At 67.0% G+C, this 57,671-nt stretch carries 44 protein-coding genes and 3 pseudogenes (1 of these 47 running past the window's edge); 21 read left to right on the forward strand and 26 right to left on the reverse strand.

From position 1 onward, the window contains the following. Window positions 1–434: 434 nt before the first annotated feature. The 8 genes and pseudogenes from OXR60_RS02215 to OXR60_RS02260 form a co-directional block, all read right to left on the reverse strand. Entirely contained in the window at window positions 435–686 is a 252-nt protein-coding gene (locus OXR60_RS02215) for a hypothetical protein (RefSeq protein WP_267393625.1), read from the reverse strand. After that, window positions 686–2,947, reverse strand: coding sequence for an aldehyde oxidoreductase molybdenum-binding subunit PaoC (gene paoC, locus OXR60_RS02220; RefSeq protein ID WP_267393627.1), 2,262 nt, complete (start codon window positions 2,945–2,947; stop codon window positions 686–688). Before paoC ends, OXR60_RS02215 begins: the two co-directional genes overlap by 1 nt. Next, window positions 2,944–3,276 (reverse strand): annotated as a pseudogene (locus OXR60_RS02225) (xanthine dehydrogenase family protein subunit M); the annotation flags it as partial. The gene paoC and the pseudogene OXR60_RS02225, both read right to left, overlap by 4 nt. 75 nt (window positions 3,277–3,351) lie before the next feature. Then, a complete protein-coding gene (locus OXR60_RS19845) occupies window positions 3,352–4,536 on the reverse strand; it encodes a carboxymuconolactone decarboxylase family protein (protein WP_276046427.1) in 1,185 nt (394 codons plus the stop codon). A 16-nt stretch (window positions 4,537–4,552) separates the two neighbouring features. Then, the gene (locus tag OXR60_RS02240; RefSeq protein ID WP_276046442.1) at window positions 4,553–5,098 is read right to left on the reverse strand and encodes an SDR family oxidoreductase; all 546 of its coding nucleotides are present in this window, start codon (window positions 5,096–5,098) and stop codon (window positions 4,553–4,555) included. Window positions 5,099–5,104: 6 nt separating this feature from the next. Then, the gene (locus OXR60_RS02245; RefSeq protein ID WP_267393629.1) at window positions 5,105–5,242 is read right to left on the reverse strand and encodes a hypothetical protein; all 138 of its coding nucleotides are present in this window, start codon (window positions 5,240–5,242) and stop codon (window positions 5,105–5,107) included. A gap of 25 nt (window positions 5,243–5,267) precedes the next feature. After that, a pseudogene (locus tag OXR60_RS19945) lies at window positions 5,268–6,124 on the reverse strand (aldo/keto reductase). Window positions 6,125–6,215: 91 nt separating this feature from the next. After that, entirely contained in the window at window positions 6,216–6,389 is a 174-nt protein-coding gene (locus OXR60_RS02260) for a hypothetical protein (protein WP_267393635.1), read from the reverse strand. 126 nt (window positions 6,390–6,515) lie between these two features. Here OXR60_RS02260 and OXR60_RS02265 point away from each other — a divergent pair, with 126 nt between their 5' ends. Next, window positions 6,516–6,947: a LysR substrate-binding domain-containing protein gene (locus OXR60_RS02265; protein WP_267393637.1), complete on the forward strand. Its 432-nt coding sequence runs from the start codon at window positions 6,516–6,518 to the stop codon at window positions 6,945–6,947. A 596-nt stretch (window positions 6,948–7,543) separates the two neighbouring features. On the opposite strand, the gene OXR60_RS02270 is transcribed toward OXR60_RS02265, so the two are convergent. After that, window positions 7,544–8,446 carry a LysR family transcriptional regulator gene (locus OXR60_RS02270; RefSeq protein WP_267393639.1) on the reverse strand — a complete coding sequence of 301 codons (903 nt, stop codon included), beginning with the start codon at window positions 8,444–8,446 and terminating at the stop codon, window positions 7,544–7,546. On the opposite strand from OXR60_RS02270, the gene OXR60_RS02275 reads away from it, so the two are divergent. The 3 genes and pseudogenes from OXR60_RS02275 to OXR60_RS02285 all read left to right on the forward strand — a co-directional run bounded on the left by OXR60_RS02275 (window position 8,427) and on the right by OXR60_RS02285 (window position 11,985). Next, window positions 8,427–9,470: an alpha/beta hydrolase gene (locus OXR60_RS02275; RefSeq protein ID WP_267393641.1), complete on the forward strand. Its 1,044-nt coding sequence runs from the start codon at window positions 8,427–8,429 to the stop codon at window positions 9,468–9,470. The genes OXR60_RS02270 and OXR60_RS02275 overlap by 20 nt on opposite strands. A gap of 763 nt (window positions 9,471–10,233) precedes the next feature. After that, window positions 10,234–10,800, forward strand: a pseudogene (locus OXR60_RS02280) (beta-propeller fold lactonase family protein); the annotation flags it as partial. Window positions 10,801–10,947: 147 nt separating this feature from the next. Then, window positions 10,948–11,985, forward strand: coding sequence for a cupin-like domain-containing protein (locus tag OXR60_RS02285; protein WP_267393642.1), 1,038 nt, complete (start codon window positions 10,948–10,950; stop codon window positions 11,983–11,985). Here the strand turns inward: OXR60_RS02285 and OXR60_RS02290 are convergent. From OXR60_RS02290 to OXR60_RS02300, 3 genes are read right to left on the reverse strand one after another with little or no spacing between them, the layout of a single operon-like run. Then, window positions 11,982–13,523 carry a tryptophan halogenase family protein gene (locus OXR60_RS02290; RefSeq protein ID WP_267393644.1) on the reverse strand — a complete coding sequence of 514 codons (1,542 nt, stop codon included), beginning with the start codon at window positions 13,521–13,523 and terminating at the stop codon, window positions 11,982–11,984. The two genes, OXR60_RS02285 and OXR60_RS02290, sit on opposite strands and share 4 nt — an antisense overlap. Continuing rightward, entirely contained in the window at window positions 13,520–14,944 is a 1,425-nt protein-coding gene (locus OXR60_RS02295; RefSeq protein ID WP_267393646.1) for a tryptophan 7-halogenase, read from the reverse strand. Before OXR60_RS02295 ends, OXR60_RS02290 begins: the two co-directional genes overlap by 4 nt. Continuing rightward, window positions 14,941–16,428, reverse strand: coding sequence for a tryptophan halogenase family protein (locus tag OXR60_RS02300; RefSeq protein ID WP_267393647.1), 1,488 nt, complete (start codon window positions 16,426–16,428; stop codon window positions 14,941–14,943). The genes OXR60_RS02295 and OXR60_RS02300 overlap by 4 nt, the downstream gene beginning before the upstream one ends. 193 nt (window positions 16,429–16,621) lie before the next feature. Between OXR60_RS02300 and OXR60_RS02305 the strand changes: the two genes are divergently transcribed. Further along, on the forward strand, window positions 16,622–20,080 hold the full coding sequence (locus OXR60_RS02305) for a TonB-dependent receptor (protein WP_267393649.1): 3,459 nt from the start codon (window positions 16,622–16,624) through the stop codon (window positions 20,078–20,080). A gap of 188 nt (window positions 20,081–20,268) precedes the next feature. Here OXR60_RS02305 and OXR60_RS02310 read toward each other — a convergent pair whose 3' ends face one another. After that, window positions 20,269–21,534: a glycosyl hydrolase family 8 gene (locus OXR60_RS02310; protein ID WP_267393651.1), complete on the reverse strand. Its 1,266-nt coding sequence runs from the start codon at window positions 21,532–21,534 to the stop codon at window positions 20,269–20,271. After that, a complete protein-coding gene (locus OXR60_RS02315) occupies window positions 21,518–22,507 on the reverse strand; it encodes a polysaccharide deacetylase family protein (protein WP_267393652.1) in 990 nt (329 codons plus the stop codon). The genes OXR60_RS02310 and OXR60_RS02315 overlap by 17 nt, the downstream gene beginning before the upstream one ends. Window positions 22,508–22,627: 120 nt before the next feature. Between OXR60_RS02315 and OXR60_RS02320 the strand changes: the two genes are divergently transcribed. Together OXR60_RS02320 and OXR60_RS02325 are read left to right on the forward strand one after the other, a co-directional pair. Further along, entirely contained in the window at window positions 22,628–23,755 is a 1,128-nt protein-coding gene (locus OXR60_RS02320) for a glycosyl hydrolase (protein ID WP_267393653.1), read from the forward strand. A gap of 133 nt (window positions 23,756–23,888) precedes the next feature. Beyond that, entirely contained in the window at window positions 23,889–26,024 is a 2,136-nt protein-coding gene (locus OXR60_RS02325) for a TonB-dependent siderophore receptor (RefSeq protein WP_267393654.1), read from the forward strand. 79 nt (window positions 26,025–26,103) lie between these two features. On the opposite strand, the gene OXR60_RS02330 is transcribed toward OXR60_RS02325, so the two are convergent. Further along, complete coding sequence (locus OXR60_RS02330; protein WP_267393656.1) at window positions 26,104–26,268, reverse strand: hypothetical protein; 165 nt, start codon at window positions 26,266–26,268, stop codon at window positions 26,104–26,106. A 46-nt stretch (window positions 26,269–26,314) separates the two neighbouring features. Here OXR60_RS02330 and OXR60_RS02335 point away from each other — a divergent pair, with 46 nt between their 5' ends. The 4 genes from OXR60_RS02335 (at window position 26,315) to OXR60_RS02350 (ending at window position 33,695) form a co-directional block, all read left to right on the forward strand. Further along, complete coding sequence (locus OXR60_RS02335; protein ID WP_267393658.1) at window positions 26,315–26,626, forward strand: hypothetical protein; 312 nt, start codon at window positions 26,315–26,317, stop codon at window positions 26,624–26,626. Window positions 26,627–26,971: 345 nt separating this feature from the next. Then, window positions 26,972–30,046, forward strand: coding sequence for a TonB-dependent receptor (locus OXR60_RS02340; protein WP_267393660.1), 3,075 nt, complete (start codon window positions 26,972–26,974; stop codon window positions 30,044–30,046). A 386-nt stretch (window positions 30,047–30,432) separates the two neighbouring features. Continuing rightward, entirely contained in the window at window positions 30,433–32,142 is a 1,710-nt protein-coding gene (locus OXR60_RS02345) for an alkaline phosphatase family protein (RefSeq protein ID WP_267393662.1), read from the forward strand. A 137-nt stretch (window positions 32,143–32,279) separates the two neighbouring features. Continuing rightward, window positions 32,280–33,695 carry a cytochrome c peroxidase gene (locus OXR60_RS02350; RefSeq protein ID WP_267393664.1) on the forward strand — a complete coding sequence of 472 codons (1,416 nt, stop codon included), beginning with the start codon at window positions 32,280–32,282 and terminating at the stop codon, window positions 33,693–33,695. A gap of 128 nt (window positions 33,696–33,823) precedes the next feature. On the opposite strand, the gene OXR60_RS02355 is transcribed toward OXR60_RS02350, so the two are convergent. The 6 genes from OXR60_RS02355 to OXR60_RS02380 all read right to left on the reverse strand — a co-directional run bounded on the left by OXR60_RS02355 (window position 33,824) and on the right by OXR60_RS02380 (window position 43,943). After that, on the reverse strand, window positions 33,824–34,093 hold the full coding sequence (locus tag OXR60_RS02355; protein ID WP_267393666.1) for a hypothetical protein: 270 nt from the start codon (window positions 34,091–34,093) through the stop codon (window positions 33,824–33,826). Between the two features lie 64 nt (window positions 34,094–34,157). Then, the gene (locus OXR60_RS02360) at window positions 34,158–35,600 is read right to left on the reverse strand and encodes an NAD-dependent succinate-semialdehyde dehydrogenase (RefSeq protein ID WP_267393668.1); all 1,443 of its coding nucleotides are present in this window, start codon (window positions 35,598–35,600) and stop codon (window positions 34,158–34,160) included. Window positions 35,601–35,667: 67 nt separating this feature from the next. After that, on the reverse strand, window positions 35,668–37,647 hold the full coding sequence (locus tag OXR60_RS02365; protein ID WP_267393670.1) for a sialate O-acetylesterase: 1,980 nt from the start codon (window positions 37,645–37,647) through the stop codon (window positions 35,668–35,670). Between the two features lie 35 nt (window positions 37,648–37,682). After that, entirely contained in the window at window positions 37,683–39,194 is a 1,512-nt protein-coding gene (locus OXR60_RS02370) for a carboxylesterase family protein (RefSeq protein WP_267393672.1), read from the reverse strand. Beyond that, a complete protein-coding gene (locus tag OXR60_RS02375) occupies window positions 39,191–42,583 on the reverse strand; it encodes a LamG-like jellyroll fold domain-containing protein (RefSeq protein WP_267394069.1) in 3,393 nt (1,130 codons plus the stop codon). The genes OXR60_RS02370 and OXR60_RS02375 overlap by 4 nt, the downstream gene beginning before the upstream one ends. A gap of 160 nt (window positions 42,584–42,743) precedes the next feature. Beyond that, window positions 42,744–43,943 carry a glycoside hydrolase family 27 protein gene (locus tag OXR60_RS02380; protein ID WP_267393674.1) on the reverse strand — a complete coding sequence of 400 codons (1,200 nt, stop codon included), beginning with the start codon at window positions 43,941–43,943 and terminating at the stop codon, window positions 42,744–42,746. Between the two features lie 472 nt (window positions 43,944–44,415). Between OXR60_RS02380 and OXR60_RS02385 the strand changes: the two genes are divergently transcribed. The 4 genes from OXR60_RS02385 to OXR60_RS02400 are packed head-to-tail and all read left to right on the forward strand — an operon-like array spanning window position 44,416 to window position 46,901. Beyond that, window positions 44,416–45,150, forward strand: coding sequence for a hypothetical protein (locus OXR60_RS02385; protein ID WP_267393676.1), 735 nt, complete (start codon window positions 44,416–44,418; stop codon window positions 45,148–45,150). Beyond that, complete coding sequence (locus OXR60_RS02390; protein ID WP_267393678.1) at window positions 45,147–45,533, forward strand: hypothetical protein; 387 nt, start codon at window positions 45,147–45,149, stop codon at window positions 45,531–45,533. Before OXR60_RS02385 ends, OXR60_RS02390 begins: the two co-directional genes overlap by 4 nt. After that, the gene (locus OXR60_RS02395; RefSeq protein WP_267393680.1) at window positions 45,424–46,320 is read left to right on the forward strand and encodes a M48 family metallopeptidase; all 897 of its coding nucleotides are present in this window, start codon (window positions 45,424–45,426) and stop codon (window positions 46,318–46,320) included. The genes OXR60_RS02390 and OXR60_RS02395 overlap by 110 nt, the downstream gene beginning before the upstream one ends. A gap of 2 nt (window positions 46,321–46,322) precedes the next feature. Then, window positions 46,323–46,901, forward strand: coding sequence for a hypothetical protein (locus OXR60_RS02400; protein ID WP_267393681.1), 579 nt, complete (start codon window positions 46,323–46,325; stop codon window positions 46,899–46,901). A gap of 94 nt (window positions 46,902–46,995) precedes the next feature. Here OXR60_RS02400 and asd read toward each other — a convergent pair whose 3' ends face one another. Further along, window positions 46,996–47,865 carry an archaetidylserine decarboxylase gene (asd, locus tag OXR60_RS02405; protein ID WP_267393682.1) on the reverse strand — a complete coding sequence of 290 codons (870 nt, stop codon included), beginning with the start codon at window positions 47,863–47,865 and terminating at the stop codon, window positions 46,996–46,998. 32 nt (window positions 47,866–47,897) lie between these two features. On the opposite strand from asd, the gene OXR60_RS02410 reads away from it, so the two are divergent. Next, complete coding sequence (locus tag OXR60_RS02410) at window positions 47,898–49,559, forward strand: aminotransferase class III-fold pyridoxal phosphate-dependent enzyme (protein WP_267393683.1); 1,662 nt, start codon at window positions 47,898–47,900, stop codon at window positions 49,557–49,559. A gap of 12 nt (window positions 49,560–49,571) precedes the next feature. Here the strand turns inward: OXR60_RS02410 and OXR60_RS02415 are convergent, their stop codons facing one another. After that, entirely contained in the window at window positions 49,572–49,877 is a 306-nt protein-coding gene (locus tag OXR60_RS02415; RefSeq protein WP_267393684.1) for a hypothetical protein, read from the reverse strand. A gap of 10 nt (window positions 49,878–49,887) precedes the next feature. On the opposite strand from OXR60_RS02415, the gene OXR60_RS02420 reads away from it, so the two are divergent. Then, a complete protein-coding gene (locus OXR60_RS02420; protein WP_267393686.1) occupies window positions 49,888–50,229 on the forward strand; it encodes a hypothetical protein in 342 nt (113 codons plus the stop codon). Here OXR60_RS02420 and OXR60_RS02425 read toward each other — a convergent pair. Continuing rightward, complete coding sequence (locus OXR60_RS02425) at window positions 50,172–50,834, reverse strand: methyltransferase domain-containing protein (protein WP_267393688.1); 663 nt, start codon at window positions 50,832–50,834, stop codon at window positions 50,172–50,174. The two genes, OXR60_RS02420 and OXR60_RS02425, sit on opposite strands and share 58 nt — an antisense overlap. 232 nt (window positions 50,835–51,066) lie before the next feature. Between OXR60_RS02425 and OXR60_RS02430 the strand changes: the two genes are divergently transcribed. Continuing rightward, window positions 51,067–52,059: an MBL fold metallo-hydrolase gene (locus OXR60_RS02430; RefSeq protein ID WP_267393690.1), complete on the forward strand. Its 993-nt coding sequence runs from the start codon at window positions 51,067–51,069 to the stop codon at window positions 52,057–52,059. Between the two features lie 11 nt (window positions 52,060–52,070). On the opposite strand, the gene OXR60_RS02435 is transcribed toward OXR60_RS02430, so the two are convergent. Then, complete coding sequence (locus OXR60_RS02435) at window positions 52,071–52,901, reverse strand: aldo/keto reductase (RefSeq protein WP_267393692.1); 831 nt, start codon at window positions 52,899–52,901, stop codon at window positions 52,071–52,073. Between the two features lie 106 nt (window positions 52,902–53,007). On the opposite strand from OXR60_RS02435, the gene OXR60_RS02440 reads away from it, so the two are divergent. The 3 genes from OXR60_RS02440 (at window position 53,008) to OXR60_RS02450 (ending at window position 56,780) form a co-directional block, all read left to right on the forward strand. After that, window positions 53,008–54,642 (forward strand): OFA family MFS transporter, encoded by a 1,635-nt coding sequence (locus OXR60_RS02440; protein ID WP_267393695.1) that lies wholly within the window; start codon window positions 53,008–53,010, stop codon window positions 54,640–54,642. Window positions 54,643–54,717: 75 nt separating this feature from the next. After that, window positions 54,718–55,407: a response regulator transcription factor gene (locus tag OXR60_RS02445; protein ID WP_267393697.1), complete on the forward strand. Its 690-nt coding sequence runs from the start codon at window positions 54,718–54,720 to the stop codon at window positions 55,405–55,407. Between the two features lie 5 nt (window positions 55,408–55,412). Further along, the gene (locus OXR60_RS02450; RefSeq protein ID WP_267393698.1) at window positions 55,413–56,780 is read left to right on the forward strand and encodes an ATP-binding protein; all 1,368 of its coding nucleotides are present in this window, start codon (window positions 55,413–55,415) and stop codon (window positions 56,778–56,780) included. Between the two features lie 57 nt (window positions 56,781–56,837). On the opposite strand, the gene OXR60_RS02455 is transcribed toward OXR60_RS02450, so the two are convergent. Next, on the reverse strand, window positions 56,838–57,671 hold the 3' portion of the coding sequence (locus tag OXR60_RS02455; protein WP_267394071.1) for a TonB-dependent receptor. It continues 1,749 nt past the right edge of the window; only the last 834 of its 2,583 coding nucleotides appear in the window; its start codon lies beyond the right edge, outside the window — the gene reads right to left on this strand; the stop codon is at window positions 56,838–56,840.

Here is a 57,671-nt window from a genome sequence, read left to right on the forward strand (position 1 = left end):
GCCAGCAAATCAGCGACCCGCGCCACAACCTCCGCCTCGGGGCCGTGCTCGCCCTCCGGATTGATCGTGACGCTCTCGACAACGGTCGCAAGCACCGCAGCTGCTTCGCTGCGTACCGCATCCTGATCGAGCGACGCACGCAAAGGTTGCCACCTTGCTGCTCAACCTTTCGAGAAGCACCGGGGGCGGCAAGACTCAGCGGCTCGCATCGATGCGGACATAGCGCAGAGCTGAGCTTCCAGCTTTGCCTCCTCGGCGTCGCGGTCCGAAATCATCGTCCGCAGAGCTGCGCCGCCAACTTGGCATGGCCAAGCAAGATTTGCACCGCGCGCAGGTTGCCGGTGGCTTTGTAGATGATGGACGCCATGGTGCGTCAAAGGGAAATAGTGCCGTAATCCTTGCCTTGCGGACAGTCGCGCTGACTGGAAGTGTCCCTATCGGCCGATCTGACCCAGCCATTCACGGACCGGATTGAGCATGCGCCGTTCCTGGTCCGCTCCCAACGCGCGCTGCACGGTTCCGGCGATGATGCGGGAATTGCCCGAGCGAGAGAGGTAAGCGATCAGCACCTTGCCGTTGCCAGCCCTGGATTGCCCCGCCTCTTCCGCGCAAGCCGCGCGTGCCAGAGAGAACATCGCCGGGCCGGCGAGCACCGCCCGGCGCGAGAACCCCACCGCGTCCGACATCACGCGATCTCCGGCAGCTTCGCCAGATGCTTATCGAGCGTGATGGGATAGTCCCGCACGCGCACCCCGGTCGCGTTGTAGACCGCATTGGCGATCGCCGGCGCGACGCCGGAAATACCCAGCTCCCCGACACCCTTCGCCTTCAGCGGCGACATGGTGGGATCGGCTTCTTCGAGAAAGATCACCTCCTGATGCGGAATGTCGGCGTGAACCGGCACTTCGTATCCGGCCAGGTCGTGATTGACGAAGAAGCCGAACCGCTTGTCGACGGCCAGTTCTTCCATCAGCGCCGCGCCTGCACCGCCGACCATGCCGCCGATCACCTGGCTGCGCGCGGTGACGGGGTTGAGGATGCGTCCTGCCGCGCAGACCGCGAGCATCCGCCGGATGCGGATCTCGCCGGTATAGGCATCCACCGCGGCCTCGCAGAAATGGGCACCAAAGGTCTGCTGCTCGAACCGCTTCGACAGGTCGCCATATTCCATCTTGTCTTCAGCTAAGATCACGCCGTCCTTCGCCGCCCGGGCGAGTGACGCACGGCGATTGCCGGAACGCACCTCGCCACCGACGAACTCGGCATCGGCAGAGTTGAACCCGAGCTTCGTGGCAACAGCTTCGCGCAGCTTGACGCACGCGGCATAGGCGCCTGCTGTGGCGGATGCAGCACCACCCTGTCCGCCACCCCCGAATGCTTCGGGGAAGTTGGAGTCCGCCAGTTTGACCACGACGCGCTCGAGCGGCAGGCCCATCATCTCCGCGACCGTCTGGCCGATGACGGTGTAGCTACCGGTTCCCATGTCGGTCATGTTGCTCTCGACCGTCACGATCCCCTTGCCGTCGAGCGTGACACGGGCACCTGCCGGAATGATCGGGGCACCGCGGATCGCGGATGCCATGCCCATGCCGATCAACCAGCGACCCTCTCGGCGACTGCCGGGCTTGGCCTGGCGCTCCTTCCAGCCGAAGCGCTCGGCGCCAGTGCGCAGGCACGAGACGAATTGGCGGATCGAGAACGGACGCGGACCTTGCTCCTCCTTGCCTTGATTGCCGCTTGCCGATTGCGGGTCGGATGAAGACCCACGCCCGGGATCGGCGCCTGGCACGACCTGCGTATCGTTGATGATGCGCAGCTCGACCGGGTCCATGCCCAGCTTCTCGGCCAGTTCATCCATCGCTATTTCGAGCGCCATCAGGCCCGATGCCTCGCCCGGCGCGCGCATCGCGTTGCCTTCGGGGAGGTCGAGGGTTGCGAGCCGGGTCAGGTTGAGACGGTTGGCACCCGCATAGAGCAACTGCGTCTGCGCCGCGGCGATCTCCGGGCCGCCTCCCGGTAGATTGCCGGACAGAGTTTCGTGACCGACGGCGACGAGCTTGCCGTCACGCCCCGCCGCGAGCCGTAGCCGCTGGATCGTGGCAGCGCGATGCGTCGTGTTGTTCGGCATCAGCGGGCGCGGCAACGTCACCTTCACCGCGCGGCCGATGGCGCGCGCGGCAAGCGCCGCGAGGATCGCGTCCGAACAGACGCTACCTTTCCCGCCGAAGCCGCCGCCGATGTAGGTCGCGACGATGCGAATCTTGTCCTGCGGGATGCTGAGCTTGTTGCCGAGGTCACGCCGCGCCCAACCGACGATCTGTTGCGCAGACCATATCGTGAGGTGGTCGCCGTCCCAGCGCGCGATCGTGGCGTGTGGCTCCAGCATCATATGGCTGTGGTCAGGGGTGGTGTAGACCTCATCGACCTTCACAGGTGCCGACGCGAACGCCTTGTCGAAGTCACCGATGCGAATATCTGGCTGACGCTGATGCGGCTTGGCACCACCCCGCGCAGCCGCAAGATCGAACGCGCCTTGCTCGCGCGTGTAGTCGACCCGGATCAGCGAGGCGGCATGACGCGCCTGCTCGAACGTCTCGGCGACCACCAGCGCGATCGCCTGATGGTAATGCTCGATCTCCGGACCGGCGAGCGGCTTGGCGACGTAGAACCCCTGCTTCTTGATCGGCCCGGCATTATCCGCCGTCAAAATCGCGAGGACGCCTGGCGCTGCCTCAGCTTCGCGCACGTCCATCAACGATATGCGGCCCTTGGCGATGCCCGAACCGACGACATAGCCATAAGCGGCATTCGGCGCGGCTTCGTGGTTCTCATAGGAGTAGACGGCGCGTCCGGTCGTCTTGAGCGGCCCCTCGATGCGAGGATGCGGTTGGCCGACGACCTTTTCCTGATCGATCGGATTGATGCCCGCTGGCGTGTCGAACTTCATGCTGATCGGCCCTCCACGATAGTGGCTGCAAGCGTCCGCGTCGCCAGCGGCAATTTGGAGGCATTGTCGTCCGTCGGGCGGGCATCGGCGAACGCTCGCGCCGTAACGGCTGCGGCACCCTGCGGTAGCGAAGCGTCGGCCGCTTCCACGTGCCACGGCTTGTGCGCGACCCCGCCGAACGCCACGCGCGTGGTGTCATCCTTCTGAATCACGGCTGCGACCGAGACGAGCCCGAAGGCGTAGGATACCCGATTGCGAACCTTCTGGTAATGGTGCGTGCCGCCAAGCGGCCGGGGCAGCGTCACCGCCGTAATCAGTGCGCCAGCTTCTCTCCGGGCAATGGTGATCTCATCCATGGGGGCGTGCCTCTCGGTTAGCGTAAACGGTCGGGCGTCGGCGAGCGATCATTGCGGTCCCTGATAGTCAGCATCCGTAACGGGCTCGAGCCACGTCACAGTCTCGCCATCCTGCGCCTCCGCGACAGCGACGTGGGTCACGGCGCTGTTACGCGCGGCGCCATGCCAATGCTTCAGGCCAGGCGCGAGCCATACGGTATCGCCGGGCTTCATCTCCTGAGTCGGTTTGCCCTCGGCCTGCACCCAGCCGGTCCCATGCGTGACGATCAGCAGTTGGCCGAGCGGGTGCGTATGCCAATTGGTGCGCGCGCCCGGCTGGAACGTCACGGTCGCCCCACCAAGCCGCGCATCGCCTGAGCCTTTGAAAGGGGAGACGACCGAAACGCTGCCGGTGAAATAGTCGGCGGCGCCGGGCTTCGACCCTTGGCCAGCACGGACGATCTGGATGTCTGACACGGGTACGGTCTCCTTTTTGGCGAATACGTTGGCGGCGATGACGACAGCGGCGTTCGCCTTCGGCCAGCCCGCGTAAAAGGCGAGGTGGGTGAACGCCTCGACGATCTGCGCCTGGGTCAGTCCGTTCTCGAGGCCGCGCTGGACGTGAAAGGCGAGCTGGTCGCCGTCACCGCCAGCGGCGAGGGCGGCGATGGTGACGAGGCTGCGGTCGCGGGGCGAAAGGTCCGTGCGCCGCCACAGGTCGGCAAACACGACCTCGTGGGTGAGCTGCGCAAGCTTGGGCGCGGTCGGCGCAAGCGTCCTCGCGACCGGGGCCGTACGCGTGGGGTCGGAGGCCGGCAGTGGCGCAGTGGTGGGGGGCACCGTCGCAAGCGAGGCCGGATCGACGCGGCGGTCAGCGAACACCTTTTCGACTTCGTTCAACGCCGACACGGCGTTCGGCCATCCGGTATAAAAGGCGAGCTGCGTCACCATGCCCGCCACCTCGGTCGGCTTGATGCCGTTATCGAGGCCACGACCAAGATGGCCCGTTATCTGCGCCGTCTTTCCGGTCGCGATCAGCACCGACAGGGTGACGATGCTGCGGTCGCGTGGGCTGAGCTCGGAACGCACCCAGACGTCGCCGAACAGCACCCGGTCGGTGTAGGCCGCCAGCGCCGGCGCGATTGCCTGCATGTTCTTCGGCGCAACCGACGGACGGTCCTGCGCCTCGGCCGGCACGGCTAGCGCCAGTGCGGCAGCGACGGCGGATGCTGCTTTCATCGCTTCTTCTCCCATCGCGCCCGGCTCCTCGTCAGAGTTCGTGGTTCGTCGGGCGGAACAGGATCTCGTTCACGTCAACGTCCTCTGACTGCTCGATCGCGAACGCGACCGTGCGCGCGAACGTGTCGGCGGGGCCGGTATTCACGGCGAACAGCGCCCTTACGTTCTCGGTAATATCCCGATCGGTGACGCTGCCTGGCCGTTCGGTATCGGTTGCACCGGGTGAGATCATCGTCGTGCGAATGTTGTAGGGCTTCACCTCCTGGCAGAGCCCTCCTGAAATGACGCGCACCGCCGTCTTGTTGGCGGAGTAGACCGAGCTGGTCGGGATCACCTTGAAGCCCGCCACCGACGGCACGTTGATGATGTGGCCGCTCATCTGGCGCTCCATGTGTGGCAGCACCGCAGCGATGCCGTAGAGCATGCCCTTCGCGTTCACGTCGGTCATGCGATCCCAGTCCGCGATCGTCAGACGCTCCAGCGGCGAGAGCGGCAAGATGCCGGCATTGTTGAGGATGACGTCGAGCTCCCCCGAATGCGTCCACCGCCGTGTCGACGAGCCGATGGACCTGATCAGCCTGCGTCACGTCGGTAGGTCGGCCAGCGCGCTGCCGCTCCCGCCGAGGTCCTCCGCCAGCGTTGCCAGGCGGTCAGCGCGGCGAGCGCTCAGCCCGCTGCTCGCGCCGGTGATGACGACGATCTTGTTTTCGATGCTGCTCACGGTTGTCCCTGTCGCGCCTTGGAGATCAGAGCTTGCGCGTGCCGAGCCACTTCACCATCGCGGGATCGCGATGGTCAAAAAAGCTGCTCGCCTTTTGGTCGAGCGTTCCGATCGCGGCGATGTCTTCGGCGTCGAGCTGGAAGTCAAAAATCGCGAAATTCTCGGCCATGCGCTCCTTGCGCACCGACTTAGGGATGGCGACAATGCCGCGCTGATTGAGCCAGCGCAGGACGACCTGCGCGACGCTCTTGCCGTGCTTCTTCCCGATGCCCGCCAACACTTCGTTGGAGAACAGCCCGTTCTTACCTTCGGCGAACGGACCCCAAGCTTCGGCCTGAACCTTGTATTCGTCGAGGATCGCCTGCGCGTCATCTTGGCTGTGGAAAGGGTGGATCTCGATCTGGTTGACCGCCGGCGTCACCTCATTGTGAAGCACGAATCGACGAGGCGATCGGGGTAGAAGTTGCTGACGCCGATTGCGCGGATCCGTCCTGCCTTGTGCAGTTCCTCCATTGCCCTCCACGCGCCGTAAACGTCGCCATAAGGCTGGTGGATCAGCCAGAGATCGAGGTAATCGAGCTGCAGCTTGTTCATCGATCGCTCGAAGGCGGCCTTTGCGCCATCGTAGCTCGCATCCTCGATCCACAGCTTGGTGGTGACGAACAGTTCGCGCCGGTCGATGCCGTGGCTCCGTACCGCGGCGCCGACCGCTTCCTCGTTGCCGTAGGAGGTGGCAGTATCGAGCAGCCGATAGCCGACCTCGATCGCGTCGCGCACGCTGCGCTCGCACTCCGCCGGATCGGGAACTTGGAATACGCCAAAGCCTAGGCTCGGCATCTCGACGCTGTTGTTCAGCGTCACGGTCGGAACGGGAGTGGGCATAATCGTTCTCCGGCTGGAAGTCAGCGAATGATGAGGTTCTGATGAGCCCAGGTAGCGCTCGCCGACGACCTTGATGCCGTCGAGCGCCTGCTCAAGCTTTGGCCGTGGCGAAGAAAATGACGCCACGATCGTGCGCCACGCGCAGCAGCGGAACTCCCTCCGTGCGTTCGGTAGCTGGACCATAGCCATAGCTCAGCCCCAGGCACTCAAGCCCAAGAGCCGATACCTCAAGGCCACTGCGGCCCAGCACGCGCTTCTGCATCATCGGCATCCTGCTTCAGCCTAGCGGTCGAACGCCAGGTCTCGATGATTGTTATATAACCGGAAGCTGTTCTGAGGATTAGTCAGGGTAAACCGCTTGGGTCTATGATATGAAATCATGAAACGATCTATGATCGGGACATTGCGACCTGCTCTAGCGAAGATCGATGATGACCAGCTTCGAGAGCGTCCTGCCGACACCGCTCGCATCACCTATGGCGCACACGCGGCGCGAGCAGCGCTGTGGCCGGTCATTGATCGCCTGACCGCTGAGGATCCCGACATAAACGTCGAGATCAGCATCAAGAGCGGCCTGACCGACATCGTGAGCGGCAAGTATGACGCCGGTGTGCAATTGGGTGAGTTACTGGATCACGACATGATCGCGATACCGATCAGTCCGAGGCAGCGCATGGCCGCGTTTGCTGCTCCAAGCTATCTGGAGCAACATGACACACCTTATACGCCTTACGATCTCGCAAAGCAGAATTGCATCAGCCTTCGCATGGCGACGTCTAAAAACTGTATGCATGGGAGTTCCAGCGCGATGGCAAGGAACTAAAGGTTGGCTCGTATTCAACGATCCTGATCTAATCGTCGAGGCTGCACTGGCTGGACGTGGCATTGCGTTTACGATCGAGCGCCATGTCCCCGTGGGTTCGCGGATGGCTCGCTCATCAGGGTACTGGAAGACTGGTGCTAACCGTTTGATGGCTATCATCTCTATCACCCAAGCCGATGGCAGGCTTCACCTGCCTTCAGTCTTGTTCCGGACCGGTTGCGATACCAAGCCTGAGAGCCGGAACTCTGCCGGCAGCGAACCCCCGGACCTTGCCAGATCTCAGCTGGCAGCAGATCTCGGAGCGGCTCGATCGGTGCCAGTCTCAATCCCCATGTAAAGCTACCGCCAGCACCAGCGTGACGATCAGCATTCGCGATCATGGCATCGGCAATCCCGCCGATCGGTTGGATGATATCTTCGTGCCCTTCTACTCGACCAAGGTAGGCGGCTCCCGGTGAGCCTGCCGTTGGCGCGGCAGGTCGCTGCGCTCGACGACGGCACTTTCGCCGTCAAACCCGTGACCCGCGGATCGTGCTTTCAAATGCATCTGCCGTCATCGTTGACGATCTGATTATGGCGGGGGGGGGTACGTCAACCTAGCCGGCCGACTCCCAATATGGCGGGTCGCCAAAGGCCGCTCTCAGGCTGTTGACGAGCGCTGATACCTTCGCAGAGGGCGTTCGTGCCAGAGGGTAACAGACGAACAGCTCGGCCCCTTCAGCCTCCATACCAATGTCGATGTGCCTCAGTGACCCGGACGCGATGTCTCGGTAGGTGAAGAAGGTCGGCAACAGCGTTATGCCATGGCCTGCCAGCGCAGCATCTCGCATGATCAGCCCGTTGTTGACGCGCACACAGCTGCTTGGCCTCACCACCGTCCAGCCTCCGGCGCCCGCGAAGCGCCAATCAGTGTCGCGGTTGCTGTAGAGGATGCCGCGATGGCGCTGGAGATCATCGAGCGATGTCGGCGTGCCCGCACGCTCGAGATAGCTTGGCGACGCGACGAGGGTTCGGCGGGTGACGGCCAGTCGCTTGGCGACCAGTCGGCTGTCCACCACCGGCCCGTGGCGGATGACCGCATCGAACCCGTCCGCAGCGGCGTCGACGAACCGGTCATCCAGTTCGAGCGACAGTTCAAGATCCGGATGCTTGGCGAGGAAAGCGCAGATCGCCGGACCAAGGTGGAGGATGCCGAAGCTGACGGGTGCTGAGATGCGCAGCGGCCCAGCCAGGCTGCCGCGGCGCTCGACGATCTCGACAGCGGCGTCGTCGACCTCGGCGAGGATCCGCCGCGCGCGAGGCAGAAGGCTGTCGCCATCCTGTGTCAGCGACAGCTTGCGTGTGGTGCGCTGAACGAGCCGTGTGCCCAGCGAGCGTTCCAACTCGGCAAGGCGCTCGCTGGTAACCGATTTAGACCAGCCGAGGCGCCGTGCCGCCTCGCTGATCGAGCCCGCGTCGACTGTCGCGACGAACGCTGCGATGCCATCTAGCTTCATCATCGTTCGCTTTTCCGAAAAGCAGTTCCGGCCATCGTTGGCTATCCGGAACGATGCCGCGCGAGCATCCTGCTGTCGAGAACTCGATGACGACAAACAAGGGGGATGCGCGATGCTGCGTTTGATGCTGCTGGTCCTGGGATTGGCCTTGGCCACACCCGCGCTTGCGCAGGTCCAACCTTTCCCGGCGGCGTTCGTCGAGCGCGACATCCCGGCGAACGGGACCACGATCCACGTTCGTGTCGGCGGAAAGGGCCCGGCCGTCGTGCTTCTGCATGGCTATGGCGAGACCGGGGACATGTGGGCACCGCTCGCGGCCAATCTGGTGCGCGACCATCTGGTGATCGTGCCCGACCTGCGCGGGCTCGGGCTGTCGGCGCACCCGGGAGGGGGCTATGACAAGAAAACCCAGGGGAATGACGTCGCGGGCGTGCTGGCCGCGCTCAAGGCCGGCAAGGTGGACCTCGTCACCCACGATATCGGCAACATGGTCGGCTATGCCTTTGCCGCCGAACACCGCGACCGCGTCCGACGCTTCGTGCTGATGGACGCACCGGTGCCGGGGATCGGCCCTTGGGAGGAGATCCTCAAGAACCCCTTGCTCTGGCATTTCCGCTTCGGCGGACCCGATATGGAACGGCTAGTCGCGGGACGAGAGCGGATCTACCTCGATCGGTTCTGGAACGAGTTCTCGGCCACACCCGCACGGTTCAGCGAGGCATCGCGCCAGCACTATGCCGCGCTCTACGCCCGCCCCGGCTCGATGCATGCGGGGTTCGAACAGTTCAAGGCGTTCGACCAGGACGCGAAGGACAACCAGGCCTTCCTCAGCGAGGGCAAATTGAACATGCCGGTGCTCGCGATTGGCGGCGATCATTCGTTTGGCCCGACGATGGCGATGGTGATGCGCTTCGCCGCGAGCAACGTGCAGGAATCCGTCATCAAGGATTCCGGCCACTGGCTGATGGAGGAGCAGCCGGGCGCCACCGTCGCGACGGTCCGCGCTTTCCTGGACGCCAGGCCGTGAGCAGGGTGCTAACCTGCGAACCAGCCTTGTAGCGTCCGCCAACCCACAGCGCGGTGAAAGACGAAGGTGCTGCGTCGCCCGCGCGTTAAACTTATCTGATCGGCCTCGAACAAATGGCCCGGCGGATGATCGCCTGTGTGATCTACTCGAAACAGAACCAGGAGCCGGCACGAGCCGGCATACCGATGGCATGTTAGGAGAGTTCGCTTGGGATCGCACCGCAAAGTTCTGCTGCTGCTTCTAAGTAGTAGCGCGCTCACTCTAGCGTCGACCGCAGCCGCGCAAGAAGCGATCCCGGCGGCGACCGGCGCTACCGCCCCGCAGGACGCACAGGCCAGCACCGCGGCGGCGGCGGATTCGGTGGCAGCACCTGCGGCCGCCGCCCAGGACCAGGGTGCCGCCGTTCCCGCCTCCGACATCGTCGTCACCGGATCGCGCATTCTCCGCAACGGCTCTGCAAGCCCCACGCCGCTGACCACCATTTCCACCGAGGCGCTCACCAGCGCCGCGCCGGCAGGCACCATCTCGGACGCGCTCAACTACCTCCCCGTTTTCTCGGGCTCGCGCAGCCAGTTCAGTAATCCCGGCTCCAACGCAACCGGCGTTCAGGGCGGCAACGGGGCGGCCAACGTGCTCAACCTGCGCAACCTTGGCTCGTATCGCACCTTGGTGCTGTTCGACGGCCATCGCATCCCGCCGACGCTGTGCAGTTCCACCGTTGACGTCGATCTGATCCCGCAGGAGCTGATCCGTCCTTTCGCCGGATCTCGGCGCCGACAAGGTGTTCATCCTTCGGTTCGACCGGGCCACGGGATTGCTGAGCGCAGATGCGGGAAGCACGATCGATCTGCCACCCGGATCGGGACCACGCCACCTGGTCTTCTCGCCCGACGGACGGTTCGCCTTCGTCAATACCGAACTGACGGGCGCGGTGTACGTCTTCCGCTGGAATGCGGCAGCGGGCATGGCGACGCGGGTGATGAATGTCGCGCTGGATCCGGTGGACTTCACCGGCCAACGCAGCGCCGCCGAGCTGCTGGTCTCGCGCGACGGGCGCTTCCTGTATGTTTCTAACTGCGGCGCCGACGTCGTCCAGGTATTTGCGATCGAACAGCGAACTGGCGCGCTTCGATCGCTCCAGCGGATCAACGCCGGTGGCAAGTCGCCGTGGAGCGTCGCGCTGGATCCAAGCGACAGGTGGTTCATCGTCGCCAATGAAGCGACCAACAATCTTGCGGTGTTCGCCCGCAACCAGCAGTCCGGCATGCTGGCCTACACCGGGCGAAGCCTCTCCACACCGCAACCGACGGCGCTGGCCTTTCTCCGCTAGAGATGGACTCCGCGCCGTTGCGCGGACGCCCACAAACGCGAGCAAGCCGGGACAGCTTCCCCTTTCACCCGACGGCGACTAACCAAGTCGGCGAGCGAGTTCCTGGCGCTGCCTGCGCCGTGAGGGGCCGCAGGGACGAGGACCGCCATGACAGTTGCCGACAACCGTGTGTGCAGTATCGAAACCGCGCCGCGCGTTGCGGAAATGTCGGGCATCACCGCCGACCGCTTTGCCGCGGAGGTGGCGACCGCTTACCGCCCGGTGATCTTTCGCGGCCTGGTTGCCGACTGGCCCGCTGTGATCGCGGGCCGCGGCGGCGCGGCGGCGATGGCCACTTACATCAGTCGATTTGATTCCGGGCGCCCGGCCAGTCTGTTCGTCGGTGCGCCGCAGATCGATGGCCGGTTCTTCTACCGCGACGACCTCGACGGCTTCAACTTCGAGCGCGGCCAGATCCTTCTTCCGCTGTTGCTCGAACGGCTTGTCGCGGCGGCGGGGAACCCCAACGCGCCCGCCTTCTATGCCGGCGCGGCCACGGCGCCCGATCACTTTCCCGGCTGGACGAATGAAAACCCGCTCCCCTTTGCCACGCCCGATGCCGTGCCGCGGGTATGGATCGGCAATGCCAGCCGGATCTCGACCCATTACGACGCGTCCAGCAATGTCGCCGCGGTGGTCGCGGGGCGGCGCCGCTTTGTGCTGTTTCCGCCGGAGCAGGTGCGCAACCTGTACATAGGCCCGCTCGATCGAACGATGGCAGGTCAGCCAACCAGCATGGTCGATATCGAGGCACCGGATCTCGCCAGATTCCCCCGCTTCGCGGAGGCTGCGGCGACCATGCAGGTGGCCGAGCTGGAGCCGGGCGATGCCTTGTTCGTCCCGTCGCTGTGGTGGCACGAGGTGCGCGCCAGCGGACCGCTCAACGTGCTGGTCAATTATTGGTGGGGGCAGGAGGGGACGACCTCTCCGGTCGCCGCGCTCGCTCATGCGATCCTGGCCGTGCGCGACCTGCCGGCGCCGCAGCGTGCGGCGTTGCGCGCATGGTTCGACCATTATGTGTTCGACGACGGTGCCCAGCAGGTTGCCGATCATCTGCCCGAGCAGGCAAGGGGCATCCTCGGCCCGCCGTCGCCCGAGCGCGACGCGGCGGTACGCGCCTATCTGTTGCGCGCGATCACGCGTTAGCGCCGCGGCCCGGCTGCGCCGCTGTCGCCCAAGCCGCGCCCTTCGGCGGTGATGCGCGCAAGTATGTCGGCATGGCTGGGCAGCGCCGCCGCGGCGTGCGCCATGCCGGCCCGCAGGCGGCGCAGCGCCTCGAGCAGGCGATCGGCGTCGAGCGCGTCGGCCACTGGATCATACCCTTCGGGCACCACATTCTGGCCGAGCAACACTGCCACCCAGCTCGGCACCGAGAACAGCTCGTCGTCGTAGCGGAAAATGCGACCCTTGCAGCGAAACAGATCGATCTTCCGGCGCAGCGTATCCGGCACGTCCATGGTGCGAACGTGGCGCCAGAACGGTGAATCGTCTCGTCGCGTGGCATGATAATGGAGGATGATGAAGTCACGGATAGAGGCATAATGGTCGCCCATTTGGCGATTGTATTCGTCGCGCTCGATCGCGCCGAAGCGCTGGTCGGGGAACAGCGCGAACAGCTTCGATATGCCCTGCTGGATCAGATGGATGCTGGTTGATTCCAGAGGCTCGAGGAAGCCGCCGGCGAGCCCCAGGGCGACGACGTTGCCCTCCCACAGGCGCTTGCGCCGGCCCGCCTTGAAGCTCAGCAGGCGCGGCGGCGCGGTCGGTGCGCCATCGAGCTGGGCAAGCAGCAGGGCTTGTGCCGCATCGTCGGACAGATGGTCGCTGGCATAGACCAGCCCGTTACCGGTGCGGTGCTGGAGCGGGATGCGCCATTGCCAGCCGGCGGCATGCGCGGTCGCGCGCGTGTAGGGCAGGAGCGGTTCGGTGCGCGCCGTGGGCACGGCAATCGCGCGATCACAAGGCAGCCAGTGCGACCAATCCTCGAAATCGACGCCCATCGCCTCGCCGAGCAGCAGGCTGCGGAAACCCGAACAGTCGATGAACAGCTCGCCCTCAACCAGGCGGCCATCCTCCAGTTCGACCGCGCGGACATGGCCCGTGACGGGCTCGTGGTGCACGGTCGTGATCCGCCCTTCGACGCGGTGTACGCCATCGGCTTCGGCACGGCGGCGCAGGAAGGCGGCATACAGCGCGGCGTCGAAATGATAGGCATAAGCGAGCCCGGCAAGCGGGGCGCGTGGATCGGCTGGCGGTGGCGCGAAGGCGCTGCGGCGCGCGACAACCTCGGCCGGCGAATAGCCGCCGATCGGGCCTATGCCCTCGCCGCGCCGGAGCTTCAGCCAAAGCTGATGGAAGGCGACGCCTTCAATATCCTGGCCACGCGTGCCGAACGGATGGAAGTAGCGGTCGGTGCCGGTATCCCACTGGCTGAACTCGATGCCGAGCTTGAACGTGCCGCCGGTCTCGCGCAGGAATTCGGCTTCGCCGATGCCCAGCAAACGGTTGAAGCTCAGGATCGGCGGAATGGTCGCCTCGCCAACGCCGATGGTGCCGATCGCATCGGACTCGATGAGCGTAATACGGCGCTGGCCGTCGTCGAGAAAACGGCCGGCAGCGGCAGCCATCATCCATCCCGCGGTGCCTCCACCGACAATTACGACGTGCTTGATGGGAGCGATCATGGACAGGCCAATGCAAGGGTGGGGTCGCCCGCGCCCGCGGTGGCGGCCCCTTCGCGGGCGAGTTGCAGCACCGCGCGGCGCGCCGCCTCGGGGCTGACGCCGAGGGCGACGGGATCGGTCAGCGTCGGAAGCCTTTCCCCGGCGAGCAGCAGTGCCGCCCAGGCGTCGCGCTCGACCGGCTGGTCGGCCGAGGTGGCGACCATGCCGCGACGGCTGAACTGCGCGTATCGCTGGCGAAGACGGTCGGGAAGCGGAGCATTCGCGACCGTCTGCCAAAACGTGCCGCCCGTGCGGCATGCTTGATGATGAGCGGCGGCATAATCGTGCCACTCGTCCGCATAGGCGCCGGCGCGACGATTGTACTCGGCGATCAACAGTGGCTCCATGTCCCGGTCGGGCAGCAATTCGAGCGCCAGCGATAACTGTCCCAGCGTGATCGGCAGCCCGAGCAGCCCGAGCGGTCCCGGCTGCGCCGCTGCCTCGCCGAGCGCCAGCAGGTTGCCGGACCAGCCGTCGATCAGCCTGCCCGGGGCCGTGGCGACGATGCCACCCCAGGCGGCGGTCGGAGCCGCACGGCTGATAGCCGCGTCGTCCGTATGATCGCCGAACGCCAGACCGCGCGCACGCGGCCAAGCGGCCTGCCAACCGTCCTCGGTGGCACGATACTCATCGATGAAACCGGGGGAGGCGGCTGTTGGAGCTGCCTGCAGCAGGAGTTTGGTCGCAGGCAGGGTGGATCGCCAATCATTCCGCGGCGCAGTTGGGGGATCCACCAGGCCTGTCCCCGGCCCGGAGGCGTCCACGAACAAGTCTGCGATCAGGCGGGTGCCGTCTGCAAGCGCGATGGCCTCGATCCGGGTGCCAGCGCGCTCGACCGCAACGAGATCTGCGCCGCGCGGTAGGACCACAACCCCGACAGCGCGCGCTGTCGCCGCGAGCGCTTGCATCATTCGTGCCGGGTCCAGATGAAGGGCAGGTTCGGCGTGCGGGGATGCGGTAATCGGGCCGCCCGCCATCGCGATCGCGGCGGCCGGAAACAACGCCGCGAACGCCGGGATGGGGCCGGCGGTGGCGGCGCGTAGCCAGAGGTGATGCGGCGGCAGGGCGCAGGCGGAGCGCGCCTTGCCCTCCGCGACCATCAACGGCACGCCTGTTGCGTCCCAATTGGCGAAACGCAACGCGTATCGCGGCACCGCGACGCCGCGGTCGACCAGCAGGTCCGGCGACAAGCCGATCCGCGAGAGCATCGCGGTATTGGCCGGCATCGCGAGCGGCAGCCGATCGGCCAGCGCCGCGGCGGGCACCGGCATCGGCAGCAGCGTCACGCGCGCGCGCGGCAACGCCCGGGCGAACGCAACCGCGGCGCTGACGGCGACGATCCCGCCGCCCGCAACGACGATCGACCTGATCGGACGGGTCATGCCGCGGCGAGCGCCGCTGCATGGCCGGGCATCGCTGCGACCCGATCGGCGATCGCGCCGGCAAGACCGGAAAAGGCGCGGTCGAGCGCATTGCCCTCAGGAAGGTCGGCGCGCTGATCCCATCCATCGGGCAGGATCCCTTGGCCAAGATACAGCGCGACCCAGCTCGGCTCGAGAAACAGCCCGTGCCCGTAGCGTGGCACCTGGGCGGTGCGGCGCCACAGCGCGGTACGCGCGGCAAGGCTGGCGGGAACGGCCATGGTGCGCATCTGCTGCCAGAACGGCGAATCGGTGCGGCTGGTGGCGTGATAATGGAGGATCAGGAAGTCGCGGATGCGATCATATTCCGCGTCCACCGCCGCGTTGAAGCCGTCGCGATCGAGATCGTCGACCGTCTTGCCGGGAAAATGCTCGATCAGCGCGGTGATCGCTGCCTGCACCAGATAGATGCTGGTGGATTCGAGCGGCTCCAGAAATCCCGAGGCAAGACCAATTGCGACCACATTATTCACCCAGCTGCGACGACGGCGGCCCGCCCGGAACCGGAGCAGGCGCGGCTCGGCGAGCGGGGGCGCTTCAAGCGCGCGTACCAGCGCCGCGGTGGCTTCGTCGTCGCTGCAATGCGTACTGGCATAAACGTAGCCGTTGCCCACACGATGCCGAAGGGGGATCCGCCAGCGCCAGCCGGCGGGCATGGCGATGGCGCGGGTGAACGGATCAATCGGGCCGGCAGGGCTGGCGCAGGGCGCCGCCACCGCACGATCGCACGCCAGCCACTCGGACCAATCTTCCCACGCCTCCTGCAACTCGGCGCCCAGCAGCAACGACCGGAACCCCGAGCAGTCGATAAACAAATCCCCTTCGACCAGTTGGCCATCGTCGAGCCGAACCGCGCCGATCCCGCCTGCTGCATTGCGCTGCACGCCGATGACCCGGCCCGCGGTACGCACTGCGCCTCGTGCCTCGGACCAGCGGCGCAGGAACGGCGCAAAGCGCGTGGCGTCGAAATGATAGGCATAACCGTAGCTGGCGATCGGATCATCATGGTCGATGTCAGGTCGAGCGAACCGATGCGCCTGCGCCATCGCGACGGCGGTTGAAAACGTTCCGATCGGCGGGGCCGGGCGTTCGTGCGCCCGGCGCACCCAATATTGATGGAACGGCACCTCGGCGAGCGGCTGGCCGAAGGCGCCGAACGGGTGAACGTAGCGATCGCCCACCGCGCCGAAATCCTCGAACTGAATACCGAGCTTGTAGGTGGCATCCGTCGCCTGCATGAACTCGACTTCGTTGATGCCAAGTCGTTCGAGGAACGCGCGCAGGTGCGGCAAGGTGGCCTCGCCAACCCCGACGATGCCGATCTCCTCCGACTCCACCAGATGAACTGTGCAGGCTCCAGCGGCCAGGCTGCACAAGGCGGCGGCCGTCATCCAGCCCGCGGTACCGCCGCCTACGATCACGATGTTGAGACGATGATCAGCCATCAGGTTCTCTATTGGTGTGTAGCCGAAAAGCTGCGGGTTGCGACGAAAACACAGTTAAGTAAAGCAACTTTGGATAACACGTTGTGGCCGGAATGTGTCTGCATTATCAACGACTACGCCGCGAGTGGGCAAGAAACGTACGATCAATGACCTTGATGCCGAGGGCGGCGCGAGGCTGGTACTTTGAGAGGGGATGGCTGTGGTTGCAATGGTTCGACAGAAGGGATTTGCCCGCAAGGGCCTGGCGCTGAACGTCTCGGCGCTGGCAATCGTGACGGCGGCGATGCTGCCGGCGACCATTGCTTCCGCGCAGGAGGTGCCCGCACCGGCATCACGCGACGATCAATCGATTCCGCAGACCACGCCCGACACGACTGGCTCCGTGCAAACGAGCGTTCCCGCCGGCGCCGCCGCCGGCAAGAAGCCGGTGTCGAACAGCCTTTCCATCAGCAACCAGGCTGCCGAAGACCAGTCGAACGTCACCGCTGCCGATGTGCAGACCCCGGCGGCCAATAACGTCGCGGCAGGCTCGGACATCGTCGTCACCGGCCTGCGCCAGTCGCTCGCCAATGCGCAGAGCATCAAGCGTAACGCCGATACGGTGGTGGATGCGATCACCGCCGAGGATATCGGCGCGCTGCCCGACCGCTCGGTCAACGAAGCGCTGCAGCGCGTTCCCGGCGTCGCCATCAGCCGATTCGCTGCGCCGAGCGATTCCGCGCACTTCTCGGTGGAGGGGTCGGGCGTCACCATCCGTGGCCTCAGCTACGTTCGCGGCGAGTTCAACGGTCGCGACACCTTCGCTGCCGGGGCCGGCCGCGAGATCGGCTTCAACGACGTGCCGACCGAACTGGTCGGCTCGGTCGAGGTCTACAAGAACCTCACCGCGGATCTGATCGAGGGCGGCATCTCGGGCACGGTCAGCATCAACACGCGCAAGCCCTTCGACACCAAGGAATCGCTCCTCTATCTGTCGGCCGGGGTCAATTACGGCGATCTCGACAAGCGCGGGGCGCCGCAGGGCGTCGCGCTGATCTCCAAGCAGTTCGAGCTCGGCAACGGCGGTCGCTTCGGGATCCTCGGCAGCGCGAGCTATTCGCAGCAGTACAGCCGGTCCGACTCGGTGTTCCTTGCTGCGATGCTGCCGCGCACCAACGACGACACCAACGGCAATGGCGTGCAGGATGCGGGCGAAGGCCATGTCATTAACGCAGGCACGCCTTATGCCAGCACGATCTATGATCACTTCCCCGTGCCCGACGGCCAGAGCGTGGTCTACGCACCCGCCGGCGCCGGCAGCCGGACGCAGGAATTCAACCGCGAGCGGATCGGTTTCTCGGCGGCGGCACAATATGAGAATGCCAGCGGCAATCTGCTGCTGACGGCGCAGTTCCTGCGGGCCGATTCTCGCGAGGACTGGCTCGAGCATACCGTCGAGCCGAACGTCTATTATAGCGACGTCACCTCCAGCTTCCCGGCGGGGTATAATGCCTATGCGCCGATCGCCGGCCAGAACTTCAACAATTACACGTTCGACTCAAATGGCGTGTTCACCAGCGGCACCATTTCCCACACCGGCGGCAATGTGTTCGGCAACGATCCGACCCGGGTCTGCGGCACCAATACCGATGGCTCGCCGAGCCATTATTGCGAGCTGAGCCAGTTCGCTCCCGGCAGCCAGTTCACGACCTTCTCCAATCGCTTCTTCCACACCCGGGCGGTGACGCAGGATCAGTCGTTCAACATCAAGTGGGAGCCGACCCAGCGCCTCCACCTCAATTTCGACGGGCAGTACGTCAACTCCAAGGCGGACAGCATCGACGACATCGTCGACACGGCAACCTATTCGCAGGTCAACGTCGATCTGCGCGGCGGCATTCCGCAGATCACCTCGATCGCGCCGGGTTTCGATACGGCGAGCTACTTCAGCAACCCCAATGACGTGTATTTCCGTGACGCGTTCAACAATCGCACGATCAACGACGGCCATGAATGGTCCGGCAAGTTCGACGCGCAATATGACGTCGGCGAAACCAGCTTCCTGCGCAAGGTAAAGGCCGGCATCCGCTATGCCGATCGCGAGCAGACCGTGCGCACCAACGACTACAGTAACTGGGGTGCGGTGTCCGACACCTGGACCAGCGGTGGCCCGACTTACCTGTCCAACGCAACGCTGCCGGCCAACTCCACCGCTTTGTACAATTATACCAACTTCTTCCGCGGTGGCGCGATAACCCCGCCGAGCACGCCCTATATTGCCGACAACATCCTCAGCAATCACGACGCGCTCGAGGCGCTGTTGCGGCAGGCGACGGCGGCGGCGGGCGGCACCTATGTGCCGCTCGAGGATCGCGGCACCAACCTTGTGGATGGCTATTTCCTCCCCAGCGAGGTCTACAGGAACGGCGAGAAGACCTATTCCGCCTACGTCCGCCTCGATTTCGGGCTGGATGCGATCGGCGGCGGCGAGACCAGCCTGTCGGGCAACATCGGGCTGCGGTTCGTCCGTACCGAAGACAGTTCGATCGGTGCATTGACCTATCCGAACGCGAACCAGATCTTCACGCCCACCGCGGACTACAGCACCATTGCGGGCTATTGCGCCTATACGGCCGCCCATCCGAACAGCAGCAACACGGTGCCGGTGATCTGTACGGTAACGCCAGCGCAGCAGGCCGCGGCGCTTGCCTTTGCCAACGGCGTGTCCTTCCCCGACGTCGCCAATCAGTCGTACAACAAGTTCCTGCCGAGCCTGAACATCAAGTATCAGCTGTCGCCCCAGCTGCTGTTCCGTTTCGCCGGATCCAAGGCGATCTCGCGCCCCAACTTCGGCAGCCTGCGCGACTATGTCGGCGTCAACGTGTCGGGATCGAACACCGCAGGCAATTTCGGCTTCAGTGCCTCGGCGCAGAACCCCTATCTGAAGCCGGTCGATGCGACCCAGTTCGACCTCACGGCGGAATGGTATTTCGCCAAGGTCGGCCAGCTGACCGGCGCTCTGTTCTACAAGGATCTGTCGAACATCATCCTCGACAATTACGGCTACACCCGGACGCTGACCAACAACGGGCAGACCTATGACGTCCAGGTCAATGGACCGGCCAATGCCTCCGGCCATGCGCACATCAAGGGCGCGGAACTGTCGTACCAGCAGACCTACGACTTCCTGCCAGGGTTCCTGCGAGGCTTCGGCACCCAGGAGACGTTCACCTATATCGATGCGGGCAAGATCCCCAATTCGGTGCCGGCGAACGGGGCAGCTGATGGAAGCCGCCCGCCGCTCGACGTGACGGGCATCTACGACAACCTGCCGCTTGCCGGTCTGTCCAAGTACAACTTCAACGCCTCCGCCTTCTATGACTTTGCGGGCGTCTATGCGCGCATCGCCTATAGCTGGCGGTCAAAGTATCTCCTGACCAACCGCGACTGCTGCTTCCCGTATCTGCCGGTCTTCGCGCAGGCGAGCGGGCAGATGGACGGATCGCTGTTCTACACGGTGAACAAGCAGTTCAAGATCGGCGTTCAGGTACAGAATCTGCTCGATGCGACGACGAAGACGACCTTCCTGCTCAACGCGCAGGGGCTCGAAGCACCGCGTTCGTTCTTCAAGAGCGATCGCCAGTTCCAGCTGTCGGTTCGCCTGACGATGTAACGGGTGAGGTGGCCGCCGGGGGGACGATCGTCTTCCCGGCACGTCGTCTCGCGGACCTTGATCACCTAGTCGTGGCGGGGCGCGTCACCGGGGGGGGCCAGGCTGAGCTTGTGGCTCTCCTCGACGGCGCAACGACCTTCCAGCACGCGCGGCCGTTGCTGGCGATGGTTGCCGCGTGGCGAGGCGGCTCACCAGGCGCGGAACCGCCCGGAGACGTGCAGCACCGCCATGAACTGCAGCATGCCGTCATAATAGCGGAACCGGCCACTCGGTGGGGGCAATACCCATAGCCGGGCGACGAACGGCGCGCCCTCGCCGCGGTCGAGCGCGAGTGCCGCCACGGCGTTGCACGCGATCAGTCCGGGCGAGCGATCCGGCGACAGCGGCGTGCCGTCGAGCCGGTAGGTGGCGGGATACCGATCTATCCCTTGCCGCGCGAACAGCGCAAGCAGCCGGCGGCTGCGGTTCGCCGCCGCGGGCGCCTCGCCCCACCAAGCCTGATCGACCGACCAATTCACCGCTGAGCGGAAGGCATCGAAGCCGAAGGTGCCGTGGCCGTCGCGCGGCTCGGCCGTGCCATCGAACCGCGCGTAATCGGGGGTGAGCGCGGTAACGGGGTCGGCGCTGCGGCTGAACAGACGCCGGCTTGCCGCCGCCACGCGCCGCCAGCGCCGGCGATCGGCGCGGCGCTGACCATGCCAGCCCGTCGCCCAGCGCGCCCACAAGCGGTAAAAGGCGGGCAGGTGATAGGAGGGATCGGTGAAGCGCGCGGCGGCGCCCAGCGGCACGAACACGATCTGGTCCGTCCCGGCGTCGATCATGTCGGTGACGCCGTCCACCACGCCGCCGTTCATCGCCTGCTTGTGGAGCATGGTATCCAGAATGGCATTCGCCTGCGTCGCATAATTATAGATGCCCTGGCCATGGGGCCAGCGGTGCGCGGCAAAGAACAATGCGGTGGCAAAATACTCCTCGCCGTCGGACGCGGGCGTGGTGTCGCGCGGGCAGCCGTGCGGATCGCACTGCCAGCGGAAATAGCCGGCGCGGGGGCCGCTCGCATAGCGCATGTGGGTTGCCGCCCAATTCCACAGTGCGTCGAACGCGGCCTTGTGGCCGGTCTGCACGGCGATCATCATGCCATAGGACATGCCTTCGCTGCGCACGTCGTTGTTGCCGGTATCGAGAATATAGCCGCTGGGGCCATCGGCGGTCGCGGCCGCAGCATGATAGACGCGGTGATCGGCATCGCCCTCGAACAGCGACTGCCAGTAAGCGTCGATCTTGATGTCCTCCTCGCGCGTGGTCAGCGAGGGGCGCCACTCGCGGAACAGGTCGCGATAGCGGCCGCTCGCCACCGCGCCACGCGCCAAGGCCGGCGGCGCCACCGCGAGCAGGGCGCAAAGCAATGCCAGCGCCCGGCCTGCGCGACGGCGCGTCTTAGCGGCAGATCGCATCGAGCGCGGCCAGCGAGAAGCCGCCGGCCGGTACTGGCAGATGACGGGCATCGAGCCGCGCCTCGAGGCTGGCCGGACGGTAGGGCAGGCGGGGATCGGCGTCCTCGCGATAGACAGGATCGCGTTCGGCGGCGGGAAGCGAGGTGAAGGCAAAGCCGCGCGCTTGGTACAGCGCCAGCAGTCGCGGCATCATCCGGGCGTCGAAGGCACCGATGTGCAGCAGCAGCACCAGCGGGATGTCGCGCCCGTAGAGGCGATGCGCCATCAGCCGCGCGCGCGCCACCTCGCCATCTGCAGCGGCGAGGAAGGTCGTCTCGAGCCGCGCGATCCCAGCATCGTCGTGGCGCGCCACGCAGCGGGCATAAGGCTCGTTCCAGGCATAGTCGCCAAAGCTCATCGTCACGGCGGCGATGCGATACCCGTGCGCGGCGAGATAGAGGCGCGCGGCGTCGCGCTTGGCGGGATCACTGCCCTCCGCCACAAAGGGGTAGCGGAACCAGCGCCAGTCGCCCCCGGCGGCGGCGAGCAGCGGCTCGTTGCGTTGCACCTCGGTCGCAAAGCCGGCGACGCTGAGCGTGTCGAGATTGGCGTGCGACCAGCCGTGATTGCCGAGCGCGAACCCCGCCTTGCGCCACGTCGCGAGCACTGCCTCCGACCCCGGTTCGCGCTCGATCGACGCGCCGTTGATGAAGCCATAAACGTCGACCACACCGGCCGCCTTGAACGCGCCAATGATGCGCTGCGCGACGCCGATCCGGGTGGCGCCGGGGGGCAGGGTGGCGTGGGCCGGCAGATCGTCCATGGTGATCGCCAGGGTCGGGCGCGCCTCCGCCGTGCCGGTGCGGGCCGCGGGGACTGGCGCGGCGCTATTTGCCACGACGGGGATCAGCAGGCCGAGCAGTGCGATCAAGGCCGTGCGGCGCACCCTGGCGGCGCCTGACCGGGCCAGCGGCAACCTTGATCGTGCGGTCATGTCACCTCCCTGGTTCATCGCCTGGTCGCGGCGCGCGAGCACCAAAAGCAACGGCGGCTTGTTGACAGCGGTAACGCATCTTGTTGGTAAGCGGAAAAAATAACGGCGAGGAGCACCGACGTGACCACAGATGGCGGGATGCGAGGCGGCGTCGAGGCGGGCGGATCAACGTCTTGCGTCGCCAACGATGCGCCTGGGGCGATGAAGGGGGCCGGCATTACCCGCCGCGACGCTATCGCCGCGTCGGCCGCGGCGCTGGTGCCGATGCGCGCCGCGTGGGCGGCGCCGGCGACGGGGCCGGGGAAGGGCGTGCTGAGCAACCCCCACGCGTCGGCCGAGGCGCGGGCACTCTACGCCTATCTATGGTCGATCTACGGCCGCCACACGCTGACCGGGCAGCAGGAGCAAAATTTCTCGCCCGCAGGGCCGCGCGGTGAACTCGACTATATCCAGAACGTCACGGGCAAGCAGCCGGCGCTGCTCGGGCTCGATTATATCGAGCCGAGCGACCAGCAGGGCGTGAACGAGCGCGCCACGGCGTGGCATGCCACCGGCGGGGTCGTCACCTTGTGCTGGCACTGGGGCGCACCTGACGTCGGCACCGGCTACGACAATGCCAAGAAGGACTTCGACGTCGCGCGGGCATTGATCCCCGGCACGGCGCAGAACGTCTTGATGCGCGAGCAGATGGCGCATGTCGGCGATCTGCTGACGGTGCTGCGCGACCGACGCGTGCCGGTGTTGTGGCGGCCGTTCCACGAATTCAGCGGCGACTGGTTCTGGTGGGGCAAGCATGGACCGGACGCGTTCATCGCGCTGTGGCGAATGATGTACGACTATTTCGTCGGCGTCCGACGCCTGAACAACCTGATCTGGGTGCTCGGCTGGGCGGGGCAGAACGTCGATCGCGCTTATTACCCGGGGCGCCGCTATGTGGATGTCGCGGGCGCCGACCTCTATGTCGAGGACCATGGCAATTTGAGTAGGATGTTCGGCCAAGTCAAAGCGATCGTCGGCGACAGCGTGCCGATCTGCCTGCACGAGAACGGACCGATCCCCGATCCGCAAGGGCTGGGCCCACAAGCGGACTGGCTGTGGTTCATGACCTGGCATACCCGCTGGCTGAAGGATCCCGCGCAGAATGCGCCCGATCTGCTCCGCGCTTATTATGGCTCGGAGCGCTACCTCACCAAGGATGAGCTGATTGCTGCCGGCCGTCATGCAGGCAGAGCAGCCAGAGCGGACTAGAGCGGGCTGAGCAGTGCCACGGTTCGCCCGCGGCAATCAGCACCGCCGCGGCGCCCAAGCAGATGCTGCTATTAAGATTGACTAGCATTAGCGATATTCATAGGGGCGATCGTCCTTGAGGGGGGAACGATCGATGATGAACCGAAAACTGGCCGCAGCCATTGCCGTGACGGTGTCGCACCTTGCGCTTTCGCTCCCGGCTCGCGCCGAGGACGATGCCGATCAGCCCCGCCGGGGTACCGATATCGTCGTCACGGGTGCCAAGGTGAACGAGACGGGGATCAACGACAGCGCGTCCGCAACCGGGCTCGACCTGTCGCTGCGCGAGACGCCGCAATCGGTGTCGGTGATCGATCGCGAGCGGATCGAGGATTTCGCGCTTACCAACATCACCGACGTGCTCGATCAGGCGGTGGGCGTGAACGTCAACCGCAACGAGACGGACCGGACCGACTACACCGCGCGCGGCTTTGCCGTCACCAATCGCCAGGTCGACGGGATCGGCCTGGCGGTGCAGACCGGTATCCAGCTCGGCGACGTCGATACCGTGCTGTACGAGCGCGTCGACATCGTCCGCGGTGCCAATGCGATCATGACCGGGGTGGGCAACCCATCGGCAACGATCAATTATCTGCGCAAGCGACCCACCGAACAGTTCCAGGCCAACGCGTCCGCCTATGGCGGATCGTTCGACATGTGGCGCGTCGAGGCCGACGTGTCGGGGCCGCTCAATGCCGCCGGCACCATTCGCGCGCGGGTGATCGGGGCGCATGAGGAGCAGGGCTCCTATCTCGACTATAATTCCACCAACCGCGATGTCGTAGCCGGGCTGCTCGCGTTCGACCTGACGCCGCGTCTCACCGCGACCCTTGGCTATTCGCGGCAGGACAATCGCGCCGACGGCGTGCTGTGGGGCGGGTTGCCGCTGGTGTTCGCCGACGGCACGCGCATTCCCTACAAGCGCTCGGCCTCCACCTCGGCGCCATGGACCTATTGGAACAACCTCGACCAGACCGCCTTTGGCGAGCTCGCCTGGAAACTGGGCGGCGACTGGGCAGTGCGCGGCGTCTTCACCTATCGCGATCTCAAATCCGATGCCAAGATACTCTACGCCTCGGGCGGGGAGACCGGGCCGGACCCCGTCACCGGAGACGGCGTGACCGGATCGGCCGGCCTCTACCCGTCCTTCTACAAGCAATATCTGATCGACGGCTATGCCTCCGGCAGTGTCGAGGCGTTTGGCCGCCGCCACCAGCTGGCGCTCGGCGTTTCCAACGGCTGGGCAAGCGACGTCGAATATGACGGCGATGCCGATACCGGCATCGATTATGGCGACATCCGCCAGCTTTCCTCCTTCACCCCCGCCGAGCCCAGCTTTGCCACGCCCGAGCTCCAGGCCCGCGTGCATGACCGGTTGACGCGCCTCTACGGTGCGGCGCACCTCGATCTCGCGGATAGGCTCAAGGGTGTGGTCGGCGTCTCGGCGATCTGGCTGCGCACCACCGGCACATCCTATGGTACCGACCAGTCTCGCAGCAACAGCGCGGTCAGCCCCTATGCGGGGCTGTTGTTCGACGTCGCCCCGCACCTGACGCTTTATGCAAGCTACACCGACATCTACAATCCGCAGACCGAGGTGGATGCCACCAACCGGCGGCTAGACCCCGCCAAGGGCACCAACATCGAGGCGGGGATCAAGGGCGACTGGCTCGAGGGCCGGCTGTACGCCACGGCCGCGGTGTTCCGGGCGCGGCAGACGAACCTGGCGAACTATGTGGGCACGTTCGACGGGACCAACGGCCCCGGGCCGATCGGCACCTCCTTTTATACCGGCAGCCGGGTCACGGCGGAAGGGGTCGAGGCGGAAGTCTCCGGCCGCATTACGGCGCGCTGGCTGCTCGCCGGCGGGTTCACCCACCTGCGGCTGCGCGACGACGATGGGAATGGCGCGCGGCTGTTCGTCCCCCGCGATACGCTCAAGGCGACCGCAACCTATCAGGTGCCCGAATGGCGCGATCTCAAGCTTGGCGCGAACCTGCGCTATCAGAGCGCAACGCGAGGGAGCGACGATACCAGCGGCTTGCCGATCCGCCAGGGCGGGTACGCAACGCTGGATCTGCTTGCCGGGGTTCGCGTCGCCAAGCGCGTCGAGGCCACGGTCAACCTTCGCAACGTCGGCAACGCCAAGTACATCAACTCGCTCGAATGGGGGCAGGGTTTCTACGCCGCGCCGCGCAGCGTCATCGGTACGCTGCGCTTCTCCTACTGAGGCTTGGCGGGCGATCGCTCGGCAACGATTGCCTCGCATGTCCGCGCACCGGCCGGCCGCGGGAGCGCGCGCTGGCGTCTCACCCTTGCGTGGGCGCGCTGCTGCGACGGAACTCGTCGGACGTCTCGTCGAGAAACACGTAGAGCGCGGCGATGCGGCCGTCGCGCACGATGATCACGTCCCAACCCGTATAGGCCGGCGCCTCGCCGGGGCGTGCCGATCCCCCAGGCGATGCGCCCCGCATTCTGCATTACCTGTGGGCTACCCTGGGGTGAATAGACGAAGTCCAGATGCGTCGCCCGCAGGTCGCCGGCAAAACTGCTGATCGCGTCGCGGCCGACAATCGCTCCGGGCGGCACGTACAGCACGCCGTCTTCGGCCCACAATTCCTCCACCGCTGCGCGTCGGCGCTCGGCGTCTGCTTCGCCAAAGACCTGCTGGAGATTGCGCGCGAGCAACTCCCGAATGCGGTCTGCGGATTCGGTGGTCTGCAACATCGTGAGGTCTCCTGTGCGAAAGATCCCGCTTTGGTCTTATACAGAATGCAGTGGATCTGCTCTTGCGAAAGCCGCGCTCGCTTCGTCTGTTTGTATCGCCTTTAGGGCCGAAAACTAGCGTCCGATAGGGTTGCGAGGATCACGTTTCCTGCAAATTCCCCTCCTTGTCCGAGACAGGCGCGCGATTGCCCAGCGCATCAAAGGAGCAGCTGGAAAGATGCTCATGTGCGATTGTTGCTTCTATATCACTGGTCCGCCACAAAACATGCAAATGGACAGGTTTTGGTATTGAACCTGAGGCAACGGCCGTGCGACCTAAGACGCTCAAGCAGCGAGGTCGTGCTGACGGGCGAGGTGGGCAGGGGCGGCGCCTGCCGAAAAGCCCGCGCGCCCAGCAGCCTGAGACGACGCAGCGAACAGGTTTCCGGGGGACATCAAAGGGAAATGCACATGAACAGATGGCACGGCTTGTTACTGGCTTCCACCTGCATCACGACGGTGTTTGCGGCACCGGCGATGGCGCAACAGACGGTTGATCCCACGGTTCAGGGCAGCCCTGCGACGAGCCCCGCCACGAGCGGCAACGAGGCCGCGCAGTCCACGAGCGCCGAGCCTGCGAGCGGGCAGGCGGCAAATCGCGACATCGTCGTCACCGGTTCACGCATCAATCGGCCGAACGCCACCGCCGCGGCGCCGATCACCTCGGTCACGGCCGACGAGATCCACCAGCAGGCAGCGGTGAACGTCGAGGACGTGCTCAACCGCGTGCCGCAGATCGCGCCGGACAGCCAGCAGAATTACCAGGATTCAGATGGCCGCCAGCGCATCAAGCTGCGCAACCTCGGCTTTGAGCGCACGCTCGTCCTGGTCGACGGCAAGCGCCTTGGCTCGATGAACGGCGAAGACGTCAACATGATCCCGACCTCGCTGCTCAAGCGCGTCGACGTGCTGACCGGCGGTGCCTCGGCGGTCTATGGTTCGGATGCGATCGCGGGTGTCGTCAACTTCGTTCTCGACAATGATTTCCAGGGCATCCAGCTCAACGGCAACTACAACTTCTACGCGCACGACAACAAGTCGAGCCTCGCCTCGCAGACCGCCGGCAACTACAACTTCACCCAGCCGACCCAGGGCAACACCTTCGACGGTGGCCGTTCGGATCTGACGTTGACCGTCGGCAAGAAGATGTTCGACGACCGGTTTCACATCTCGGCCTATGTCGATTATCGTCACAGCGATTTCGTGCCGCTGTCGGCGCGCTCCACGTCTGGCTGCTATCTGACGCAGACCGTGTCGGATAACATCGAAGGACCGCTCGGCTGCTCGACCTCGACCTACTCGCCCAACGGCTATGTAGCATCCCTGGCACCCAATGGCACCGGCGGCTACAACACCACCGGCACCTACATCAACAACCCGAACGGCACGCGCACCTTCGTGCCGTACACCACCGCGCTCGGCGACAATTACTACAGCAACTATTCGTACCAGCGCGCCGACGATCGGTGGAATGCCGGCACGTTCACCTCGTTCAAGATTTCGGATGCCGCCGAAATCTACGCGAATGCGATGTGGTTTCGCGATCAGTCGCAGAACTACTATCCGGCCGCCGTCAGCGGCTATGCGGCCAACGGCAGCACACCCTATACCCTCAGCTGCAACAATCCCTATCTGTCGACGTCACAGTCGCAGACGCTGTGCGGCACCGCTGCCGGCACCAGCGCCACCGTCCCGGTCGACCTGCGCTACCGTCTCACCGGCGCGCCGGACCAGGAGGACCGTTATCTCAACAACGGCCTGCGCATCTCCGCCGGTGTTCGCGGCGAGATCGCCCGCGGCTGGAGCTATGATGTCGGCGGCGTCTATGCCCGCAACCGCCAGGATTATGCCTGGGCCAATGCGGACTATGACAAGATCCAGAATGCGATCACCACGGTCAACAACAACGGCACGATCACCTGCGCCAATGGCGGTACGGACGGCTGCGTGCCCTTCGACCCGTTCAGCGCCAACTCGGCGACCAACAATACGGCGCTGTTCAACTATCTGATCAACGGCAGCTACGCGCACGACGTTACCGTCAACAAGCTCTACAACGTCGTCGCCACCATCCAGGGCGACCTTGGTACCTATGGCATCAAGAGCCCGTGGGCGAACCAGGGCGTCGCGGTCGCGTTCACGGGCGAGTTCCGCGAGGACCAGCTCAACAGCTATCTCGATGACCTGTGGATCTCCCGCTACGGCGGCAGCGATCAGAATCTGAGCCAGCATGCCTGGGAGGGCGGCATCGAGCTGCAGGCGCCGCTCGTCGAGCACAAGCCGTTCGCCGACCTGCTGCAGTTCAACGGCGCCTATCGCGCGTCCAAGTACAGCAGCAACCCGAGCACCTTCTCGACCTGGAAGCTCGAAGGGCTGTGGGCGCCGATCCCGGATCTCACCTTCCGCGGCTCGGTCAACCGTGCGCAGCGTGCGCCGACCGTGGTTGAGGCCTTCCAGGGCAAGAACGTCGGCTACGGTCGCCTGACCACCAGCTACCAGGACATCTGCGCGCCAACGGTGAACGCCAATGGCACCTATGGTGCCCCGGTCGCCTCGGCCCAGGCCTGCGCCGCGACCGGTCTTGCCGCCAACCTCTACGGCAGCCCGACCCTGCTCTGCCCGACGGACGTCGGCTGCACCTATCGCAGCGGCGACTTCACGGTGGATCCGGAGACGGCCTACACCAAGACCTTCGGCGTGATCGTCAAGCCGCGCTTCCTGCCCGGCCTGAGCTTCTCGGTCGACCGCTTCATGGTCGATCTCAACGACTCGATCGGCTACAACGACTATAGCTACTTCTCGACCGGCTGCGCCGCGACCGGCAACGCCTTTTTCTGCGACATGTTCGTCCGCAACCCGGACGGCACGCTCGATAGCGATCCTGCCACGAACCCGACCACGGGCTTCATCCGCCAGGGCACGACCAACTATTACAAGAGCAAGTCCTATGGCTGGGATTTCCAGGGGCAGTACGGCCTGCGGCTGGAGAATCTGGGCCGGCTCGACTTCGACTTCTCGGGCTCGCTGACGACCCTGGCGGGTGGCCAGGACTCCCCGATCCTCGCCAAGTACAATTGCGTGGGCTATTTCGGCGGCGGCTGCGGCCAGCTGATCCCGAAGTGGACCAGCAGCCTGCGTACCACCTACACCACGCAAGATCGCTTCCTCACGGCGTCGTTCAATTGGCGGCACCTCAGCTCGCTGACCAACGTCAGCAACTCGGGTGACACGAGCATCGGCTATGTGGAGGGTTCCACCCGGAGCGACTACTTCCGCATCCCGGCCTATGACTATTTCGATCTCGCGCTGAGCTTCCGCGTCAGCAAGGCCTATTCGATCCAGTTCTCGGCCAACAACATGTTCGATCGGACGCCGCCGGTGATCCCGAATTCGTACAGCTACAGCCTCTCGTACAGCAACACCTTCCCGCAGCGCTACGACGCGCTCGGCCGGCAGGTTGCGATCAGCATCACCGCCAACCTCTGATCCGCGGTGCGCGAATGAAGGAGCCCGCCTCGGCAACGAGGCGGGCTTTTTCGTGACCGATGTCCGGCGCACTCGGCCCCGCGGTGGCGATCTCCACTAGATGCGCAACTCGACGCCGTTCCAGCAACGGCGCACCCGCGCCGGTATTGCTGTACAGTTCCTGCGGCGACGCGATGTAACCCGCGCGACCAAAAGACGATGTGATGCGATTTTGATCTGATCGGTCATGCAGCTGTCACGTTGCCATGCTGTTGGAACAATACGGCAGGCATCCTGCCGCTCACATTGTTCTTTTGGCATGCCGGTAAATCCGCATTGATGACGCTTGTCGCTCTTCCGGGAGTGGGCGGGGAGCGAAGCAACGCGTTCGGCCAGGGAGTCTCGCGATGTTTCGTAAGGGGTTATATTCTTCCGCCAAGGTAGCGTGCATCGCATTGCTGCTGAGTTCGTGCGGGTCCGACGGCAGCGGCCCGGCGCCGACTCCGACGCCCACACCCACCCCGACGCCGGTCGCATCCGAACAGGATGCGCTGACCACGGCGACGCCGATCAAGCACCTTGTGGTGATCTTCGGCGAGAACCAGTCGTTCGACCATTATTTCGGCACCTATCCGTCGGCGACCAACCCGGCCGGTGAGCCGGGGTTCACGGCGGTCAGCGGCACGCCGCAGGTCAACGGCTATCTTCGTAATTCGACGCTGCTCACCAACAACCCCAACACCACCAACGCCAGCAACCTGGCGACCGGCATCTCGCCGTCGCTGATGAACCCGTTCCGCCTGGACCGGGCACAATATGACACGACCAGCCAGAACCATAATTACACGCCCGAGCAGCTGGCGACCGACAACGGCCGCATGGACGCCTTCGTCGCCAACACCGGCCGCGGCACCAGCGGCGGCGCTGGCGCGTTCGGAACCGCGGCGCAGGTGATGGGCTATTTCGACGGCAACACCGTCACCGCCCTGTGGAGCTACGCGCAGAACTTCGCGATGAACGACAATGCGTTCACCGACTCGTTCGGCCCATCAACGCCCGGTGCGCTCAACGTCGTCGCCGGCACCACCAACGGCGCGTCGAACGCTTCGGGCACCGGCACCGTCGCCGACGGGCAGGGCAGCTTCAGCGTGATCGGCGATCCCGATCCCAAGGGCGACACCTGCACCACCGGCACCAACCCGGTGATGATGGCCGGCAAGAACATCGGCGATCTGCTGAACGCCGCAGGCATCACCTGGGGCGGCTTCATGGGTGGCTTCGACCTCACCACGACCAACGCCAACGCGACCACCGCCTGCAAGCGCAGCACCGTCTCGCCCAACACCAGCCGCACGGTGGTGGACTACAGCCCGCACCACGCCTGGTTCCAATATTATGCCTCGACGCAGAACCCGCAGCATACGCGGCCGAGCTCGGTAGCGATGATCGGCCATACCGAGACCACGCTCGACGCGACCGGCTCGACCACGCCGGTGCATCACCAATATGACTACAACGACTTCGTCGCCGCGGTGAAGGCGGGCAACTATCCGTCGGTCAATTACATCAAGGCGCCGGCCTATCAGGATGGCCACCCGGGCAATTCCAACCCGCTCGACGAGCAGGCGTTCGTCGCCCAGACGATCAACTTCCTCCAGCAGCAGCCGGACTGGAAGAACACCGCGGTGCTGGTGCTGTATGACGATTCCGACGGTTGGTACGATCACCAGTCGCCCAACATCCAGTTCGGCTCGTTCGACGCCACCGCCGATCAGGTCACCGCGCCCGGCAAGTGCACCGGCCCATCCGCGCTGCAGGCGCTCGGCCTCACCGGCGCGCCGGTCAACGGCCGCTGCGGCCCCGGGTCGCGCATCCCGTTCCTGCTGATCTCGCCTTATGCCAAGGTGAACTACGTCGACAGCACGCCGATCACCCAGTCGTCGGTGGTTCGCTTTATCGAAGACAATTGGCTGAAGGGCCAGCGCCTCGGCGGGGGCTCCAACGACAGCGTCGCGGGGACGATCATGAACATGTTCGACTTCACCGCAGCGCCGCACACCACGCCGCTGTACCTCGATCCGGTGCTCGGCACCAAGGTCGCAAACCCGCCGGCCTGATCCTAGGCACCACCCGGTGCGGTACGCGCTGCACCGGGATCCATGAACCGACAGGACGTCGCGCCGGTTGATCCGGCACGACGTCCTGTCGTCGGTACTCTCCCGCGGTATCCCTGCGGACTTTGACAGGACGGCCGATGCCGAGCGCCTCTACCCCCGCCACGGCCCCCTCATCGCTCGTGCGGGCACGCCGCCTGCTCGTGCTCGCCGGGCTCGGCTGCATGGCCGCAATCCTCCTAGGCCTCGCCGTCATTCTGCTGAGGCCACAGGCTGCGCCGCGGATGTTCGATCGGCTAGTAGAGAATGTTACCGGCGCCAATCCCCACCCGGTGGTGCTGATCCGCCCGCCGGTGCAACCGCTCACCGCGCTGGCGACGATCGGCCAGCGCATCTTCAACGATCCCTCGCTGTCCGCCTCCGGCCAACAATCCTGCGCCTCCTGCCACAGCGCCGCACATGCCTATGGCCCGCCCAACGGCCGCTTCGTCCAACTCGGCGGTCCGCAGATGATCGCCGAGGGGCTGCGGCCGCCACCGACGCTGACCTATCTCTATCGCCAGACCGCCTTCGCGATCGGCCCAGCGGCCGACGAGGATGCGCCGATCCCGCTCGACCAGCTCGCCGCCCAGGCTGCTGGCACGCAGCGCGCAACCAAGGCCGCGGGCGTCGCCACCACCAGCGTCGCGCTGGTGCCGCGCGGCGGGCTGTTCTGGGACGGGCGCAGCGACACGCTGATGGCGCAGGCGACGGGGCCGATGATGGACCCGGCCGAGATGGCCAACAAGGACGTCGCCGATGTCGCGCGCAAGCTCGTACGCGCCGGCTATCCGCGGCTGCTCGAGCCATTGTTCGGCAAGGGGCTCGGCGGCAATGCCGAGATGCTGTTCGCCGAGGCGATGTCGGCGCTGTCGCGCTACCAGATCGAGGATCGCAGCTTCCATCGCTTCGACAGCAAATACGACCAGTGGCTGGAGGGCCATGCGCGTCTGAGCCACGCCGAGATGCGCGGGCTGCGGCTGTTCAACGATCCCGCCAAGGGCAATTGCGCCGCGTGCCACCTCAGCCAGCCGGGCGCCGACGGCATGCCGCCGCTGTTCACTGACACCGAATATGAGGCGCTCGGCGTGCCGCGCAACCGTGGCCTCGCCGCCAACCGCGATCCACACCACGTCGACATGGGGCTATGCGGGCCGCGCCGCACCGATCTCGCCCGCCAGACTCAATATTGCGGCATGTTCCTGACGCCGACGCTGCGCAACGCGGCGACGCGCGGCATCTTCTTCCACAATGGCGTCTACCACAGCCTCAGGCAGGTGCTCGATTTCTACAATCTACGTGCGACAGACCCGGCGCGGATCTACCCGCATGACGCCCGCGGGCATGTCGCGCTCTACGACGACCTGCCGGCGCGCTACCGCGCCAACATCGACACCGCCGATGCGCCGTTCGACCGAAAACCCGGCGAGCAGCACCCGATGACCGATGCCGAGATCGAGGACATCATCGCCTTCCTCGGCACGTTGACCGACGGCTATCGGGCTCGTGCCGGCTGAAGTAGCGGGAACGCATGTGGCCCCGGTCGTGCTGAGCTTGTCGAAGCACGGTGGGGCTTATCACCCTTCGACAGGCTCAGGGCGAACGGCGGGATAGGGCAGGCAGGCTTCATGCCAGGGCGCCGTGCTCAGCGCGGCGGCTCGGCGCTTTCGGTGAGTTCGACGACCTCAAAGCGATAGTCCTTCCAGCCGCGCTGCAGCGCCGCGTCGGCGGCCGCGGCCTTCTTGCTGGCAGCCTCCTTGAGCGACTTGGCATGGCCCCAGAACACCTCGATGCGGCCGCCGCCGAGATCGGCGACGATGCGCCAATAATGGGTGAAGGGCGCCGCGGTGGGGCCGATCGTCTTGCTATACCCGTCGGCCATCACCGCGGTGAGAAAGCGCTTCTTCTTCGCCATGGCGCCTCCATAGGCGGGTGACGGCGCCGGCGCACCCGTCACCCGCCTGACCATGGCGGTTGGCTCAGGCGATATGCACCGCCTTGGTGACGAGATGAGCCGCGATGCCCTCGGGACCGTCCTCCGAGCCGTAGCCGCTGTCCTTCATGCCGCCGAACGGCGCGTCGGCCCAGCTCATCCGAACGTTGTTGATTGCGATCATCCCTGCCTCGATCTCGTCGCCGAGCCGGTTCTGACGTCGGCCGTTCTCGGTGAAGCAATAGGCGCCGAGGCCATAAGGCAGGCGGTTGGCCTCGGCGATCGCATCATCGACGGTGGCGAAGGGGCGGATCAATGCGACCGGGCCGAACGGCTCCTCGTTCATCGCCCCGCTCGCCAGCGGCACGTCGGCGAGCACGGTGGGGGTGAAGAAGAAGCCGTCGCCATCTTCGTGGACGCCGCCGGTGAGCAGCCGTGCCCCGGCGCCGACCGCCTCGTCGATCAGCCCGGCGATCGCCTCGGGCCGGCGCGGATTGGCCATCGGCCCCATCTGCGTCCCCGCGTCGAGCCCGTTGCCGATCTTGAGCGCCTTGGCGCGCTCGGCAAACCCCTGCGCGAAACGGTCGTAGATGCCCTCCTGGACATGGAAGCGGGTCGGCGCGACGCAGACCTGGCCGGCGTTGCGGAATTTGTGCTGGACGAGAATGTCGAGCGTGCGGTCGAGATCGCAATCGTCGAACACCAGCACCGGGCCGTGGCCGCCGAGCTCCATCGTCGTCTTCATCACCGTGTCGGCGGCTAGCTTGAGCAGATGCTTGCCGACCGGGACCGAGCCGGTGAAGCTGAGCTTGCGGGTGACGGGCGAGGCGAGCAGCTGGCGCGACACGGCATCCGGCACGCCGAACACGAGCTGGGCGACGCCGGCGGGCAGGCCCGCATCCTCGAAACAGCGCAGGATCTCCACCGCGGCGCCCGGCGTCTCCTCGCTCGGCTTGAGGATCACCGAACAGCCCGCGGCGATCGCCGGCGAAAGCTTGCGGACCGGGTTCATCACCGGGAAATTCCACGCGCAGAACGCCGCGACCGGGCCGACCGGCTGGTGCAGCACCAGCGAGCGGGTGCCGACCGGGCGCGGCAGCACGCGGCCATAGATGCGCACCGCCTCGCCGGCGTGGAAGTCGAGCAGTGCCGCAGTGGCACCGACCTCGCCCTTGGCCTCGGCGAAGGGCTTGCCCTCCTCGAGCGTCGCGATCGTCGCCAGCAGATCGGCACGCTCGCGGACCAGCGCGGCGGTGCGCGACAGCACCGCGGCGCGTTCCTGCGGCGGTGTCGCCCGCCACAGCCGGAAGCCGCGCTCGGCAGCGTCCAGTGCGCGATCGAGATCGGCGCTCGTGGCGAGCGGCAGCGCCGCCAGCGTCGCGCCGGTGGCGGGATCAAGCACCGGCTGTGTCTCGCGACCCTCGGTGATCCACTCGCCATCGATATAGAGGCCGAGGCGGGTGGCGTAGCGGCTGTGAGGGTCGGTCATGAGGTCGGTCTCGCTCCAGTGATGCGTTCCGGGCGCATATAGGGAGAGATGGGCAGAGATGCCCGCTTCAGGGCGCGTCCACCTTCAGCTCGAACGGCACCGCGGGCAGGTCGTCGCTACTGTAGAGGTTGACCGGCGGCGCATCCGCCCAGGCATAGCGCACGCGGGTGACGGCGGCGGCATCATCCACCGCCAACGTCACAACATCGCCGGCCGCCTTGCCCGGCACGTAGCGGCAGCGCGTCGCGTCACACGCCTCGAAGCCGATCGCTACATCGGCGCCATAAGTGCGCAGCCCTGCGCCCGCGTCGCGGAAGCGGATCGCGAGCGTGTTGGTCCCGCGTGTTACCGCCAGTGCTTCAGGGCCGCCGGCGGCGATCGGCTCGCCATAAGCACGCGCCCGGGCGGCGCGGGCAAGCCGCTCGCCGACCACCGATTTCTGCGAGGGGTGGATATCGAAGCGATCGCCGACATCGAGCGCAGTCGCCAGCGCGGCATGCGCGTCGGCGCGGGCGACCTTGGCCTGGATATCGCGCAGCGTTGCCCAGTCGGACTCGCCGGGCTCGCTGCGCGGCAGGCCATAGGCGGCGAGCTGGACGATGAGGAAGGGCAGGGTGGGCTGCCCGGCTGCGCGCCGCCAGTCGGCCATCATCATCGGTAGCAGCGTCGCATAGTCGCGCGCGGCAGCGGTGTTGGACTCGCCTTGATACCAGGCAGCGAGCGTGTAGCCATAGCCGGCGATCGGCGCGATCATGCCGTTGTAGAGCGTGGTGAGGCTGTTGGGCACGTCCCATGGCGCCGGCGCGACCGACAGGCCGGTGGCGCGCGCGCCGAGCTGGTAGCGCCAGGCCCGATCCAGCGGGATCAGCGTGCCGTCACCCGTCTTGATGCCGCGTGCCTGCGGGTCGCCGGTCAGGCCGCCACCACCGAGCACCCGTAGCACGATCTCGTTGGCGCCGGCATGGAGCGTGCCTGCGGGCAGCGGATAGTCGCGCGTCGCCCAATTGGCGGTGCCGCTGCCGACCCGCTGGCCGTTGACCCAGCAGGTATCGAAGGTGTCGATCGTGCCGAGCAGAAGGGAGTTCGCCGCGGCTGCCTGCGTGGCGGTCAGCGTGATCCGCTGGCGCAGCCACATCACGCCATCGAAGCCGGCGAGCGCGGGAATGCCCGCCTCCTTCCATGACCCTGCCGGCGAGATGGACGGCCAGGCGGCGTCGTCGAAGCCGGGCGCGATCCAGGCGCGCTGCGACGCGGACCCGGCGAGGTGCGCGTCCCACCAGGCTTCCTGACGCCGGGCGTCGTCGGCCTTTGCGCCGGCCGGGTCACTGGCCAGCCGGGCTACCTGGCCGATGCCTGGGGCATAAGCCGGCAGCGTGCGCAGCGCCGTGGCGCTGATCCAGCCCTCGATGGTGGTGCCGCCCCAGTCGGCGGCGACGAAGCCGATCGGCACCTTCAGTGTCTTGCGCAGCGAACGAGCCATATAGAAGCAGACGGCCGAGGCGTCGCCAACGGTGTCGGGGGCGGCTGTCTTCCAGGCCACGGCATCGCGCAGATCGGCGAGCGGCGCTGGCTCGCTGGCCTTGGTGATCGTGACGAAGCGCAAGCCCGGGTCGGCCGGCGCACCGAGGCCGCTCCATGCACCGGTGGACAGCCGCGCCGGGAATTCCATGTTCGACTGGCCCGAGCACAGGTAGACGTCGCCGACCATCACGTCGGCGAGCCGCGCCTGCGCGCCGCCGGCGGTGGCGGTCAGCGCATAGGGGCCGCCGGCATCGTGGGCAGGCAGCGTGGCGCGCCACGAGCCGCGGGCATCGGCCCGCACCGACGCCGCCGCGTCGCCCAGCGTGACGCGGACCGTGGCGCGCGGCTTCGCATAGCCCCACACCGCGATCGGGCGGCCGCGTTGCAGGACGGCATGATCAGTGAAGATGCGGGCGAAGCGCGGCGCGTCCGTCGCAGCTGCGGGAGTTACCTGGCCTTGGGCGAAGGCAGGCGTGCTGGCGAGCGTCAGCGCGACGAGGGCAGGGACGAGCCGGGCTGCGGACATGAACGCTCCTTTGGATCCAGACGGTGAATGACCGCTCAGGGGTAGACGGCCCAGGAACAGGGCGCCGTGCCGCCGTCCTGCCGCATGCCTGCCCCGGTCGGTGCAAAGGCGAGATAGCGGCCCGAGGGGCCGTGGCCGTCCCACCGAACGAGCCCTGCGCCATTGGGATCGCCGGCCCGGATGAAATTCGCCCAATAGGCCTGGAGCGGCGCGGCATCGGCCGGGATGCCCTGCTCGCCCGGGTTGCCGAACACGTAACGCAGCTCGCTGGCGTGCGACACGGTGGCGCCATAGCCGAACCGGTAGCGCCAGACCGGCACGCCCGCCCGGGTCCGGGCGGTGGCGACCAGGCTGGTGGGGCAGGTGAAGACGACATCGGTGGCGGCGTGGAGCGTCGCCGGGCCGAACACGGGATCGTCCGCGGGCAGCGTTGCGCCGGCCAGCCCGTAGAGTTGGGCCGCCTCGGCGCCGTGGCCGGGATAGGCGCGCGCAAGCGCGGCACGCGCGGTCGCGGCATCATCGTAGAAGCCGATCTCGCGGGCATTGGCGCCGATCAGCAGCGGCACGCGGGCCCCCGCGCCGCGCGCGAGGGTGATGGCTGGCGGCTCGGTGATGACATGGCCGTCGATCGTGGTCTGCAGCCATACCGTGCCCGGCTCGGGCAGGCCGTTCGGCGTGTGGATCCGCCGCGCCGCGGTGAGCAGCCGATCGGCAGGCAGCGCGCGCAGCGCATCGGCAGTGGCCGCGGGCGCGCCGGCGAGGGTCGCGATCTCGTCCCCGATCGCTTCGCTGGTCGCCAGATCGCGGGTGGGCCAGCCAAAGCCGGCGGTGCCGCTCTCTTCGATGGCGCCGGCGAACAGGCCGGCGGCGAGCGGCGACACCTGCTGCAGCCCGACATCCTGCGCACCGGCGGATTCGCCACCGATCGTCACCCGCGCCGGATCGCCCCCGAACGCCGCGATGTTGCGGCGGACCCAGCGCAGCGCCGCCTGCTGGTCCATCAATCCGTAATTGCCCGAGGCATGATCGGGGCTTTCGGCGGTCAGCGCCCGATGCGCCATAAAGCCGAGCGGGCCAAGACGATATTGCACCGAGACCAGCACGATCCCGCGCTTGGCGAGCGACGACTGTACCGTCCCGGCGCCGCCACCGGCCTTGTTGCTGCCGCCATGGATCCACACCAGCACCGGCAGCGGCGTTGCCGGCTTGAGCGCGGGGGTGCCGATCTCGAGATAAAGGCAGTCTTCGGTGCTGCCATCCGCATTGGCCTTGTTCCAGCCGTCGTCGAGCTGCGCACAGGACGGCGCCGCGCCGCGCGCGGCGCGGACGCCCTGCCATTGCGGCACCGCCGCGGGTGGCCGCCAGCGCAACGGCCCCACCGGCGGCGCGGCGAAGGGCACGGCGCGGAAGATGGTGCGGCCGTCCGCCAGCCTCTCGCCGGCGATCCGCCCGCCCTCGACGGCGACGACCGGCGCATCCGCGGCCATCGCGCTTGCCGGCATCGCCGCCCCGGCGAGCGCGGCGGCGGCGACAAGGCGGACAATCATCGGATCGGCACGGCCGCGGCGGCGACGTTCCAGCCGCGCAGCGTCACCCGCGCCCCCTTGGCCTTGCTGCTCGGATAGCGGATCGTCACCTCGCGGGTCTCGCCGGGCAGCAGCGACACGTAATTGTCGCTGAAATAGGCCGGCAGCACCTGGCTGCCATCGGCGTTCATCACCGTCAGCTTGGCCTCGAGCGCCGGGGTCTTGGTGCGGTTGGCGAGGCTTACCCGTACCTCCGTCTCGTCGTTCACCACCGTGCGGCTGACGGTGGTGGCGAGCGGGACGGACGTGAGGTTGGTGAGCGCCTGATAGGCGGCATCGTCGGCGCCCTGCCAATAGAGGTTGCTCGACAGCTCCTTGCCGTCGCCGCCCACGGCGGTGAGGCGGATCAGCGCCATGCCCTTGCCGGTCAACCCCGGCAGGTCGAGCGCCAGCGCGTCGGCCACCCCTTGTGCGGGCACCGAGACGCTTGCCTCGCGATCGAGCAGCGGCTCGTTGCCGAGGCCCACGACATGCGCGCGCACCGTCACCCCGGTGAGCGCGGCAAGCCCGTTGTTGACCAGCACCACCTTGCCGTCGGGCAGGTTCATCTGGACGTGGACCGGCTCCGACGCCTTCTTGACGCCGTAGAAGCTCGCCTGCGTATCGTAATCCGACGAGAAGATGTTCCAGGCCGACGACGGCCAGGCCGGCTGGGTCATCCACAGCATCCGCGCCGAATTGACGCTCCACAGCCCGGCGTTGAAGCCCTCGAAGATGGCGCGGTACGATTCATACTGCATCATCTGCGCCTTGCGTTCGAAGTCGGGCAGGCTGGTGCCCGCGCCGAACCGCTTCGCCAGCGTGTCGGTATAGGTCTTTACCGCGCCGTTCCCGGTCTGGTGCCAGTCATGATAGGCCCAGGCGTCGCTGATCGGCCATTGATCGGCCGGCGCCATCGTCCGCTGCCAGGATTCGAGCGTCGGCAGCGACGGCGTGCCGTCCTCCACCGAAAAGCCGCGGGCATGGGTGGTAAAATAGGTCTCGGGCGGCTGCCAGTTGTAGGGCCCCGAGTTCTGCAGGTTCACCCGGTTGGACGAGCCCATGTACAGGCGGGTGCCGTCTTCCTCATGCACCAGATTCTGCAGGCTCTCGTTGAGCGCCGGCTGGGGCACACCCTCGTTGCGCCCGAACCAGACGACGATCGACGGGTGGTTGCGGAACCGCTTCACCACGTCGGTGGCGTTGGCCATGAACACGTCGGGGACGTCGGTCTCGATGTTATAGTCCTGGGTCGACTCCCAGAAGTCGGACAGGACCATCATGCCATATTCGTCGGCGAGGTCGAAGAAGGTGTCCTCGGTGTCCTGGCCCACCCAGTTGCGCACGATGTTGAGATGCGCATCCTTGTGGAGGCGGAACATCGGCTCGAGGCGAGCGCGATCAACCCGCTTCATGAAATCGTCCATGCCGATGTTGCCGCCGCGCGCGGCGATCCGCACGCCGTTGACGCGCAGCACCAGATGGGGCGACAGCCCGGGTGCATCGACCAGCGGGGTGACGGCCGCGCTCTTCTCGGCGCCGGGGTAGAGGCTAGCGGCCCAGCCGTTCGGCACCTTGCGGATCCCGGTGTGGCTGCCGTCGACGATCGGCTGCGGCCCCAGCGCGCGGGCGCGGGTGAGATCCACCGTGACGCGCTCGAGCTCGCCGCCCTGATCCATCAGCGAAAGATCGTAGGTCACCTGGCGCATGCCGAAGCGCAGCTGCTTGGTGTCGCTGGTCGCGCCGTCGACGCTGGTGGTCAGCGTCAGATCGTGGAGCGCCGCCTCGCCATAGCCGTTGGGCCACCACAGCCGCGGATGCTGGACGGCAAGCTGCGCGAACTCGGACGGGCGCAGCACGACATCGCGGTGCTCGCCGGGGGCGAGGCTGACCTGCTTGTCGACGGTGACGTCGTCAAACCGCGCGCGGACGGTGGCGGCGACCGGCCGGTCCGAGCGGTTGGCGACGGGGACGGTGATCTCCACCTCGGCCACCGAATTGTCGGCGCGGGGCAGTGCGGTGACGACATGGGCATCGCCGATCTCGGCGGCGCCGGTGGCGCGCAGGGTGACGCCCTGCCACAGGCCGGTGTTGCGATCGCGGATGGTCGGGATCCAGTCCCAGCCCTCGGTGGCGACGAAGGTCGGGCCGTCGAGCATCATCATGCCGCCGTTCTCGCCGACGCCCGAGGTGAGCGATTCCTCCTGGTTGAGCCCGGGATGCGGCGGCGGCGACACCCGTACCGCCAGCGCATTGTGGCCGGGGAGCAGCTTGCCGGTGACGTCGAAATGACCGCGGATGAAGGCGCCCTTTATCGTGCCGAGCTTGGCGCCGTTGAGCCACACCTCGGCGGCATAGTTGACGCCCTTGAAGGTCAGCAGCTGGCGCTGCTGGGTCGCCGCGGCGGGCACGTCGAACTCGGTGCGATACCAATAATCCTGGCGCGCCAGGCTTTCGGGAATGGCGGTGTTGTTGAGACCGAAGCCGGGGTCCGGATAGACGCCGCGATCGACCAGCGTGGTCAGCACGGTGCCGGGCACGGTCGCGGGATACCAGCGGCCCGCATCGAAGCCGGCGCGGCTGATCGCGTCGCCCGGCGCTGTGACCTTGGGCGCTTCCGCGAGGCGCCAGCCGCCGACGGTCCATTCGCCGGCGCCCGCCGCGGCGATCGCGGGGCTGGCGGTGACCGGCTTGGCGACCGGCTTGCCGAGCGGCGCGCGCGACGTCGGCAGCGTCCAGGCATCCTGCGGCGCCGTCTGCCCATACATCTGGCGGACCTGGACCGGCCAGGTGGGACTGCCGGTCTGGAAAACGAGGGTGGCGGGATCGGGCGCGGTGCGCGCGGCGGTGCGCAGCGAGGCGGCGCTGGCCGCGGTCGAATCGAGCCGGAAATCGGCGATCCGGCCGGCGAATGCCGGCCCGGCGCCGCGCGGGCCGAGCAGCGCGGCGGGAGCGACCGGGGCCGCGGCGAGGCGGCGTTGGCCGACCTGGCGGCCATCGACATACAGACGGGCGATGCCGCCGCTCATCGTCGCGGCGATGTGATGCCAGCCGCGGCTCGGCAGCATCGCCGGGGCGGCTAACGTGTCGGCCTCGGTGACCAGCGCCGGGCGGCCATCGACCAGCGCGATGAAGCGCCGCGGCCCGGCAGCGGGATCGCCGAAGCCGGCGACCAGCACAGTGCCGGGGTCAGAGCGGGAAGGCTCGATCCAGGCCGAGAGCGTCCATTCGGCCACGCCGATCGGTGCCGCATTGTCGCCGCCGATCGCCTTGGCATAGCTGTCACCGCCGGCCGGCAGGGTGGCGTTGATCGGCCCGTAGGTTTGCGCCGCCACCGGAACCGCCCACGCGATTGCCCACGCAGATGCCATCACGCCCAGTCGCATTGTCTATCCCCTCAGTGCCGATCTCTTTCGGTCGCGCCCGGTTTGACGCACCGCGACGTAAAAAGCAAAATTGAAATACGAAATGAAGCGCAAGTGCCGGTCGGGATCGCGTGGTTCGGCCGGCACCTGCATCAGAACGGTGCGATCAGGCCTTGAGCCGCAGCATGACCACACCATGGGGCGTGACCTCGGCCTGGTAGCGGCCGTTGTGGGTGCCGAGGTCGCGATGCTGCCAGAGGTCGCGGACATGGAGGCGCACCGTGGTCGGCAGGCCGAGCGTCGTCCAGTCGGCGGCGATCGTCGCCGGCGCCTCGCCACGGTTCCACAGCAGCACCGCGCGGCCGCCGTCGGCGAGCGGCTTGGTCCAGACCTCGAGGTCGCCCTGTTGCGATACCCGATGGCCCTGGATGCCGAGCGCGTCCTGGTCGACCGCGATCACATCGTGGTTGAGCAGGATGGCGCGCGTCTCGGGCGACATCGCGGCGATGTCGTTGCCGGCGATCAGTGGCGCCGCCATCATCGACCACAACGAGAAATGCGCACGATATTCGATGTCGCTGAGGCCGCCGTTGCCGACCTCGAGCATATCGGGATCGTTCCAATGGCCCGGCCCGGCGAACGGCCACAGCGGCTCGTTGAGGTCGGCGATCGAGGCGACGCCCCAGCTGTAGCTATACTTGCCCTTCCATTTGTCGGTGATGTCGCCGGTAGTGCGCCACATGTTGCCGATCTTGCTCGCCCACAGCCAGGGCTTGGAGGTGCCCCATTCGCAGATCGAGAACAAGATCGGCCGCCCGCTCGCCTTCAGCGCATCGGCCATGGTCGCATAGGCTTCCTCGGCGTTGCGCGTGCCGGTCGAGCACCAATCGTATTTGAGATAGTCGACACCCCAGCGCGCATAGGTGACGGCATCCTGATATTCATGGCCCTGGCTACCCGGGCGGCCGCCGCAGGTCTTGGTGCCGGCATCGGAATAGATGCCGAACTTCAGGCCCTTGGCATGGACATAGTCGCCGAGCGCCTTGAGCCCCGAAGGAAAGCGGGTCTTGTCTTCGCCGATGAAGCCGTTGGCGTCGCGGGTGCCGTGCCAGCAATCGTCGATCACCACGAACTGGTAGCCGGCCGCCTTCATGCCGTTGGCGGCGATCGCATCGGCGGTGGCGCGGATCGTCTGTTCGTTGACGTTGCACGCGAACTTGTTCCAGCTGTTCCAGCCCATTGGCGGGGTCTGCGCCAGGCCGTTGGCGACACGCTTGGGGTCCTTGGATGGCGCGAGGGTATTGGGATCCGTGTCCAGCACCTCCTGCGCGACCGCCGGCGACAGGCCGCCGAGTAGCACGGCCATGGCTATGGACTTGGACAATCGCTTGGCAATCACAGCAATCCTCTCGCTTCATTGGCCACTCTTCTGTGGCGCGTGACGGCGTGGTGCCATCGTTCGTCAGGCCATGGTGGCGCATCGCGGCAGGCGAGGCAATCGATCGCGAGGCGTTCGAGGGGCAGGCAAGGGATGCTAGTCAAGCTGCAGACATCGTAGCAAGTTTCAAGGCGCGCCGAGTTGCGGTTCCCGCCATACAAGCAGGCATGCTTTGGTTATCTAACAAACGTCAGGTCTTGACTGTACAGTCGCAAAGTATAGCCATAGGATTGTCACGGATGGTGACGCCAGTGCGAGTCGAACACCGTTGAAGATAGACGCGTCAGCCGGGATTTGTCGCGCAGTACAGAATGTTGCAGCCACATCCCGCGGCTTGATCTGATTGGATCGGCTCGCGAGGACGGGCGGCGAGGTTTGATCACTCCGGGGGGAGGCAAGGATGGCACGATTACGGCTCATGCTCGCGGGGCTGGCGCTGGCCAGTTCAGCGGCACCGGCCCAGGAAAAGGCGGCGACGCGGCCGGGCTTCGTCTTTCCTGCGGGCCATCCGATCCGCATCCTGGTGCTGCGCCCCGAGGTGAGGGCAGGCGCGCAATCCGCGGGGGGCACGGTCAGCCCCAATGCCGACTGGACCCGCGCCGCGCGCCGCAACATCGCCGAGGCGCTGGTCGCGGCGCGGCCCGGCGGCGCGGCAGACATGGTGTTCATGCCCGATGCCGAGGGCGAGGCGGCCACGGTGCTGGCGGACTATCGTGCCTTGTTCGGGGCGGTGGCGGATACCGTACTCCAGCATCGCCTGTTCAAGGGTGATCGGCTGCCGACCAAGAAGACCGGGTTCGAATACAGCCTGGGGCCGGGCGTTGCCCGGCTCGCGGCGGGTGTCGGCGGCAACTATGCGTTGTTCGTCGCCACCAACGATGCCTATGGCTCCACCGGGCGCAAGCTGCTCCAGGCGGCGGCGTTGCTCGCGGTCGCCGCCTCGGGGATCGGCGCAAGCGTCACCGCGGGCGAGCATACCGGCTATGCCGGGCTGATCGACCTCAAGACCGGCGACCTGTTGTGGATGAACGCCGATGCGCGAATGGGCGGCGATGTCCGCGACGCGCAGGGCGCGGCGAAGCGCGTCGCGCAGTTGCTCGAGGATTTCCCCGCGCCGGGCAGGAGCGGTCGGTGATCGCCCGCGCTATGCTGGCGGCGCTGCTGAGCGCTGCCACGGTGGCGGGCGCTGCCGAGCCGAAGCCGAGCGGATCGCCGTCGACGGCCAATTACCGGCCGATCGGTCGCGACGAGCAGGGATTGTGGGCCGAGGCGGACGAGGCGGAGCGCGAGCTCAAGACCTCCAAGCTGGTGATCCGCGAGCCGCAGGTGAACGCCTATCTGCGCCGCGTGCTGTGCCGCGAGGTGGGGGGCTGCCGGCTGCGCGAGCGTGCGGCTGTATCTGCTGCGCGTGCCGGTCAGCAACGCCAGCATGGCGCCCAATGGCGTGCTGCAGGTCTATTCAGGCTTGCTGCTGCGTATCCGCGACGAGGCCGAACTCGCCGCGATCCTCGGCCATGAGTTCACCCATTTTGAGAACCGTCACAGCCTCGCCGGGCTGCGCAAGCAGCGCAGCGCGACAAGCTGGGGCGCCTGGCTGACGGTCGCCTCGTTCGCCGGCGACCGGCCGCGCAACTTCATGCCCGATTTCCTTACCAGCTACTTCACCTACAGCCGCGGCCAGGAGCGCGAGGCGGACCTCGGCGGGCTGCAACGGCTGAGCAGCGCCGGCTACCGGCCGATGGCCGCGAGCACGATCTGGATGCGGATGCGCGAGGAGAAGGACGCGCAGGTGCGCGGGCTCGGGGTCAGGAGCCGCAAGGACACCGATTATGGCCCGTTCGCATCGCACCCGATGGATCTGGAGCGGATGACCTATCTCGCCCGCGAAGGGCAGGGGCTGAGCACAACCGCTGCCGCGTTCGATGGCGCCGACGAGTATAGCGCCGCGCTGGCACCGATCTGGCCGATGCTGATCGACGACCAGATCAAGCTCAACGATTTCGGCGGCAGCGATTACCTGCTGGACAATCTCGCGCACGGTAACTGGACCGGTCCGCTGCTCTATGCGCGCGGCGAACTCTATCGCACGCGCGACAAGCGCGGCGACAAGCTGACCGCCGAGGCGCTCTACCGGCAGGCGATCGTCTGCGCCGACGCCCCGGCAGCGGCCTGGCGCGGGCTCGGGCTGGTGCTGCTGCGCAACGGGCGCGTCGACGAGGGCAAGGCGATGCTGCGCACCTATCTCGCGCGCAGCCCGGACGCCGCCGATCGCGCGGTGCTCCAGGCGCTGGCGGATGGCGTATGAGGATGACGCGTCCGATCGTCTGCGCGCTGGCGCTGCTGCTCGCAGTCCCCGTTGGCGCGCGATGGAAGGAGGTCGCGCCGGCGCGCATCGCCGTCGCCGGGTCGACGCTCAGCGTCACCGCCGATCCCGGCTGGAACCGCTGGACCAAGCGGCCGATCAAGAAGGCGGAAGTGTGGAGTCTCGATGGGCCGCTGCTCAACCGCCTCGACTTCTTTGCCGGCATCGCGCCTGGCGAACCGCTCGCCCGCGAGCACAACAAGAAGCGCGAGCCGCTGCCGAAGTTCAGGGCGGCGATGCGGGCGCCCGAGATCGCCGAACTGATCGAGCGCACGCTGCGCATCACCGAGAGCGCGCCGGACTTCGTCGTCGAGGCGGTGGCGCCCGCCGCCTTTGCGGGTGACCAGGGCTTTCGGCTGCGGTTCCGCTACACCAAGGGCGAGCTCGTGCGCCGCGGCGAGGCGCGCGGGCGCGTCGTCGGCGGCAAGCTGTACCTGATCACCTATGCGGCGCCCGCGCTCCATTATTTCGACACCGGCCTGTCACGCGCGACCGCGATCATGGACAGCGCCAGGATCGGGTGACGGCGTCCGTGCCGTGCCATGGCAACTTACCGTCATCCTGAAACAAGTTCAGCATGACGAAGGAGGAGGACCTCGTCATACCGCTGCCTCGGCATCACCCGAGCATTCGCGCGATCGGTTCGCCGGCGCGGATCGCGGCACCCTCACGCAGGCCTTCGGCAAGCGCGACATTGCCCGGCACGAAGCAGATGATCGTCGAGCCATGCTCGAACCAGCCCATTTCCTCGCCCTTGGCCACCGCCACGTCGAGCGCGCGCCGCTCAGCGCCGAGCGCGCGCGCCATCGGCGCGGTGTCGACGAACCCCAGCCTGATACTCGCGACCAGGATCGCCGCGACGGGCACGAGCAGCAGCGGCAGATCGGTACCGGCGATCCGCGCCTCGATCACCGCGCGCTCGTTGCGGCAGAACAGCCGCTCGACCCGCTTCAGCGCGATCGGGTTCACGTTCCAGCAGTCGCCGGCCAGATAGGTGACGCCCTCCACCCGCAGGTCGGAGGGAGCGTGGAAGCGGTGGTACATGCCCGCGGTCAGCCGCAGCGTCACGAACCGGCCATCGCGAAAGCGGTCGACCAGCGCGGGATCTGGGATGAGGTCGCCGAGTCGGTAGGGAAAGCCCTTCACCTGATAGAGCGCGTCGCCATCGATCCGTCCGTGGGCGCCGACGATGGCGTCGCACGGGTTGGCGATCACCGCCGGATCGGGATCGAACGCCCGCGCGCCGGGGCGCAAGCTCCGGGTGAAGCCGTCACGCAGCGACGCGAAGCAGGTGGTGCTGGCATCCGACAGGTCCGGGCGGGCGAAAAAACGCCATGCTGCCAGCGCCGGCCGCGCCACCAACGGGTGCTCGACCCGCGCGATCCGGCCCACCGCGTGGGTCGCGAGGCGGCGCGGCAAGCGGTTGGTGAGCAGGAAGTTGAGATCCTCCTGGAGCAGGATCCGCATCGCTAGGCTGCGCAGTGTCATGGCCGTGTCACCACCCTTGTGTGTAAGGCAGCATGCTGCCGCTTCTTGCCGGGACCGCCGCCGCCGCCGCGGGTCTGTTCACCCTCACGAAAGCCCGCCAACGGCTCGCGCTGTCCCAGGCCAAACACGCCTCGCTGGGTGGCCATGTGCGCCTGGCCAAGCGGATCGCGGGGCAGATCCCGGCGCTGGTCTATGGCCCGGACCGCTTCTTCCGGATCGACGATGCACCCGCCGAGATTGCGGCCGACCGCGCCGCGGGGTTCGAACGGCTCGGCGAGCTCTACGCGTCCCGTTTCCCGCAAACGCTGGCGCTGACCCGCGAGACGCGCGAGGGCCTGTCCGACCTCCAGTTCACCGGCAGCTACCGCGTACCGTTCCCGTTCAGCCGGCGGGTGCGCGAGACGCTCGGCACCGGCGCGTTCGTGCAGCGCTCCGAGGGGCCGATCGTGATCGATCTCGACGGCAACCGGCTGATCGATCTCACCGGCTCCTATGGCGTCAACCTGTTCGGCTATGAGTTCTACAAGCAGACCATTGCCGAGGGCGCGGCGACCGTCGCCGATCTCGGCCCGGTGCTCGGCGCCTATCATCCGGTGGTCGCCGACAATGTCGCCCGCCTGCGCGCGCTGACCGGGCTCGACGAGGTCTCGTTCCACATGTCGGGCACCGAGGCGGTGATGCAGGCGGTGCGGCTCGCGCGCTACCACACCCGCCGGCCGCGCATCGTCCGCTTCGCCGGCGCCTATCACGGCTGGTGGGGCGAGGTGCAGCCGGGGATCGGCAATCCCGTGCCCGCGGACCGCACGCTGACGCTTGCCGAGATGAGCGACAAGACGCTCGCCGTGCTCGCCCGGCGCAAGGACATCGCCTGCGTGCTGGTCAACCCGCTCCAGGCCCTGCACCCCAATGCCGGTGCGCCGTCGGACAACCAGCTGGTCGACAGCAACCGTCGGGCCGAAGCGGTGACCGACGATTATCGCGCCTGGCTGCAGCGCTTGGCTGCAGTGTGTCGCGCCAACGGCATCGTGCTGATCATCGACGACGTGTTCATGGGCTTCCGCCTCGCGCCCGGCGGCGCCGCGGAATATTTCGGCGTGCAGCCCGATCTCGTCACCTTTGGCAAGACGCTCGGCGGCGGCCTCCCGGTGGGGGTGGTCTGCGGCCGGGCGGAGCTGATGAAGCGCTGGCGCGACGATCGCCCGCTCGACATCTGCTTTGCGCGCGGCACCTTCAATGCCCACCCTTATGTAATGGGGGCGATGAACGCCTTCCTGCGCCGGCTCGATACCCCGGCCGTTGCCGCCCTGTACGATGGGCTCGACGAGCGCTGGAACGCGCGCGCAGCGCAGATGAACGCGGCGCTCGAGGCGGCAGATCTGCCGCTGCGCGTCGCCAACCTCCAGTCGATCTGGACGATGCTCTACACCCGCCCCTCGGCGTATAACTGGATGCTGCAATATTACCTCCGCGCCGAGGGGCTGTCGCTGAGCTGGGTCGGCACCGGGCGGCTGATCTTCAGCCTCGACATCGACGATGCGCTGTTCGCCGACATCGTCCGCCGCGTCGTCGCCGCGGCAACGGCGATGCGCGCCGACGGTTGGTGGTGGGCGACACCGGCGCTCACCGACAAGGCGATCCGGCGGCGGCTGCTGCGCGAGGCGCTGCGGATGCGGCTCGGCCGCGGGGTGCGCTGATCAAGCGCCCGATCAGGCGGCCGCGGCGTCCGGATGATCCATCCGCTCGCCCTTGAGCAGCCGCTTGGGCGCGCTCTTGTAGAGGTTGAAGTCGTTGAACGGGTCGGTGAGGATCTTGGTCGCCCACACCAGCCCGGTTCCGACATCGCGCAGGAAGAATAGCTGGATCGAGCGAAACGCGATCGCGCCGGCGCCGAGGATCAGCCAGCCGATGCCGACATGGCGCAGATAACCCTCCACGCCATGCGGGTGCGCGAGGGTGCCGAACAGCGTCGGCGTGATCAGCAGGCCCACCGGAATCAGCGCCCACAGGCTCATCAGCACCACCTTGGAACAGATTGTAGCCGACCTTGATCTCTTCCTTGTGATCGTGGGCCGCGTGGTTGACGTGGTCATAGCCCTTGGGCTCGAAGAAGAAGTGGCCGGCCTGGCGGCTGGTCATCGCCACGCCCCAGGCGAGCAGGCTGGCGATCGCCGGGTCGGCGAACAGCAGCACATAAGCGGTGAGGAAGGTGCAGGCGCTGACGAAGTGCAGGCTCTGGTTGACCAGGCTGTGGTGGTAATAGCGGTGGTCGTCCCAGCGCTGTTCGGCGAGTTGTGCACGGAAACCGGTCATCGGCTACAGTCCTCGGAAGCGTGGAGCTTGGCGATACGCACGAGCGAAAAATGACCGAGCGGCGGGATCGGCCGCTGCTCGACGAGCACGACATCGTCGCGCGAGGCGATCCAGTCGGTGTACAGGCTGAAGGGAAAATCGGTGCGGAAGCCGAGCCGGCTCGTCACCGGCATCAGCGCCTTCTCGATCCCGCCGCGCAAGCCGCCGGCGGCGCTGACCCGGGTGGTGACGATGATCTCGCCACCGGGCCGGCATACCCGCGCGAACTCGTCGAGCGCGCGGCTGGGGTTGGGCACCGCCGAGACGACATATTGCGCGACGACGACATCGAACGAGGCGTCTGCGTAAGTGAGCGCCTCGGCATCGCCGACTTCCACCGCCTCGACATTGTCGAGCCGGTGCTGGCGGACGCGGGCGCGCGCCTTGTCGAGCATCGACTCCGACAGGTCGATGCCGATCAGCCGGCTGGTGTTGGCATAGCCCGGCAGCGAGATGCCGGTGCCGACGCCGACCTCGAGGATCCTCCCGCCGATGCGATCGGCCGCCTGCACCGCCGCCGAGCGGCCCTGGCGGAAGACGGGGCCGAACACGAGATCGTAGATCGGGGCCCAGCGGTCATAAGCGCGGGCGACCCCGGCGGTGTTCATCACCAAATCCATCAGCCGCTCATGCTCCCCATCGCGGACATCCTGCCGCCATGCTCTCGCAGAGATGCGTGACAGATGAGGGACGAACGCGTGTCAGTATCGCGACGGCGGGCACGGTGATGTCACGGCATGATGCGCGAACCGGCATCATCGCTTGCCAGAGCGACAGCGATCAAACTCCGCACGGCGCACCGCAGGCCGCGCAAAGCTCGCGGCCGCTGCTTTGACCCGCTACGGCGGCGGCATGGCACGCAATCCTTACTATCAAGGCCCGCCGAGCGACCATTTCGACGGCACCCGCTTCTTCAACCCCGGCCAGCCCTCCACCGATCGCGGCCTGCGCGCGGTGCTGCGGTGGAAGCTGGCCGGCGCCGCCCAGCGCTGGCCCGCGGCGGTGGCGGTCACGCCCGCGCGGCCGGCGCAGCGGGTCGATGGCCTGCGGGTCACCATGGTCGGTCATGCCTCGCTGCTGATCCAGGCGGCGGGGGTCAACATCCTCACCGATCCGGTGTGGTCGCCGCGCGCGAGCCCGTTCCGTGCCGTCGGCCCCAAGCGCGTCACCGCGCCGGGCATCGCGTTCGACGATCTCCCGCGGATCGATGCGGTGCTGCTCAGCCACGGCCATTACGATCATCTCGACCTCGCGACGCTGCGCCGGCTGCACGATCGCGATGCCCCGCTGATGGCGATGCCGCTCGGCAATGACGCGATCGTGCGCAAGGCGATTCCCCAGGCCCGCTGCGTCAGCGGCGACTGGTGGGACCGGCTGCCGCTGGCTGAGGGTATCGCGACCACGCTCACCCCCGCTTATCATTGGTCGAACCGCTGGCCGAGCGACGCGCGGATGATGCTGTGGAGCGGCCATTATCTCGACACGCCGGCGGGATCGATCTGGTTCGTCGGCGATACCGGCTATGGTGACGGCCGCATCTTTGCCGAGGTCCGCGAGCGGCTGGGATCGCCGGATGCCGCGCTGATCCCGATCGGCGCCTATGAGCCGCGCTGGTTCATGGCGGCGCAGCATGTCGATCCGGCCGAAGCGGTGCGGATCATGACCGATGTCGATGCCGGCTGGGCGCTCGGCATCCACTGGGGTACCTTCCAGCTCACCGACGAAGCCCGCGAGGCGCCGCGCGACGGGTTGGTGGCCGCCGTCGCCGCGAGCGGCCTGGCGCCGGACCGCTTCGTCGCCGCCGAGGTCGGCGGGGTCTACGACCTCACGCGCCGGAGCCGTTGAGCCAAGGTCGCCTACAGCATTTCGAGCGGGACGGGCGCCGACGGCGGCGGAAAGGCCTGGTCGAGCCGGGCAAGGTCCTCGGCGGTCAGCACCAGATCGGCCGCTGCCCGATTGTCGCGGACATGCGCGGCGGTGCCGGCCTTGGGGATCGCGATGACGCCGTCGCGCGCGAGCAGCCAGGCGAGTGCGACCTGCGCCGGCGTCGCGCCACGATCCGCGGCAATCTCGCCGAGCGCCTTGTCGCCGACCAGCCGGCCCTGCTCGATCGGGCTATAGGCCATCAGCGGCATGCCGTGGTCGGCGAGCCACGGCGCCAGATCGTGCTCGGGCCCACGCCGGCTGAGGTTGTAGAGGATCTGGTCGGTCGCGCAGGCGCCGCCGCCGCTTGCGACCAGCTCGGCCATGTCGTCGGTGTCGAGGTTGCTGACGCCCCACCGCAGGATCTTCCCCGCGGCGACCAGCGCTTCCATCGCCTCCACCGTCTCGGCAAGCGGTACCCGTCCGCGCCAGTGGAGCAGATACAGATCGAACCGATCGGTGCCGAGCCGGGCGAGGCTCGCCTCGCAGGCCTGCGCCAGCCGCGCGCGCGAAGCGTTTTGCGGATAGGCCTTGCTGACGAGGAACACGGCATCGCGCCGGCCGGCGATCGCCTCGCCCACCAGCCGTTCGGATTCGCCGTCGGCATACATTTCGGCGGTGTCGATCAGGGTGAGGCCGAGGTCGATGCCCGCGCGCAGCGCGGCGATCTCGTCGGCGCGGCGCGAAGGCTGCTCGGCCATCATCCAGCTGCCCTGGCCAAGCGCAGGCACCGTGGCGCCATCGGGAAAACGGATCATCTTCATCGCCGGTCAACGCCGAGAGCGGCGCTTTGGATCATTCCCACACCGCAGCTTCATTCGCCGCGCCGTTAGGCTATGGTCGCGCCAACAGGGGCGGGGGAGACGCTGCATGACGAAGGATGGGGCAACTAGCGGTTCGGCAGCGGGCGGCTTTCTCGACCGGGCCCGCAGCATCGCGCCGCCGGGTTTCAACCGCTGGCTGGTGCCGCCCTGCGCGCTGGCGATCCACCTGTGCATCGGCATGGCCTATGGCTTCAGTGTCTTCTGGCTGCCGCTGTCGCATGCGATCGGCATCGCCGATCCGGTCGCCTGCCCGGGGATGACGCTCGGCCAGGCGCTCGTCACCACCCGCTGCGATTGGCGGGTGAGCGATCTCGTCTGGATCTATTCGATCTTCTTCGTCGTGCTCGGCGTGTCTGCGGCGCTGTGGGGCGGCTGGCTCGAACGGGTCGGACCCCGCAAGGCCGGCGTGGTCGCCGCCTGCGCCTGGTGCGGCGGCATCGCGATCGGTGCGATCGGCGTCTCTGTCCACCAGCTCTGGCTGCTCTGGCTCGGCACGGGGCTGATCGGCGGCATCGGCCTTGGCATCGGCTATATCTCGCCGGTGTCGACGCTGATCAAATGGTTTCCCGACAAGCGCGGCATGGCCACCGGGATGGCGATCATGGGCTTTGGCGGGGGCGCGATGATCGGCAGCCCGCTCGCCGACAAATTGATGAAGCATTTCGCCGACGCCAGCCAGATCGGCGTGTGGCAGACCTTCCTGGTGCTCGCCACGATCTATGTCGCGTTCATGATGGCGGGCGCGCTCGGCTTTCGCGTCCCACCCACGGGCTGGGCGCCGGCGGGGCAGGGCTCCTTGCCCGAGGTCGCGGCTGCATCGGGCTTCCACGTCCATCTCAAGGATGCGCACCGCACGCCGCAATTCTGGCTGGTCTGGGTGGTGCTGCTGCTCAACGTCTCCGCCTCGATCGGTATCATCGGCATCGCCTCGCCGATGCTTCAGGAGATCTTCGGCGGCCGGCTGATCGATCATCCCGGCCAGCTCTTCGCCGCCTTTGCCGATGCCGACAAGAAGGCTGCGGCCACCGTCGGCGCCGGCTTCGTCGGGGTGATCAGCCTGTTCAACATCGCCGGGCGCTTCTTCTGGGCCTCGTCGTCGGACCGGCTCGGCCGCAAGCCGACCTATGCGATCATGACCGCGCTCGGTGCGCTGCTCTACGGCCTCGCCGCGCCGGCGCTGGCGGATCGCTCGATCGGCCTGTTCATTCTGTTGTTCTGCGTCTGCGCCTCGATGTACGGCGGCGGCTTCGCTACCGTTCCGGCCTATCTTGCCGATCTGTTCGGCACCCGCTTCGTCGGCGCCATCCACGGCCGGATCCTGACTGCCTGGTCGGTCGCGGGCGTGCTCGGGCCCTATCTCGTCACTACCATGCGCGACGATCGCATGGCGCGCGGCATCGCTGGCGATCAATTGTATCAGCCGATCTATTGGGTGCTCGGCGGGCTGCTCGCCGCGGCCTTCCTGCTCAACCTCGCGATTCGCCCGGTCGATTCGCGCTTCCACATGGCCGCAGGCGAGAGGGCGGGTGTCGCGGCGGCGACCGATCCGGCGCCTGCGACAGCCGTTCTCCCGGCAGACCGCCTGGGTGCCACCGCGCTGCTGGCCTGGGCAGCGGTGTGCCTGCCGATCGCCTGGGGAATCTATCAGACGCTCGCCAAGGCCGCGGTGCTGCTCAAATAGCGCTCGCAGGTCGCTTGCGAGCCCCTGGCGTTGCTGTACGGCGCGGAGGCACGGGAGCGGCCTGAAGGAAACGCCATGGGTTTGACGCTGTTGCTGGTCGAGGACGATGCGATCTTTGCCGAGGCGCTGGCCGGGGAGCTGCGGCAGTTCGATCACCGCGTTACCGTCGCCGGTGATGGCCGCGAAGCGCTCGACGCGATCGACCGCGATCAGTTCGATGCGGTGGTGCTCGATTGGATGCTGCCGCGGCTCGACGGCGTCGCGGTGCTCGAGCGATTGCGCAGCGGCGAGCGCACGCTGCCGGTGATCATGCTCAGCGCCCGTGGCCAGTCCGACGAGAAGGTCACCGGGCTGGTGGCGGGGGCCGACGATTATGTCGTCAAGCCGGTCGCTGCCGCGGAACTCAACGCGCGGCTCCACGCCGTGGTCCGCGGCCGGCAGTGGACCGGTGCCGGCACCACCGCTAATGCCGATACCCTGCGCGCCGGCGACATCGTCGTGAGCCCCAGCCGGTTCCGCGCCTGGCGCGGCGACGTGCCGATCGATCTCGTCAATCTCGAGCTCAAGTTGCTCGCCGAATTCGTCCGCAACGCCGGCAGCGTGCTCACCCGCGCGATGCTGCTCGAGCGGGTTTGGGGCTATGACTTCGAGCCGACCACCAATCTGGTCGAGGTCTATATCGGCCGGTTGCGCCGCAAGCTGGCGGTGAGCGGGGACGATCCGATCGTCACCATGCGCGGCGTCGGCTACATGCTGCGCGGCTAGTCGGCGTGGCCAGCCTCGGGTCGCTGCGCGCGATCACGCTGTTGTTCATCCTCGCCTTCACCGCGGCGACGATCGGCACCGGGATCATCACCTACAACGCCACCAGCCGGACGATCCGGCAGCTGGTCGATGCGCGCATTGCCGCGGCGGCCGACGCAATCGCGGGCGAAGGCGCGACGCTCGCCACGCCCGAGCTGCTGCGCCGCATGACCGTGCTGGAGGACGACCGCGACACCGGTGATCTCGGCATCACCCTCGGCGATCCGCAGCGCCGCCATCTCGGTGGCAACATCACGCTCGTTCGCCGCCTGCCGTCGGGCTTCTCGACGGTGACGCTGAGCGATCACATCAAGGGCCTCGCGCACGGCCGCGCCTATGTACGAAGCCTCGGTGGCGGCCGCACGCTGACCGTGGTCGCCGAGACCGAGCCGATCGAGGGCTATGCCGCCGCCCGCGTGCGCATCTATGCGGCCGGGTTTGGCGCGATCCTGCTGATCGTCTTCGCCGGCACCATCCTGTTCGCGCGTGTCGTCGCCGGCCGGATCGCCGCGACCCGCGCCACTGCCGAGGCGATCATCGCCGGCGACATGGCGCGACGCGTGCCGATCCGCGGCGACCGCGGCGTGTTCGATGCTCAGGCCGCGACCTTCAACCTGATGCTCGATCGCATCGACGATCTGATGCGGACCATGACCCATGTCTCGAGCGACATCGCGCATGATCTGCGCACCCCGCTCGCCCGGCTACACAGCCAGCTGGGCACCCTCGCGCGCGCCGCCGAGACGCCGGCGCTGCGCGCAGGGATCGAGCAGGCGCTGGCGCAGAGCGACGAATTGCTCGCGATGTTCGCCGCAGTGCTGCGCATCGCCGAGGTCGAGGGCGGCGCCCGCCGCGCCGGCTTTGCGACGATCGACATCGCCGCACTCGCGCATGAGATCGCCGCGATGATGGCGCCGGTCGGCGACGAGACCGGCCACGTGGTGGTCTGCGCACCGGCACCGCCGCTGGCGATCCGCGGCGATCGCCAGTTGCTCACCCAGTTGCTGATCAACCTGATCGAGAACGGCCTGCGCCACACCCCGCCCGGCTCGCGCATCACCCTCTTGGTCGAGCGCCGCCCCGGCCACGCCGTCATCGTGGTGAGCGACGATGGCCCCGGCATTCCCGGAGCCGAGCGCGCCCGTGCGCTGCGCCGCTTCGGCCGGCTCGATCTCAGTCGCGGCGCCCGTGATGAAGCCGGCGGCACGGGCCACGGCCTCGGCCTCGCGTTGGTCGAGGCGATCGCCCGGCTTCACGACGGCACGGTGCGCCTCGAGGATGCCGGCCCCGGCCTGCGCGTCGAGGTCGACCTGCCTGTGCGATTGCCGGCATAGGAAACCCGGCCCGAGCAAGCGCTCGAGCCGGGCTGCAGCTGTCCGGTCCGGACGGGATCAGAACTTGACGCTGACCTCGCCGCCGAAGGTGCGCGGCGGGTTGTAGTTGCCGTAATCGCCGAGGGTGCCGCCATAGGCGGTCGAAATCAGCGTCTGGCCGTTGTAATTGTACACCGGCGACGAGTTCGCATCCGAGCGGCGGTAGATATACTGCTCGTTGAACAGGTTGCGCGACCACACCGAGAAGGTCACCGCCTGGCTGTTCTCGCCAAGGCGGATGTTCGCCAGCGACAGGCGGCCGTTGACCACGAAGCTCGGGTCGGTTTTGGTCGACTCCGCCTCGAAGCTGTACTGGCTGCTGGCGTAATTGGCGTCGAGATGGAGGCGGACGCTGGCGTCGCCGCCGCCGACCGGCACCACATAGTCGATCGCACCCGATGCCGCATTCTTCGGCGTATAGACGATGTACAGCTGCTGGGTGACGCCGGTGAGCGGGTTGGTCGCCGTCGGCAGGTCGAAATAGGTGTAGGCGTAGGAGCCGCTCAGCGTCAGCTCGCGGGTCGGCTTGATCGTCAGATCCGCTTCCACACCGCGGATGTGGTTGGTGCCCTGAGCGTTGATCGCCTCCTCGAGGTGGCTGGCGTAGGTCGGGCTGGTCGGATCGGTGTCGTAGAGATCGAAGTCGAACTGCGTGTTCTTGCGGTTCTCGATATAGCCCGCGAGGTTGAGGCGTGCCTTGTGGTCGAAGAAGTCCATCTTCGCGCCGATCTCGTAGGAGCGCACCGATTCAGGCCCGAACGAGTCGAACTTCTGCGAGCGGTCGTCGGCGCCGCCGGCGCGGAAGCCGGTGGAATATTTGGCGTAGAGATGGACGTCCTGGGTGGCGTCGAA

The organism is Sphingomonas sp. GC_Shp_5, from assembly GCF_026540855.1.
GTDB lineage: Bacteria > Pseudomonadota > Alphaproteobacteria > Sphingomonadales > Sphingomonadaceae > Sphingomonas.

What these genes read in the sequence shown, in the direction of transcription:
- OXR60_RS02215 (WP_267393625.1), bottom strand. Translation starts at nt 686, where the DNA reads ATGTCGGACGCGGTGGGGTTCTCGCGCCGGGCGGTGCTCGCCGGCCCG.
- paoC (WP_267393627.1), bottom strand. Translation starts at nt 2,947, where the DNA reads ATGAAGTTCGACACGCCAGCGGGCATCAATCCGATCGATCAGGAAAAG.
- OXR60_RS19845 (WP_276046427.1), bottom strand. Translation starts at nt 4,536, where the DNA reads ATGGGAGAAGAAGCGATGAAAGCAGCATCCGCCGTCGCTGCCGCACTG.
- OXR60_RS02260 (WP_267393635.1), bottom strand. Translation starts at nt 6,389, where the DNA reads ATGATGCAGAAGCGCGTGCTGGGCCGCAGTGGCCTTGAGGTATCGGCT.
- OXR60_RS02265 (WP_267393637.1), top strand. Translation starts at nt 6,516, where the DNA reads ATGATCGGGACATTGCGACCTGCTCTAGCGAAGATCGATGATGACCAG.
- OXR60_RS02275 (WP_267393641.1), top strand. Translation starts at nt 8,427, where the DNA reads ATGCCATCTAGCTTCATCATCGTTCGCTTTTCCGAAAAGCAGTTCCGG.
- OXR60_RS02270 (WP_267393639.1), bottom strand. Translation starts at nt 8,446, where the DNA reads ATGATGAAGCTAGATGGCATCGCAGCGTTCGTCGCGACAGTCGACGCG.
- OXR60_RS02285 (WP_267393642.1), top strand. Translation starts at nt 10,948, where the DNA reads ATGACAGTTGCCGACAACCGTGTGTGCAGTATCGAAACCGCGCCGCGC.
- OXR60_RS02290 (WP_267393644.1), bottom strand. Translation starts at nt 13,523, where the DNA reads ATGATCGCTCCCATCAAGCACGTCGTAATTGTCGGTGGAGGCACCGCG.
- OXR60_RS02295 (WP_267393646.1), bottom strand. Translation starts at nt 14,944, where the DNA reads ATGACCCGTCCGATCAGGTCGATCGTCGTTGCGGGCGGCGGGATCGTC.
- OXR60_RS02300 (WP_267393647.1), bottom strand. Translation starts at nt 16,428, where the DNA reads ATGGCTGATCATCGTCTCAACATCGTGATCGTAGGCGGCGGTACCGCG.
- OXR60_RS02305 (WP_267393649.1), top strand. Translation starts at nt 16,622, where the DNA reads ATGGCTGTGGTTGCAATGGTTCGACAGAAGGGATTTGCCCGCAAGGGC.
- OXR60_RS02310 (WP_267393651.1), bottom strand. Translation starts at nt 21,534, where the DNA reads ATGCGATCTGCCGCTAAGACGCGCCGTCGCGCAGGCCGGGCGCTGGCA.
- OXR60_RS02315 (WP_267393652.1), bottom strand. Translation starts at nt 22,507, where the DNA reads ATGACCGCACGATCAAGGTTGCCGCTGGCCCGGTCAGGCGCCGCCAGG.
- OXR60_RS02325 (WP_267393654.1), top strand. Translation starts at nt 23,889, where the DNA reads ATGATGAACCGAAAACTGGCCGCAGCCATTGCCGTGACGGTGTCGCAC.
- OXR60_RS02330 (WP_267393656.1), bottom strand. Translation starts at nt 26,268, where the DNA reads ATGCGGGGCGCATCGCCTGGGGGATCGGCACGCCCCGGCGAGGCGCCG.
- OXR60_RS02335 (WP_267393658.1), top strand. Translation starts at nt 26,315, where the DNA reads ATGCGTCGCCCGCAGGTCGCCGGCAAAACTGCTGATCGCGTCGCGGCC.
- OXR60_RS02340 (WP_267393660.1), top strand. Translation starts at nt 26,972, where the DNA reads ATGAACAGATGGCACGGCTTGTTACTGGCTTCCACCTGCATCACGACG.
- OXR60_RS02345 (WP_267393662.1), top strand. Translation starts at nt 30,433, where the DNA reads ATGTTTCGTAAGGGGTTATATTCTTCCGCCAAGGTAGCGTGCATCGCA.
- OXR60_RS02350 (WP_267393664.1), top strand. Translation starts at nt 32,280, where the DNA reads ATGCCGAGCGCCTCTACCCCCGCCACGGCCCCCTCATCGCTCGTGCGG.
- OXR60_RS02355 (WP_267393666.1), bottom strand. Translation starts at nt 34,093, where the DNA reads ATGGCGAAGAAGAAGCGCTTTCTCACCGCGGTGATGGCCGACGGGTAT.
- OXR60_RS02360 (WP_267393668.1), bottom strand. Translation starts at nt 35,600, where the DNA reads ATGACCGACCCTCACAGCCGCTACGCCACCCGCCTCGGCCTCTATATC.
- OXR60_RS02365 (WP_267393670.1), bottom strand. Translation starts at nt 37,647, where the DNA reads ATGTCCGCAGCCCGGCTCGTCCCTGCCCTCGTCGCGCTGACGCTCGCC.
- OXR60_RS02370 (WP_267393672.1), bottom strand. Translation starts at nt 39,194, where the DNA reads ATGATTGTCCGCCTTGTCGCCGCCGCCGCGCTCGCCGGGGCGGCGATG.
- OXR60_RS02375 (WP_267394069.1), bottom strand. Translation starts at nt 42,583, where the DNA reads ATGGCATCTGCGTGGGCAATCGCGTGGGCGGTTCCGGTGGCGGCGCAA.
- OXR60_RS02380 (WP_267393674.1), bottom strand. Translation starts at nt 43,943, where the DNA reads ATGGCCGTGCTACTCGGCGGCCTGTCGCCGGCGGTCGCGCAGGAGGTG.
- OXR60_RS02385 (WP_267393676.1), top strand. Translation starts at nt 44,416, where the DNA reads ATGGCACGATTACGGCTCATGCTCGCGGGGCTGGCGCTGGCCAGTTCA.
- OXR60_RS02400 (WP_267393681.1), top strand. Translation starts at nt 46,323, where the DNA reads ATGACGCGTCCGATCGTCTGCGCGCTGGCGCTGCTGCTCGCAGTCCCC.
- asd (WP_267393682.1), bottom strand. Translation starts at nt 47,865, where the DNA reads ATGACACTGCGCAGCCTAGCGATGCGGATCCTGCTCCAGGAGGATCTC.
- OXR60_RS02410 (WP_267393683.1), top strand. Translation starts at nt 47,898, where the DNA reads ATGCTGCCGCTTCTTGCCGGGACCGCCGCCGCCGCCGCGGGTCTGTTC.
- OXR60_RS02415 (WP_267393684.1), bottom strand. Translation starts at nt 49,877, where the DNA reads ATGAGCCTGTGGGCGCTGATTCCGGTGGGCCTGCTGATCACGCCGACG.
- OXR60_RS02425 (WP_267393688.1), bottom strand. Translation starts at nt 50,834, where the DNA reads ATGGATTTGGTGATGAACACCGCCGGGGTCGCCCGCGCTTATGACCGC.
- OXR60_RS02430 (WP_267393690.1), top strand. Translation starts at nt 51,067, where the DNA reads ATGGCACGCAATCCTTACTATCAAGGCCCGCCGAGCGACCATTTCGAC.
- OXR60_RS02435 (WP_267393692.1), bottom strand. Translation starts at nt 52,901, where the DNA reads ATGAAGATGATCCGTTTTCCCGATGGCGCCACGGTGCCTGCGCTTGGC.
- OXR60_RS02440 (WP_267393695.1), top strand. Translation starts at nt 53,008, where the DNA reads ATGACGAAGGATGGGGCAACTAGCGGTTCGGCAGCGGGCGGCTTTCTC.
- OXR60_RS02445 (WP_267393697.1), top strand. Translation starts at nt 54,718, where the DNA reads ATGGGTTTGACGCTGTTGCTGGTCGAGGACGATGCGATCTTTGCCGAG.